The sequence below is a fragment of the Streptomyces sp. NPDC029014 genome, from assembly GCF_055564695.1.
This window is the reverse complement of the sequence record NZ_JBVHVT010000068.1, coordinates 1-47802: the sequence shown is the minus strand read 5'-3', so window position 1 is coordinate 47802 and position 47802 is coordinate 1. Positions and strand designations below refer to the sequence as shown.

Genomic DNA, 47802 nt, shown 5'->3' with positions numbered 1-47802 from the left:
CTGCTGCTCGACGCCGTTGACGGTGGTGAACTCACCGCCGACCCACATGTACTTCGTGTCGCCCTTCTCCGCCACGGCCATCACGCGCGGGCCGATGCCCTCGCCGAGGCCGTCGTTGGTGTCGGGGAACCAGCCGAGCTTGCGCGGGCCGCGGACGAAGCCGTCCACGGGGGCCGGGGCGGTGCCGGTGTGGTCCGTCGGCTGGGCCAGCAGGTGGTGGCGCTTGCCGTCGGGGTACTCCAGTTCGGTGGAGCAGTCGTGCGCGTGCGAGGAGCTGTAGAGCACGCCGTCGTACGGCAGGACCCACTGGGTGGCGCCGAGGCAGCGGTCGCGCCACTTCTCGGTGAAGTCGCTCAGGCGCAGGCCGATGCGGCCGTCGAAGACGCCGCCGCCGGAGCCCTCGTTGCCCGTGTAGAAGCCCTTGTCGTCGGTGGCGATCGACTTGACGACCGAGTTCGACGGGATGTTGCCGTAGGTCTTCGCGACCTTGCCGGTGGTGGCGTCCACCACGGCCAGGGCGTGCGTGTTGGAGCCGTTCACCGAGAAGAAGTCGCCGCCGAGCAGGACGTTCTTGCCGTCCGGGGTGACCGCGACGGCGCGGCCCGGCTCGTCGGCGTTGGCCGTGAAGGGCTTGAGCGCACCGGAGGCGGCGTCGACCGCGGCGAACCGCTCGCGGGTCTCGCCCTCGACGGCGTTGAAGTCGCCGGCCGCGTACAGGGTGTCGTCGGAGACGGCGAGGGCCCGCACGGTGGCGGGGAAGCCCGGGTGGAAGGAGGCCTTCGGGCTGCAGCTCTCGATGTCGATCGCGGCCAGGCTGGAGACCGGGGTGCCGTTGACGGCGCCGAAGTAGCCGCCGGCGTAGAGGGTCTTCTTGTCCTTCGAGACGGCCAGCGCCCGCACGGTCGCCGTGCCCTCGCTGACGGTGAAGGCCAGCTTGCAGGAGGTGGGGTTGCCCGTCGCTGCGTCGAGGGCGACGAAGTTCACCGCCTCCTGCTCGGCGCCGGAGCCGCCGGCGGGCGGGCGGACCGCCGAGAAGGTACCTCCGGCGAAGACGGTGCCGTTCGCCTGCGCCATGGCGAAGACGATGCCGTTCGGCTGCCAGGTCGGCAGGGTGTCGGCGGTGAACGCCACCGGCGGGGTGATGGCGGACGCCTGGGGCATCACCACCAGGCCTATCCCCGCTCCGGCACCGGCCAGTGACAGGACGAGGGCGGCAGTCAGCCCTCTGGATCTACGCATGAACCCCCCAGGGCAATTGCCCGGTGTATGGCTGGAACTATCCGAACAGCCGTATGTACGGGCGCAGACTAGAGCTCACATGAGGGCCTGGTCACCTCACTTGACCCTATGCATACCAAATCGGAACGTAGGGTTCAGCGGCAAGGGCGCACAGCGGACATACGGAAAATTCACCCCGGCCAGGGCGCTGCATATGCGCCAATGGCCGGGACACGGCAAATCGTAGGCGAAATATAAGGCCTCAGCGGTCGATCCGGACCGTTGCTCCCGCGAGTTGGTCCTCGACCTGGCGGATGTCCGCGTCGACCATGATGCGCGCCAGCTCGTCCACCAGGACCGTTGGCTTCCAGCCAAGCAGTTCCTGGGCCTTGGAGGCGTCACCGATGAGGGCGTCGACCTCACTGGGGCGCTCGTACTTGGCGTCGTAGCGGACGTGTTCGTTCCAGTCGAGGCCCGCGTGGGCGAAGGAGGACTCCAGGAACTGGCGCACGGTGGCGGGGACGCCCGTGGCGACGACGTAGTCGGTGGGCTCGTCCTGCTGGAGCATCCGCCACATGGCCTCCACGTACTCCGGGGCGTAGCCCCAGTCGCGGACGGCGTCCAGGTTGCCGAGGTACAGGTGCTCCTGCAGGCCGGCCTTGATGCGGGCGACGGCCCGGGTGATCTTGCGGGTCACGAAGGTCTCGCCACGGCGCGGGGACTCGTGGTTGAAGAGGATGCCGTTGACCGCGAACATGTCGTACGCCTCGCGGTAGTTCACCGTCGTCCAGTACGCGAAGACCTTGGCGGCGCCGTACGGGCTGCGCGGGTGGAACGGGGTGTCCTCGTTCTGCGGCGGCGGGGTGGAGCCGAACATCTCCGAGGAAGAGGCCTGGTATATGCGGGTGTCGACGCCGCTGGCGCGGATCGCCTCCAGCAGCCGCAGCGCGCCGAGGCCGGTCACGTCACCGGTGTACATGGGGGCGTCGAAGGAGACGCGCACGTGCGACTGGGCGCCCAGGTTGTAGACCTCGTCGGGCTTGATCTCCCGGAGCAGGTTCACGAGCGCGACGCCGTCGGAGAGGTCGGCGTGGTGCAGGAAGAAGGACCGGTTCGCGGTGTGCGGGTCCTGGTAGATGTGGTCGATCCGCTCGGTGTTGAAGCTGGAGGACCGCCGCACGAGCCCGTGCACCGTGTAGCCCTTGGAGAGCAGAAGCTCGGAGAGGTAGGAGCCGTCCTGCCCGGTGACGCCGGTGATCAGTGCGGTCTTGCCCATGTGGGTCCCCCTGGGGATCGTTTCGGTCGGTATGTGGTGAGGCGGTGCCTCGGGGGCCTGCGGCTGCTCCGGCCGCCGCCCGCGCGGGGCGGCTCCCGTGCCGGTGCCGGCTGACGGCCCGCCACCAAGGGCTGGATGCGTACCGTACACGGGCGGGGCCCGTCGGCCTCGCGCGGTGTGCGCGCCGCCGCGGCGGGCCCGGTCCGGGCCCGGGTGCGGTGCCGTCGGCGCCGGGGCCGGTCCGGACCGCCCCCGTACCCCGCGGAGAACGGACTGGCATCATCGGCGGTATGACAAGTTCGCTGCCGCTCCTGCCCCCGAACGCCCGCGTCTTCGTCGCGGGCCACCGCGGCCTCGTGGGCTCCGCGGTCGCCCGCCGCCTGACCGCCGACGGCCACGAGGTGCTCACCCGGGGCCGCGCCGACCTCGACCTGCGCGACGCCGCCGCGACCGGGGCGTACCTGAAGGACGTCCGCCCCGACGCGGTGGTGCTCGCCGCCGCGAAGGTCGGCGGCATCATGGCCAACAGCACGTACCCGGTGCAGTTCCTGGAGGACAACCTCAGGATCCAGCTCAGCGTCATCGGCGGCGCGCACGCCGCCGGCGTCGGCCGGCTGCTCTTCCTGGGCTCGTCCTGCATCTACCCCAAGCTGGCCCCGCAGCCCATCACCGAAGACGCGCTGCTGACCGGTCCGTTGGAGCCGACCAACGAGGCGTACGCCCTCGCGAAGATCGCGGGCATCGTCCAGGTCCAGTCGTACCGCAAGCAGTACGGCGCCTCGTACATCTCGGCGATGCCCACGAACCTCTACGGCCCCGGCGACAACTTCGACCTGGAGACCTCGCACGTGCTGCCCGCCCTCGTCCGGCGCTTCCACGAGGCCGCCGCCGAGGGGCGCGAGGAGGTCACCCTGTGGGGCAGCGGCACCCCGCGCCGCGAGTTCCTGCACGTGGACGACCTGGCGGCCGCCTGCGCGGTGCTGCTGGAGCGCTACGACGGCGACGAGCCGGTCAACATCGGCTGCGGTGAGGACCTGACCATCAAGGCGCTGGCCGAGACGGTCGCCGACGTGACCGGCTTCACGGGCCGGCTGGCCTGGGACACCTCCAGGCCGGACGGGACCCCGCGCAAGCTCCTGGACGTCAGCCGCCTGACCTCGCTGGGCTGGAAGCCGGAGACCGGGCTGCGGGACGGGATCGCCGCCACCTACCGGTGGTGGCTCGACCAGGGCGGGGGCGTGGGCGGCGGGCGGAGCTGAACGCACGGGTGTTGCGGCTCCCCTAGTACGCTCCGCGGCCGTCGACCACGGCGCGGAGCGTACGGCCCATCACGTCGACGTCGCTGGTGAAGGACCAGTTGTCGACGTACTGGAGGTCGAGCTGGATCGTCTCGTCCCAGGACAGGTCGGAGCGGCCGCTGATCTGCCACAGCCCGGTCATGCCCGGCCGTACGGTGAGCCGACGCAGCTCGACCTCGTCGTAGCGGGCCACCTCCTCCGGCAGCGGCGGGCGCGGACCGACCAGCGACATCTGCCCCGTCAGGACGTTGAGCAGTTGTGGGAGTTCGTCCAGGGAGGTGCGGCGCAGCAGCCGGCCCGCCCGGGTCACCCGGGGGTCGCGCCGGATCTTGAACATCAGGCCGTCGTTCTCATTGGCCCCGGCCAGCTCGGCCTTGAGCCGGTCGGCGTCCACGACCATGGTGCGGAACTTCCACATGGTGAACGGGACGCCGTCGCGACCGATGCGCTGCTGGCGGTAGAACGCCGGGCCGCGCGAGCCGAGGCGGATCGCGAGGACGATGGCGAGGAAGACCGGGGCGAGCAGCAGCAGCCCGAGGGCGGCTCCGGCCCGGTCCAGCAGGGACTTGAGCACGGGTTGGACGCCCCGGCTGACGGGCGGTGCGACCCGCAGCACGGCGAGGCCGCCCGCGGAGAGGGTCTCCAGGCGCTTGACGGAGACCTCCACCAGGCCGGGGAAGACCGCCAGTTCGAGTCCGGCGTCGTGCAGGGCCCAGGCGATGCGGCGCAGTCGCTCCCCCGCGATCCGCGCCCCGGGGGCGACGAGTACGAGGTCGGCGTGGTGGCTGCGGACGGCGCCGAGGACGGCGGAGGCGTCGGCGGCCGGGGCGTCGGAGGCCCGGGCGTCGAGCCGGCCCGCGACGGGCACGCCGCTGTCGACGGGGCCGCCGCCGACCGGGACCACGCCGACGACGACGTAGGGGTGGTCGGTGCGCGCGGCGAGGTGGGAGATGACGGAGTCGGCCGCGGCCGGCTCTCCTATCACCAGTACCCGGCTGACGGCCTGTGCCTCGCGACGGGCCGCCGACAGGTGACGGTAGGTCAACTTGTGGCAGGCCAGGGTGATGAGGAGGGCCGGAAGCAGCGCGCCGAGCGCCGCGAGCCGCGGTGTGCTCTCCCCGGTCACCACGCGGGCGACGGCCAGGACACCGATCAGAATCAGCCAGTCGTGCACGACCGGCAGGACACCGCGGGACTCGCCGAGCACCCGGGTCGCGTAGCGGCGGCGTACCGCCTGCACGCCGACCCACGCCAACGCCGCCCCGACGGCGCAGTACACCGGCCTGGCCTGCTGAGCTGCGTCGAAGACGAGGCCCACGGGTACGGCTGCGCCGAGAAGGTCGGCAGAGACTGCTGCGGGCAGGTACCAGCGCGCTTTGTCGCCGATCCGCCTCACTGGCACAGCAGTTAGCTCAGCCGCCGCTCCGGCCACTCTTTGCGCAGGAAAATGGACATGCCTCATGGGCCCCCCTGGCACGTGGTCTATGACACTCGCGCGCGCCCGCGGCTTCCCCAGGCCACGGACATCAGGCGCACCGGGAAACAGTACGACAAACACTCTTAGGACAAGTGCCGAACCCCGGAACAGGGACCCTTGTTGCGCAAGCGTTAGCAAGCGGTACCAGTTGTTCCAGATTTCTGGCGCGTTACGGACGCATGTGAAGGTGAATGGTCCGGATACCGGATACGTCGCCTCGGTCAACGAACCGTTTCCGGCCAACCTTTTGACGCGGCCCTGACATTGCAGCGGCCAGGTGGCACTCTTCGATCCGTTCATCGCACCGCCCTGCTCTGCCCGGTGGCCCACCCAGCCGTCCGGATCCCCCCTTGCAGAAGGAGTCTGCGTTGAGTCCCACCCCCCACAGGCGTGTCACCGCTGCCGGCGCACTCGTTGCTGCTGCCGCGCTGCTCGCCGTCGGCATGCAGGCCGGCACCGCGTCCGCCGAGGCCACCGCCTCCCAGGGCAGCGCCTCCGCGAAGCCCAACCCGGGCGCATCCCCGCTCCAGCTCAGCCCCTCCGAGCGTGCGACGCTCATCGCCGACGCCAACTCGACCACCGTCCAGGCGGCGAAGGCGCTCGGCCTCGGCGGGCAGGAGAAGCTCGTCGTCCGCGACGTCGTCAAGGACGCCGACGGCACGACGCACACCACCTACGAGCGCACCTACGCCGGACTGCCGGTGCTCGGCGGCGACCTGACGGTCCATGCCAAGGGCGGCGTCACCAAGAGCGTCACCAAGGCCACCCAGCACGAGATCAAGGTCGCCGACACCGACGCCTCGGTCACCCCGGCCGCCGCCGAGGGCCAGGCCGTCTCCGCGGCGAAGGACTCCGGCTCCAAGGAGGTCAAGCCCTCCAAGAACGCCCGCAAGGTGATCTGGGCGGCCGAGGGCGCGCCCGTGCTCGCCTACGAGACCGTCATCGGCGGCCTCCAGCACGACGGCACCCCCAACGAGCTGCACGTGGTCACCGACGCCAGGACCGGTGCGAAGATCACCGAGTGGCAGGCCATCGAGACCGGCACCGGCAACACCATGTACAGCGGCCAGGTCAACCTCGGCACGGCCCAGTCGGGCAGCAACTACACGCTGACCGACACCGGGCGCGGCAACCACAAGACGTACAACCTCAACCGCGGCAGCTCCGGCACCGGCACGCTCTTCAGCGGCCCGGACGACGTCTGGGGCAACGGCGCCGCCTCCAACCTGGAGACGGCCGGCGCGGACGCGCACTACGGCGCGGCGGTCACCTGGGACTACTACAAGAACGTCCACGGCCGCAACGGCCTGCGCAACGACGGCGTCGCCCCCTACAGCCGCGTCCACTACGGCAACAGCTACGTGAACGCGTTCTGGGACGACTCCTGCTTCTGCATGACGTACGGCGACGGCTCGGGCAACAGCAAGCCCCTCACCTCGACCGACGTGGCCGCGCACGAGATGACCCACGGCCTGACCTCGGTCACCGGCAACATGACCTACAGCGGCGAGCCCGGCGGTCTGAACGAGGCCACGTCCGACATCATGGCGGCCGCGGTCGAGTTCTACGCCAACAACCCGACGGACGTGGGCGACTACCTCGTCGGCGAGAAGATCGACATCAACGGCGACGGCACCCCGCTGCGCTACATGGACAAGCCGAGCAAGGACGGGGCGTCCAAGGACGCCTGGTACTCGGGCCTCGGCGGCATCGACGTGCACTACTCCTCCGGCCCGGCCAACCACTGGTACTACCTGGCCTCCGAGGGCTCCGGCGCCAAGGTCATCAACGGCGTGAGCTACGACTCGCCGACCTCCGACGGCCTGCCGGTCACGGCCATCGGCCGTGACGCCGCGTCGAAGATCTGGTTCCGTGCGCTGACCGTCGGCTACTTCAAGTCGAACACCAACTACGCGGCCGCCCGCACGGCGACCCTCCAGGCCGCCGCCGACCTCTACGGCGCCGGCTCGGCCACGTACAACAACACCGCCAACGCGTGGGCGGCCATCAACGTCGGCCCCCGCATCAACGACGGCGTCACGGTCACCCAGATCGCGAACCAGAACACCGTCCTCAACACCGCGGTGAGCCTCCAGGTCCAGGCGACCAGCACCAACCCGGGCGCGCTGGGCTACGCGGCGACCGGCCTGCCGGCCGGCCTGTCGATCAACTCCTCGACGGGCCTGATCTCGGGCACGGCCACCACCGCGGGCACGTCCAACGTGACGGTGACGGTGACCGACTCCGCCAACAAGTCCGGCACGGCCTCCTTCACGTGGACCGTCGGCACCGGACAGCAGAACGTCTTCGAGAACACGAACGACTACCAGATCGCGGACAACGCGACCGTCGAGTCCCCGATCACGGTGACCCGCACGGGCAACGCGCCGAGCACCCTCAAGGTGGACGTGAACATCGTCCACACCTACGTCGGTGACCTGCGCGTCGACCTGGTCGCCCCCGACGGCACCGTGTACAACCTGCGCAACCGCACCGGCGGCAGCGCGGACAACATCGTCCAGAGCTTCACCGTGAACGCCTCCTCCGAGGTCGCGAACGGTGTCTGGAAGCTCCGCGTGGCGGACCTCGCCAGCCTCGACACCGGTTACATCAACAGCTGGAAGCTGACCTTCTGACCCCTCGGGGCAGGGTGAGGCGCGACGGCTGACACAGCACGGGGCCGTCCGGGAGAGACCCTCCCGGACGGCCCTGTTCCATGCCGCGGGGCCGGCCTCACGGGCCGGCGCCGGTGATCAGGGGATGCTGCGGAAGACGGCCTCGTACATGTCCGGCTCCTGCTCGTGGTGCTCCCGCGACATGTCCTGCGACATGTCCGGGCCCTGCTGCTCCATCTCCGGCTGCCCCGGCATCTCCTGGCGCTCCTCGGCCGGGGGCTGCTCCTCCTGGCGCTCGTCCGCCGGCGGCTGCTCCTCCTGACGCTCCTCGGCCGGCGGCTGCTCCTCCTGACGCTCGTCCGCCGGGGCCTGCTCCTCCTGCCGGCCCTGCTCCTCCTGCCGGCCCTGCTCCTCCTGCCGGCCCTGCTCCGCCTGCTGGCCCTGCTCCGCCTGCTGGCCCTGCTCCTCCTGCCGGACGTGGTCGTGGCGGCCGTGGTCCTCGTGCCGGCCCTGCTCCTGCGCCGTCGCGGGCTCGTCCTGCGGCTCGGGCCCGTCCTTCGCCGGGAGTACGGTCGCGGCCTGCATGTTGCCCATGACGGCGTGCTCGGGGCGGCTGGCGCTGTCGAAGCGGTCGCGGTCGTCCTGGCGGTCGTCCTGGCGGTCGTCCGAGCGGCTCTCGCCGAACGGGTCGTGCTTGTCGTCCTTGTCCACGTGGACCGGCGTGAAGACCACCGAGCGGACGCTGACGTCGTAGACGGTGTCCTTCGGCTCCAGCTCGCGCTCCGCGCGGCCGTTGCAGCCGTCCTCCCTGAAGAGCGTGGCCCGCGACTTGGTGTCGTTGCGCACGGCGGTGGCCGGGTCGCGGCGCGAGGTGCCGGTCAGTTCGTAGCAGGTGTCGTTGTCGGCCGGGCGGATCTGCCGCCGCTCCCCGTCGACGATGTAGTCCAGCCGACCGAGGTTGGGCCGGTCGTCGAAGTCGTCGGCCAGGGCGGTTCCGGCCAGCGGCACGGCGAGGGCGAAGGCTCCGAGGAACGCTACGGCAGCGTTGCGAAGACGCATGGGAAGGCAGTCCGTTCTGTGGGGGCTGGATGCCGGTCCGGTGGCATCCAGCGGGCAGCGTAGGAGCGCTGACCACTGCTGAATCGGTTCAGCATGCGCGGCGTGCTCACAGGTTCACCCGCCCGGCACGCCCCGCGACCCCCATCCGGCAGGCGCCGAGGCCCCTCAGCGCACGGTGCGTTCACCGTCCCGCCGCGATCCCGGAACCCCGTCGCCCGCCCCGTCCGCCGGCTCCGGTCCGTCCGCCGGCTCCGCGCCGCCCCCGGCCGCAGCGGCCGCCGCCGGGCGCGCCCGCACCAGCAGGACCACCACCACCGCGCCGGACAGGCCGATCAGTCCCGAGGCGGTGAACGCCTCCCGCAGCCCCGTCGCGAAGGCCTCCGCGATCCAGGTGCGGGCGCCGGGCACCGCATCCAGCAGCCGGCCCGCCTCGCCGGAGGCCAGTGCCGCGGCCGTGTCCTCCGGCTGCCCGGAGCCGGCGAGCCCGTCCGCCAGCCCGGCGTGGAACAGCACGCCGAGGACGGCGATCCCGAGGGCCATGCCGAGTTGCCGCGCGGTGTTGAGCGCGCCGCCCGCCATGCCCGTACGGTCCGGGGCCACGGACCCCAGCACGGTGGCCGCCATCGCCGGGACGGCCGCGCCGGCCCCCGCGCCGGTCAGCACCAGGCCCGGGATCAGCGCCGGCCAGCCGCCGACCGTGTCCAGCAGCCGGCTCTGCAGCAGGGCGCCCGCCCCGGCGAGCAGCAGCCCGCCGCCGATGGGCCACCGGGGCGGGACGCCGTGCAGCAGCCGGCCGGCCGCGGCGGAGACCAGGAAGGCCGCGGCGCTCAGCGGCACCAGCACCAGTCCGGCGCCCACCGGGCTCAGCCCCTCGACGGACTGGAGCCACAGGGAGACGTACATCAGGTACGAGAAGGCCGCCCCGGACAGCAGCAGTGCGGCGACCATGACCCCGGCGAAGGTCCGGTCGCGGAACAGCGAGAGGTCCAGCATGGGGCGGTCGCTGCGCAGTTCGACGGCGACGAAGGCGGCGAAGGCCGCGGCGCCGAGCCCGAACAGGGCGAGGGTGGCGGGCGCGGTCCAGCCGCTCTCGCCGGCCCGGATCAGGGCGTACGTGACGGCGCCGGCGCCGGTCGTGAAGCAGGCGGTGCCCGGCAGGTCCAGGCCCCTGCTCTGCGGGGCGCGGGACTCGGCGACGGCCTTGAGGGTGACGTACACGGCGAGGGCGCAGACGGGGAGGTTGATGAAGAAGATCCAACGCCAGCCGAAGTGCTCGGTCAGCAGTCCTCCGATGATCGGACCGGCCGCGGCGGCGGCCCCGTTGACCGCGCCCCAGACGCCGAAGGCGATGCCGCGCTCGCGGCCCTGGTAGGCGCTGCCGATCAGGGCCATGGTGGTGGCGAACATCGCGGCGGCGCCGGCGCCCTGGACGGCGCGGAAGGCGATGAGCATGCCCGGGCCGGAGGCGAGGCCGCAGGCGAGCGAGGAGGCGGCGAACAGGACGAGCCCGCCGAGGTAGACGGCGCGCCGGCCGATCCGGTCGGCGAGGGAGCCGGCGCCGAGCAGCAGGGCCGCGAGGGCGAGGGCGTAGACGTCCATCACCCACTGGAGTCCGGCGAAGCCGGTGTCCATGCCGGCGGCCATGTCCGGCAGGGCGACGGTGAGGATCGTGACGTCGATCAGGAGCATGAACGCTCCGAGGCACACCGCCGCGAGGGGCAGCCATCTGCGCATGGGGGACTCCTCGGTGCCCGCGCGGGGCGGGGAAGGACCGGCAGGCGCCGGGCGGGGCCGGTACGGCTCCGCGCCCGCAGCCTCGCCCCGGATCCCGCGCCCGTCACCCCGGTCCTGACGGATTCCGCGCATCCGGCACCCCGGAACCGGAACCGGGCGGGGCGGACGGCCGGTGGTCCGGCCGCCCGCCCCCTGCCGGGGTTCCGTCGCGGGCCGCGCTACCGCATCAGTACGCCGCCCTGCGGGCCGCCCTCGCCGCCCGCGTCGGTGTCCGCGGGCGAGGCGACCAGCCCCAGTTCGGCCGGCGAGGCCAGCATGGGGTGCGAGGGGAGGATCCGCACGGTGTAGCCGAAGGGCCCGGTGCGGTCGAGGGCGAGCGGGCCCTCGTACACCCAGCGCCCCTCCAGGTCCGGGCCGGCGGCCGGCTTGAGGGGGAAGGGCCGCCCGTCGCGGATGACGTCCTGCGGATCCACCCGGCCGGCGACGGCCTGCACCTCGACGTCCTCGGGGGTGAGGTCGTCCAGGGTGACCAGCACGCGCAGGGTGAGGGTGGCCCCCAGCTCGGCGGTGCCGTTCACGGGAGCCGCGGCGAGCGCCTCCACGTGCTCCACGGCGACCTTGGGCCAGGCCGCCCGGACCCGCCCCTTCCACCAGGCCAGGTCGCGCGCCGCGGCGGCGTCCAGGGTCCGGTGGGCGCGGGCGGCCGGTGTGTACAGCCGCTCCACGTACTCGCGGACCATGCGTCCGGCGAGGACCTTCGGGCCCAGGGAGACGAGGGTGCGGCGGACCATCTCGATCCAGCGCACCGGCAGCCCGCTGCGGTCCGCGCGGTCGTAGAAGCGGGGCGCGACCCGCTCCTCGACCAGCTCGTAGAGGCCGGCCGCCTCCAGGTCGTCGCGCCGCTCCTCGTCGGCGCCGAGCCCGTCGGCGGTGGGGATGGCCCAACCGAAGTCCGGTTCGAACCATTCGTCCCACCAGCCGTCCAGCACGGACAGGTTGAGGCAGCCGTTGAGTGCGGCCTTCATCCCGCTGGTGCCGCACGCCTCCAGCGGGCGGATCGGGTTGTTCAGCCAGACGTCGCAGCCCGGGTAGAGCTTCTGCGCCATGCCCATGCCGTAGTCGGGCAGGAACACGATCCGGTGGCGCACCTGCGGGTCGTCGGAGAACCGGACCAGCTCCTGCACCAGCCGCTTGCCGCCGTCGTCGGCGGGGTGGGCCTTTCCGGCGACGACGATCTGCACGGGCCGGTCGGGGTGGAGCAGCAGCCGGCGCAGCCGCTCGGGGTCGCGCAGCATCAGCGTGAGCCGCTTGTACGAGGGGACGCGCCGGGCGAAGCCGATGGTGAGGACGTCCGGGTCGAGCACGGAGTCCACCCAGCCGAGTTCGGCGTCGGCGGCCCCGCGCTGGCGCCAGGACGCCCGCAGCCGTTCCCGGACCTCCAGCACGAGCTGCTCGCGCAGGCCCCGCCGCAGGTCCCAGACGTCCTGGTCGGCGATGTCGGCGACGGCGTCCCAGCGCTGGGAGCCGCCCACCGACAGGGCGTCCTCGGTGCGGCCGGCGCCGATCTGCCGGGCCCCGAGCCGGACCACCTCGGGGGCCACCCAGGTCGGGGCGTGCACCCCGTTGGTCACGGAGGCGATGGGTACGTCGGCCGGGTCGAAGCCCGGCCACAGCCCGGCGAACATGCCGCGGCTGACGGCCCCGTGCAGGGTGGAGACGCCGTTGGCGCGCTGGGCCAGGCGCAGCCCCATCACCGCCATGTTGAACACGCCGGGGTCGCCGCCCGGGTAGGACTCGGCCCCCAGGTCCAGGATCCGCTCGACGGGTACGCCGTCCAGCTCGCCGCCGGGACCGAAGTGGCGGGCGACCAGGGCGCGGTCGAAACGGTCGATGCCGGCGGGGACGGGGGTGTGGGTGGTGAACACGGTTCCGGCGCGGACCGCCTCCAGGGCGGCGTCGAAGCCGAGGCCGAGCTCGCCGTCGAGTTCCCTTATGCGTTCCAGGCCGAGGAAGCCGGCGTGTCCCTCGTTCGTGTGGAACACCTCGGGGGCGGGGTGACCGGTGAGCGCGCAGTACGTCCGTACCGCCCGGACCCCGCCGATACCGAGGAGCATCTCCTGGAGCAGCCGGTGGTCGCTGCCGCCGCCGTAGAGCCGGTCGGTCACCTCGCGGGCCCCGCAGTCGTTGTCCTCGACGTCCGAGTCGAGGAGCAGCAGCGGGACCCGGCCGACGCGGGCCTGCCAGACGTGCGCGTGCAGGGCGCGGCCGCCCGGCAGGGAGAGGGTGACGCGGGCCGGGGCCCCGTCGGCGTCCCGCAGCAGGGACAGGGGCAGCTCGTTGGGGTCGAGGACGGGGTAGTGCTCCTGCTGCCAGCCGTCCCGGGACAGGGACTGGCGGAAGTAGCCGTGCCGGTAGAGGAGTCCCACGCCGATGAGCGGGACGCCGAGGTCGCTGGCGGCCTTGAGGTGGTCCCCGGCGAGGATCCCCAGGCCGCCCGAGTACTGGGGCAGGGCGGCGGTGATCCCGAACTCGGGCGAGAAGTAGGCGATGGCGGCGGGGAGGTCGGTCCCGCCGTCGTGGGTCTGGTACCAGCGGGCGCCGTTGACGTAGTCGTCGAGGTCGGCGGTGGCGACGGCGAGCCGGCGCAGGAAGCGGCGGTCGCCGGCCAGTTCGCGCAGGCGGGCGGCGGAGGCGGAGCCGAGCAGGCGGACGGGGTCGCCGCCGGCGGCCTGCCAGCCCTCGGGGTCGACGGATTGGAAGAGTTCGCGGGTCTCCGTGTGCCACGACCAGCGCAGGTTGCGCGCGAGGTCGGCGAGCGGCAGCAGCGGTTCGGGGAGTACGGGGCGTACGGTGAATCGACGGATTGCCTTCACGCGTTCCACCTTCGCAGGCAAGTGCGGACCGGAGCGGCCGCACCACGCTGTGCGACCGCGCAACACCCCCGGAAGGCTATCCCCGCCCCGCCTGACCCTGCCACCGTGCCTCGGGGGCACGCCGGTGCGCCCGCCCGTGGAACCGGCCCGTGGGGCCGTCGCGGAACGACGCCGCCCCGGCCACCGCGCGCGGGCTGCGCGGGCGGCCGGGGCGGGCCTGGGGGTGCCTGGGCGCCCGTCAGGGCTGGGTGAAGAACCCGAGCAGGTCGGTGATGACGTGCGTGCTGCCGCCGTGGCTGTTGGAGACGGTGACGCAGCCGTCGGCGACCGGGGTGGTGACGTGGTTGGGGACGGTGTCACCGGGACGCGTGTTGAGGCTGCTGGCCTGGGGCGGGCGGCCCCGTACGCGTACACGGTGAGGAAGCCGGGTCCGGTGGACTCGGTCGCCGTGACGTTCAGGGCCGCGCCGATCGGCCCGGCGGGCAGGCCCGCGACGGCGGTGGTGGCGCCGGGGCGAGCTTGCCGGTGGTGCGGGTGTCGGCGAGCCTCTTCGGGACGGCCGGGGTGAACAGGGCCTTGCCGTCCTTGCCGTACCAGCCGACCGCGTCCAGGACGAGGTGGGTGGAGCCCGTGTTGGTGTGGAGGGTGCGGGTGCCGTCGGGGCCGACCGGGACGACGGCCTGGTCGGACTTGTTCTTGCCCGGCTCGGGGTTGAGGTTCGACGTGGCCGGGCGCTTGGTCGGGTCGGGGTAGGCGATGACGTGCGCGTCGGCGGTGGCGGTGGCGGTGGCGCTGGTGCTGGTGCTGGTGCTGGTCAGGTTGAGCGCGACCGCGGTGGCGCCGGCCGGGATACCGCCCACGCCGGCGACCTTGACGCTGCGGGTCTGCCCGCCGGCCAGGGCGCCGCCCGCGGAGCGGGTGTCGGCGAGGCGGGTCGGGGCGACGGGGGTGAACCGCTCCCCGGCGCCCGGCTGGCACTAGCCGACGAAGTCCACGATCAGCGCGGACCGGCCCGAGTTGAGCTGCGCCTGCACCGTGAAGTCGGAGCCGACGGGGACGGTGACCGTGTTGGAGGAGGTACCGCCCGCCCGGACGTTGACGTTCGAGGTGGCCGGGCGCGGCTGGCCGGACGGCCAGACGCCGAGGTGGGTGTCCTCGGTGGCTCCGGTCACGGTGACGTTGAGGGCGGCGGCGGCCATGCCGCCGGAGGCACGTGGTCCGGGACGGCGAGGCCGACGGGGAGGACCACCGGGACGGCCGAGCCGCCCTGCACGGGCACACCCGTGGTCCGGGTGTCCAGCAGGCGGAAGGGTTCGGTGGCGACGTACCCGGACGGCGCGTACGCGGCCTTCACGGCCTTGGACGCCGTGGACGTCGCGCCCTTGGAGTCCTGGACGGTGACCGTCACGTCGTAGTCGCCGGGTCGGGCGTAGGTGTGCCGGACACGGCTCAGGTCGGCGGACTGCTGCTTGGGCGTGCCGTCGCCGAAGTCGACGTCCACCCGGCTCACCGGCCAGGGCGCCTTGGTCGCGGATGCGGGATCGACGTCGACCGTCAACGGGGCGATGTACTCGATCGGGTTGGTCGAGGTCGGCAGGGCCGGCTTGGCGTCGAAGCCCGCGGTCAGCGGACCGGGGGCCGTCACCTTGACCGCCTGCTCGGTGGTGGCCTTGGCGCCGACGGCGTTGGAGGCCGTGACCTTCACCGTGCACGCGCACGGGGAGGCGTAGACGTGCGTGGCGACCGCGTTGCGGGAGTTGCCCTGCCGGGTGACGACCGGTGCCGTCCCATCGCCGAAGTCCACCTCGTAGCTCATTCGGGTGGACCAGTTGCTGTTCGAAACGGCCTGCACCTCGACCGGGGTCCCGGCCGGCGCCCACGGCTGGTCGACGTGCGCCCACACCTGGCTCAGGCCGTCCTGGACCTCGACGGCGCCGCGGTCCAGGTAGCCGCCCTTGGTGTTGGGCGAGCCCGGGGCGTCGGCGGTCGGGTAGCCGCGGTGGTCGGTGGGCAGCACGCCGGGAGCCGTCGGGTCGGCGGAGTCGACGATGAGGGAGCCGTCCACCTCGAAGGCGGCCTCGCGCTTCGTGGTCTGGAGGTCGTTCGCCCCCTGGCCGGTGGCGGCGTGGAAGGCCGCCGGGCTCGGGTAGCCGGTGCCGGCCCAGTCGTAGAGGGCCGGTGCGGACCCGACGGTCAGGTTGTGTCGACGCGCGTGCCCTCGACCGCGCTCTGTGCGACGGAGAAGCCCTGCCACGGCGTAGGGGGCGTGTCCCTGCAGTTCGCGCCGTGGAGCACGTTGTTGAACAGTGCGGCACCGGTGGATGCTCCGCTGACGGAGATGGTGGCCCCGCAGTAGCCGTACAGCGTGTTGCTGGTGACGACCGTGCCCGGCGCGTCCACAACCGTGACTGCCGAGGCCGCGGTCGCGGCCACCTTGTTGCGGCCGAGGACGGTGCCGCGTGAGCCGCCCTCGACCTTCACGCCGCTGAGCCGGCCCCGGGTGATGCGCACGTCCGTGCTGCCCTCCCCGACCGTGACCGGGTCGAGCCAGCCCCGGGCCGCGAACAGCCGGTCCAGTTCCACGTCGGCGGAGCGGACCACCCGCACGCCGCTGTTGGTGGACCTCAGCCCGCGCAGCACCACGTGACGGGCGTCGCTGACGGTCAGGCCCTTGACGATCTCGGAGGTGGCCTCGCCGACGGTCTTCTCGCCGGTGAAGGTGATGGGCCGGCCCGGCTCGCCGGACCGGTCGAACGTGACGGCCTCGTCGTACCTGCCCTCCGCGATCACGACGGTCTGGCCCGGCTGCGCGGTCCCGGCGGCGGCCGAGACCGTGCAGAAGGGTGCCGCCTGCATGCCGGAGCCGCTGTCGGAGCAGTTCGAACCGGCGCGGTTGTCGACGTACAGGGTGGCCGGCGGATCGGCGGCCGCGACGCCGGGCAGGCCGAGGACAGTGGCGAGGCCTGCGGTCAGCAGGGCCGCCACACGGGTGGGACGCACCAGGGAGGTTTCCTTCGGGAGCGGGCGGTGTGGATCCGGGACGGCGCAGCGCGGCACGGCGGCTGCGCGGCCCGTTCCCCCACCGGCACACCGGCGCACACGGATCCACGGATGCGCGTCCCGTGGTCCCTGTTCGAACGCACGCTGTCACACCGGATATGCCGCTCCCCAGCGGCATATCCCGCGGCGCCCGGGCGTGATCGCCACAACGGCGGGAAACCGACCGCGGCGACAGCGTTTCCGGCCGTCGTACGCCCTTGCGGAATAAGGGGGTTCGGCCGGTTCGTACCGCCCGGCGGCACAACACGAGTGGCCGGTGTGACGGGGGCGGCCGACGGTACATCCAGTAGTCCACACCGACTTGACGGAGCCTCGGCGGAAGCACGGAATCTTCTTGGTCGTCGGGGCGCCACTACGTACGAGTAGTTAACCGAGCACGCGGATTGGGTCGGGCGAGAGTGGGAAGGGCTCCCCGCGTACCTGCACGGCGCACCTCGCCCACCCCTCTCCCGCCACCCGAGTGAACGCGGACAGGAGCGGCCATGCCCGCAGCCCAGCCGTCCTCCGAGCGGCTAGAAACAGAGCCAACAGAGCGTGCACTACCCGTCGGCCACCCGGCCGGCCCGTCGTCACCGAGCCCTGCGAACTGCCCCCAGGTGATCCCATCATGATCGGTCGTATTCCCGTGCTGGACGTCCTCCCCGCCACCGACTGCGGGGCCAGACCCGCCAAGGCCGTGGTCGACGAGGTCTTCGAGGTCTCCGCCACCGTGTTCCGCGAGGGACACGACGCGGTCGCCGCGCACGTCCTCCTGCGCGATCCGAAGGGGCGGGTACGTCCCGCCGTGCCGATGCGCGAGCTCGCGCCCGGCACCGACCGGTGGGGCGCCCGGGTGGCCGCCGACACCGAGGGCAGGTGGAGCTACACCGTGGAGGCGTGGAGCGACCCACTGGCCACCTGGCGGGCCCGCGCCGAGGTGAAGATCCCCGCCGGCATCGATCCGGGGCTCACCCTGCTGGAGGGCGCCGAGCTCTACGAGCGGGCCGCCGCGAAGATCCTGAAGCGGGACGGCCGCGAACACGTCCTGGCCGCCGCCGCCGCGATGCGCGACGAGGACCGCCCCGTCGCCGAGCGGTACGCCGCCTCCCGCGAACCCCGGGCGCAGCAGGCGCTGGACCGGCGCCCGTTCCGGGAGCTGGTGACCGCCGTGAAGGCCCAGCCGCTGCTGGTGGAGCGCAGGCGGGCGCTGTTCGGCTCCTGGTACGAGATGTTCCCCCGGTCCGAGGGGGCGGTGGTCGAGCCCGGGGCGAAGCCGGTGAGCGGCACCTTCCGCACGGCCGCCGAACGGCTGCCCGCCATCGCCGCGATGGGCTTCGACGTGGTGTACCTGCCGCCGATCCACCCCATCGGCACCACCTTCCGCAAGGGTCCCAACAACACGCTGTCGGCGGCGAGTTGGGACCCGGGCGTGCCGTGGGCCATCGGCTCCCCGGAGGGCGGCCACGACGCCGTCCACCCGGACCTCGGCACCCTGGAGGACTTCGACGCCTTCGTCGCCCGGGCCCGCGGGCTGGACCTGGAGATCGCGCTGGACTTCGCCCTCCAGTGCTCCCCCGACCACCCGTGGGTGGAGAAGCACCCGGAGTGGTTCAGCCACCGCCCCGACGGGACGATCGCCTACGCGGAGAACCCGCCGAAGAAGTACCAGGACATCTACCCGGTCCACTTCGACACCGACATGGCCGGCATCGTCGCGGAGACGGTGCGGGTCCTGCGGCACTGGATGGACCACGGAGTCCGCATCTTCCGAGTGGACAATCCGCACACCAAGCCGGTCGTGTTCTGGCAGAAGGTGATCGCGGACATCAACAGGACCGATCCCGACGTGATCTTCCTGGCCGAGGCCTTCACCCGGCCCGCCATGATGCACGCGCTCGCCGCGATCGGCTTCCAGCAGTCCTACACGTACTTCACCTGGCGCAACACCAAGGCGGAGCTCACCGAGTACGTCACCGAGCTGTCCGGCACCCGGTCCGCCTCCGTGATGCGGCCGAACTTCTTCGTGAACACCCCGGACATCCTCCACGCCTACCTGCAGAAGGGCGGCCGCCCCGCCTTCGAGGTGCGCGCCGTGCTCGCCGCCACCCTCTCCCCCACCTGGGGCGTCTACGCCGGGTACGAGCTGTGCGAGAACACCCCGGTCCGGGAGGGCAGCGAGGAGTACCTGCACTCCGAGAAGTACGAGCTGCGCCCGCGCGACTGGGCCGCCGCCGAGCGGACGGGCCGCACCATCGCCCCGCTGATCACCACGCTCAACCGGCTGCGCCGCCGCAACCCCGCGCTCCAGCAACTGCGCGACATCCACTTCCACTCGACCGACAACGAGCAGGTGATCGCCTATTCGAAGCACGCGGGCGCCAATTCCGTACTGGTGGTCGTCAACCTCGATCCGCACCACACCCAGGAGGCGACGGTCTCGTTGGACATGCCGGTACTCGGCCTCGACTGGCACGGGTCCCTCGCGGTGCGCGACGAGCTCACCGGCGAGACCTATCACTGGGGCAGGGCGAACTACGTGCGCCTAGAGCCGGGCCGCACCCCCGCGCACGTTCTCACCGCTCTGCGACCGTCCCCGCCCACCGGAGGGTCACCCACCACATGATGATCAACGATCCCGTCCCCGACACCTTCGAGGACACCCCCGCCCAGGACCGCGACCCCGACTGGTTCAAGCGGGCCGTCTTCTACGAGGTCCTCGTACGCTCCTTCCACGACAGCAACGGCGACGGGGTGGGCGACCTGAAGGGGCTCACCTCCAAACTGGACTACCTCCAGTGGCTCGGCGTGGACTGCCTGTGGCTGCCGCCGTTCTTCGCCTCGCCGCTGCGCGACGGCGGCTACGACGTCTCCGACTACACCTCCGTCCTGCCCGAGTTCGGCGACCTCGCCGACTTCGTGGAGTTCGTGGACAACGCGCACCAGCGCGGCATGCGGGTGATCATCGACTTCGTCATGAACCACACGAGCGACCAGCACGAGTGGTTCCAGCAGTCCCGCAAGGACCCCGACGGGCCGTACGGCGACTACTACATGTGGGCCGACAACGACAAGCAGTACCAGGACGCCCGCATCATCTTCGTCGACACCGAGACCTCGAACTGGACGTACGACCCCGTACGCAAGCAGTACTACTGGCACCGCTTCTTCTCGCACCAGCCGGACCTCAACTACGAGAACCCGGCGGTGCAGGAGGAGATCATGTCGGCGCTGCGGTTCTGGCTGGACCTCGGCATCGACGGGTTCCGCCTGGACGCCGTGCCGTACCTGTTCGCCGAGGACGGCACCAACTGCGAGAACCTCCCGGCCACCCACACCTTCCTCAAGCGGGTCCGGGCGGAGATCGACGCGCACTACCCGGACAGGGTGCTGCTCGCCGAGGCCAACCAGTGGCCCGAGGACGTCGTCGACTACTTCGGGGACTACGCCGCCGGCGGGGACGAATGCCACATGGCGTTCCACTTCCCGGTCATGCCGCGCATCTTCATGGCGGTGCGAAGAGAGTCCCGCTACCCGGTCTCGGAGATCCTCGCCAAGACCCCGGGGATCCCCGAGCGCTGCCAGTGGGGCATCTTCCTGCGCAACCACGACGAGCTCACCCTCGAAATGGTCACGGACGAAGAGCGCGACTACATGTACGCCGAGTACGCCAAGGACCCGCGCATGCGGGCCAACATCGGCATCCGGCGCCGCCTCGCCCCGCTCCTCGACAACGACCGCAACCAGATGGAGCTGTTCACCGCCCTGCTGCTGTCCCTGCCCGGCTCCCCGGTCCTCTACTACGGGGACGAGATCGGGATGGGCGACAACATCTGGCTGGGCGACCGCGACGGCGTGCGCACCCCCATGCAGTGGACCCCGGACCGCAACGCCGGGTTCTCCTCCTGCGATCCGGGGCGGCTGAACCTGCCGGTCATCATGGACCCGGTCTACGGGTACCGGGTCACCAACGTGGAGGCCGCGACGTCCTCGCCCTCCTCGCTGCTGCACTGGACCCGCAGGCTCATCGAGGTCCGCAAGGCGAACCCGGCCTTCGGCCTCGGTTCGTACACGGAACTGCCGTCGACCAACCCGGCGGTGCTCGCCTTCCTCCGCGAGTACGGCGACGACCTGGTGCTGTGCGTGCACAACTTCTCGCGCTTCGCCCAGCCCACCGAGCTCGACCTGAAGTCGTTCAACGGGCGCGTGCCGGTGGAACTCACCGGTGACGTGCGCTTCCCGCCGATCGGCGAGTGGCCGTACCTGCTCACCCTCGCCGGGCACGGCTTCTACTGGTTCCGCCTGCGGCGCGAGTAGGACCTCCCCGGCAGCTCCGGCCCGCCCGGCCTCCCCGCACCCGGGGAGGCCCGCGGCGGAGCACCACGGGGGCGGCACCGCACGGGTCCGGCGCCCGCCCCCGCACGCACCACCGCAGCACGCACCACCGCTCCACCCCCCACGCACCACCCTGACCCGACACCACCCACCACCGGACAGCAAACCTCGCCATCCGGGACACTCTGCGCATTTCTGTGACGGCCCGGGGAAAGGACGACGCCATGTCGGAGGCTGCATCCGCCCGGAGCCGCCAGAGCAGTCCGGCCGCCGTCCCGCTCGGACCGCTGGAGCCGATGCTGCGCTCGTGGCTGCCGCGGCAGCGCTGGTTCGCCGGCAAGGGGCGCGCGATCACCCGGCTCCGCCTGGTCAGTGCCGTCGAGCTGCTGCCGGCCGGGGTCACCCCCGGCCTGCTGCACCTGCTCGTCGGCGTGGACTGCGCCGACGGGGCCGCGGACTGCTACCAGCTGCTGATCGGGGTGCGTCCCGCACCGCTGCCGCCCGCGCTCGCACCCGCCCTGATCGGGAACGCCGAGCAGGGCCCGTACGCCGGCCACGCCGTCTACGAGGGCCTGGGCGACCCGCGGCTCGCCACGCTGCTGCTGGAACGGCTGCGCACCCCGGGCAGCCACGGCCCGCTCCGCTTCGACCGGGACCCGGAGGCCCTCATCCCGGCCGAGGCAGCGCCCCGGCCGGTGTCCGGGGAGCAGACCAACTCCTCGCTGATCTACGGGGATTCCCACATCCTGAAGGTGTTCCGCCGGGTCGGCCCCGGCGTCAACCCGGACCTGGAACTGCCCAGAGCGCTCGCCGCCGCCGGCTGCACCCGCGTACCGGCCCCCGTCGCCTGGTACGAGGCCGACCTGCCCGGTAGCCCGCGCGACAGCCGGGAGCGCCCCGAGCCGCTGACCCTGGGCGTGCTCCAGCCGTACCTGCGCGGCTCCGACGACGGCTGGCAGCTGGCGCTGCGCCGGCTCGGCGCGGGAGCGGACTTCACCGCCGAGGCGCACGCCCTGGGCCGGGCCACCGCCGAGGTGCACAGCGCACTCGCCACCGCCCTGCCCACCGTGGCCCTCGGCCCGGGGCAGACGGCCCGGCTGGCCGCGGGGATGACGGCCCGGCTGGCCGCCACCGTCCGCGAGGTGCCGGCGCTGCGGCCCTACGAGGCCGGGCTGCGCGGGGCCTTCGACGCCCTGGCCGCCTCCTCCCGCGGCAGCGGGGTGCCCGCCCAGCGGATCCACGGCGACCTCCACCTCGGCCAGACCCTGCGCACCGCCGACGGCAGCTGGGCCCTGATCGACTTCGAGGGCGAACCCGCCCGGCCGCTGGCCGACCGCCGCCGGCCCGAACCCGCCGTGCGCGACATCGCCGGGATGCTGCGGTCGTTCGACTACGCGGCCCGCTCGCACCGCCCGTTCGCCCCCGCCTGGGCGGACGCCTGCCGGGCCGCCTTCTGCGAGGGCTACGCCCGCACCACCGGCCGCGACCCGCGCGAGGACCCCGTCCTGCTGCGCGCGTACGAGACCGACAAGGCGGTGTACGAGGCCCGCTACGAGTCGCGGCACCGCCCCGACTGGCTGCACGTCCCCATGGCGGCCATCCGCCGCCTGGCCGAACGGGAACGTCCGGCCCGCCGCATGCCGCCGGCCCCGCCGCAGCCCGGCTCCACCCCCACCCCCCACCCCCACCCGAAGCCCCCGAGGAGGCCGCTCGCGTGAGCGCCGCACGACAGCCGTCACCGACCGTCCGCAACGCAGCCCCGCCCGCCGCCGCGGGCGGACCCGCGGCTGCGACCGCGCCCTCGCCCGAGGCCGGGCCCGCCCGCAGGACCCGCCCGCCCCGGGCCCGCCAGACCGCCCCGGCGGCCGCCCCCCAGCACGGGGTGCGGCCGGCGCCCGCTCTCGACGCGCAGGAGCGGGCCCGGCTCCTCGAAGGCCGCCACCACGACCCGCACGCCGTGCTCGGCGGCCACGCCCTGCGGGGCGGGGTGGCCGTCCGCGTGCTGCGCCCGCACGCGAGGACCGTCACCCTCGTGGCCAAGGGGCTGCGGGCCGAGCTGCACGACGACGGCGACGGCCTGTTCTCGGGGCTGCTGCCGCTGGCCGAGGTGCCGGACTACCGGCTGCTGGTGGCGTACGAGGGCGACGAGATCGAGGTGCACGACCCGTACCGGTTCCTGCCCGCGGTCGGCGAGCTCGACCTGCACCTGATCGGCGAGGGCCGGCACGAGGAGCTGTGGACGGCGCTCGGCTCCCGGCCGATGGTCCACCAGGGCGTCGCCGGCACCCGGTTCACGGTGTGGGCGCCGAACGCGCAGGGGGTACGGGTCACCGGGGACTTCTCCTACTGGGACCCGGTCGCCCACCCGATGCGCTCGCTCGGCGCGACCGGGGTGTGGGAGCTGTTCCTGCCCGGGGTGGGCGAGGGCGCGCTGTACAAGTACGACATCACCCGGCCCGACGGCAGCCACGGCCTGCGCGCCGACCCGATGGCCCGGCGGACGGAGTGCCCGCCCGCCACGGCCTCGGTCGTGACCGAGTCCCGGTACGAGTGGGGCGACGACCGGTGGATGGCCCTGCGCGGCGCCCGTCCCGCGCACCAGGCCCCGTTCTCGGTGTACGAGGTGCACCTGCCGTCCTGGCGGCCGGGGCTCTCGTACCGGCAGCTGGCCGAGCAGCTCCCGCCGTACGTCAAGGAGCTCGGCTTCACGCACGTGGAGCTGATGCCGGTCGCCGAGCACCCCTTCGGCGGTTCCTGGGGCTACCAGGTCACCGGCTACTACGCGCCCACCGCGCGGATGGGCACCCCGGACGAGTTCCGGATGCTCGTGGACGCACTGCACCGGGCGGGGATCGGGGTGATCCTCGACTGGGTCCCGGCGCACTTCCCGCGGGACGGCTGGGCGCTCGCCGAGTTCGACGGCCGGCCGCTGTACGAGCACCACGACCCGCGGCGGGCGGCCCACCCGGACTGGGGGACGCTGGAGTTCGACTACGGGCGCAGGGAGGTCCGCAACTTCCTCGTCGCCAACGCCGTCTACTGGTGCCAGGAGTTCCACATCGACGGGCTGCGGGTCGACGCGGTGGCCTCCATGCTCTACCTGGACTACTCGCGCGAGGAGGGCCAGTGGGCGCCCAACGAGCACGGTGGGCGGGAGAACCTGGACGCGGTGGCGCTGCTCCAGGAGATGAACGCGACCGTGTACCGGCGCTGCCCGGGCGTGGTGACGATCGCGGAGGAGTCCACGGCCTGGGACGGGGTCACCCGGCCCACGGACGCGGGCGGACTCGGCTTCGGCCTGAAGTGGAACATGGGCTGGATGCACGACACGCTGCGGTACTCGGGCAAGGAACCGGTGCACCGCAAGTACCACCACCACGACATGACCTTCGGGATGGTGTACGCGTACAGCGAGAACTACGTGCTGCCCATCTCGCACGACGAGGTGGTGCACGGCAAGCGCTCGCTGGTGTCGAAGATGCCCGGCGACTGGTGGCAGCAGCGGGCCGGGGAGCGGGCGTACCTGGGCTTCATGTGGGCCCACCCGGGCAAGCAACTGCTGTTCATGGGGCAGGAGTTCGCCCAGGGGTCGGAGTGGTCCGAGGCCCACGGGCCGGACTGGTGGCTGCTGGACCCCGCGTATCCGGCGGCCGCCGACCACCAGGGCGTGCGCACCCTGGTCCGCGACCTGAACCGGGCCTACGCGGCGGCGCCCGCCCTGTGGGAGCGGGACACCGTGCCCGAGGGCTTCGCGTGGGTGGAGGCGGACGCGGCGGACGACAACGTCTTCGCCTTCCTGCGGTACGCGCACGACGGCTCGCAGCTGCTGTGCGTGTCGAACTTCTCGCCGGTGGTGCGGCACGGCTACCGGATCGGCGTGCCGGAGGAGGTTCCGGTGTGGCGGGAGGTCCTCAACACCGACCTGGAGGCCTACGGCGGCAGCGGCGTCCGCCACCTGACGCCGCTGAGGCCCCGGCGGGAGCCGGCGCAGGGCCGCCCGGCGAGCCTGCACCTGACGCTCCCGCCGCTGGCGACGGTCTGGTTCAGGCCGTAGCCGCCGCGGCCGCCGCCCGCTCCAGCACGCCTTCGAGCTCCTGGAGCAGGCGGCGCCTCGGCCGCGCCCCGACCAGCCGGGCGACGGGCTCGCCGGCGCGGAACACCAGCAGGGTCGGCAGGGACAGCACCCCGTACCGGGTGACGGTGCCCGGGTTGGTGTCCGCGTCGATCCACACGGTCCTGAGCCGGTCGGCCGTCTCGGCGGCCACGGCGGACAGCACGGGCGCGAGCTGCCGGCAGGGCCCGCACCAGTCCGCGGTGAACTCCACGAGGACGGGCAGGTCCCGCTCGGCGAGCACCTCCGCCTCGAAGTCGGCATCGGTCACTTCCGCAACACCGGCGGCGTGGACCATGGGCTTCTCCCCTCTCGGTTCTTCCTTCATCCGGTCATCTCACAGCGCGGGACGGCGGCGGCGCCGGGCGTGTCGGCGCCGGGCCCGTCGGCTCCGGCCGTGCCGGCCGCGGCCCGCTCGGCCTCGGCGAGCTGCCGGCCGACCTGCTCGCGCACGTCGGCCAGCCGGCCGATCAGCGCGTCGAGCTCGGCGAGCTTGCGCCGGTACACGACCAGGGACGCCGGACAGCTGTCCCCGGCCGGGTGGCCGGCCCGCAGGCACTCGACGAAGGGGCGGGTCTCCTCCAGTTCGAAGCCGAAGTCCTGGAGGGTGCGGATCTGCCGGAGCAGCCGCAGGTCGTCCTCGTCGTAGGTGCGGTGGCCGTTGGGGGACCGCCGGGAGGGCAGCAGCCCGCGCGACTCGTAGTACCGCAGGGCCCGGGTGCTGGTCCCGGCCCGTTCCGCCAGTTCGCCGATGCGCATGGCCCGAACGTAGACCTTGACGCGGACGTCAGGGCAAGGGCGGAGGGACGGGGCCCTCGCCACCCCCGTATACGAGGGCCCCGGTATGGACCACGTACGGGGGTGGGGGCCGGTTCAGGGCGGGTGCGGGGGATCGGTGAAGATCGCGTAGAGAGGTGCCGCGCGAGCCGGCCGGGGCCGTAGGCTGTCCACGGCCCCGAGAGCGCGTCCGATTACCGGACGGTCGCCTGAAATCCGGACCAATACCCCGAACTCCATAGGACATTCCTACGAGTTGTGGGCTTGTTTGAACAGTCTGTAGTCGCCGTACCCCGGTCGCTCCTACGGTGTGCCCTGTGCACTCCAGCCCACCCTTCAATGCCCCCGCCGCGCGACGCCTGCGCGCGGCCCTGGGCATGGCGCCCGGACACGTCGCCTACGGCCTGCGCGCCCAGTACGGACTGATCGTCGAACCCGAGACCGTGATGGCCTGGGAGCGCGGCGAGAAGACGCCGACCGCCGCCGAGCTGACCGCCCTCGCGGGCGTGCTGTGGTGCGCACCCGGCGAGCTGCTCGCCGAGCCGGTCACCCTGCGGGAGCACCGGCTGGCCCGGGGCATGCCCGCGGACGAGCTGGCCCGCCGGATCGGGCTGGACACCGGCTCGTACCAGAAGATGGAGGACTCCGGGCGCTGGAAGGGCAACGAACGCCAGTCCGTGGCCCTGGCCCAGGTCCTCGGTCTGAGCCTGGCCCAGTTCGTGGCGGCCGCCGGCAAGCAGGAGGAACTGGCGGAGCTGCTGCGCAGCGCGGTGACCACGCGCTGGCAGGCGTACGTGAAGCCGCTGGCCAAACTCCTGCCGGTGCCGCGGCAGCGGCTGGAGCCGGTGGTCGAGCGGCTGCACGCGGACTACCAGGCCACCATGGTCACCACCCTCAGCTGGGGCGGAGCCGCGGGGGACGCCGGCACGGGAGATGCGGGCCGCGAGTTCCTCGCCACCATCGTCGCCCGGTTCTGGGCCTACGCGGGCCCCGCGGACCACCCCCACACCGGGTAGCCCGACCGTGCACGGCGACCGGGCGGAGCCGCCGGCCGGGCCGCGGGCCGCCGGGACCGCCGGGTCAGAAGACGGACTCGGCCTCGTACATGCGGTCCGCGGGGACGCGCTTCAGCTCGGCGGTGGCCGAGGCCAGCGGCGCCATCACGATGTCGGTGCCGCGCAGGGCGGTCATGTTGCCGAAGTCGCCGCGGTGCACGGCCTCCACGGCGTGCCAGCCGAAGCGGGTGGCCAGGACCCGGTCGTAGGCCGTGGGGACGCCACCGCGCTGGACGTGGCCGAGGATGACCGGGCGGGCCTCCTTGCCCAGGCGGTGCTCCAGTTCGACGGCGAGCCGGTTGCCGATGCCGGCGAAGCGCTCGTGGCCGTACGGGTCGATGGCGCCCCGCTCGTACGGCATGGAGCCCTCGGCCGGGTGCGCCCCCTCGGCGACGCAGACGACGGCGAACTTCTTCCCGCGGGCGAAGCGCTCCTCGACCATCTTCACCAGGTCGTCCACCTCGAAGGGCCGCTCCGGCAGGCAGATCCCGTGCGCGCCGCCGGCCATGCCGGACTCCAGGGCGATCCAGCCGGCGTGCCGGCCCATGACCTCGACGACCATGACGCGCTGGTGCGACTCGGCGGTGGTCTTCAGGCGGTCTATGGCCTCGGTGGCCACCGTGACGGCGGTGTCGAAGCCGAAGGTGCGGTCGGTGGAGGAGATGTCGTTGTCGATGGTCTTCGGCACGCCCACGACGGGCATCCCGGCGTCCGACAGCATCCGGGCGGCGGTCAGCGTGCCCTCGCCGCCGATCGGGATGAGCGCGTCGAGGCCGTAGCGCCGCGCGAGCTCGTTGGCGTTCTCGGCGGCCTCGTGCAGGCGGGAGCGCTCCATGCGGGAGGAGCCGAGGATGGTGCCGCCGCGGGCGAGGATGCCGCTGACCGCGTTGATGTCGAGGGGGCGGTAGTGCCCGTCCAGGAGCCCCTTGAAGCCGTCCTCGAAGCCGATGACCTCGTCGCCGTGCCCGACCATCGCGCGGTGCACGACCGACCGGATGACGGCGTTCAGGCCGGGGCAGTCGCCGCCTGCTGTGAGAACTCCGATACGCATCGTCCTGTGTCTCCCGCTCCTGGTCGCATCGTGAGGCTTGTCCGATTGTTCCACGGGCCCGAGAGGCCGCGCGCCCGGTGCCGCTCCGCCGGCGGGCCGTTCGGCCCTGCCCTCCGGGCCCATTGCCCAGGGGGCGTCCTAGCCATCGACGGGGGTATTGTCAAGAGGGCAATGCCACCCTATCGGGGATTTTTTCGCACCAGGGACGGAGGGCACGCGTGACGCGCAGCGTGTATGTGACCGGTATCGACCGGAGTGACGGCCGCCAGGTCGTCGAGCTGGGGATCATGGAGCTGCTGACCCGCCAGACGGCGCGGGTCGGTGTCTACCGGCCGCTGCTCCACGATGCGCCGGACCGGCTCTTCGAGCTGCTGCGGGCCCGCTACCGGATCGAGCAGGACACCTCGACGGCGTACGGCATGGAGTACCGCGAGGCGTCCGCGGTCCTGGCGGAGAAGGGGACGGACGAACTCGTCTCCCGGCTCGTCGACCGCTACCACGAGGCGGCCCGCCACTACGACGTCATGCTCGTCCTGGGCACCGACTACGCCGAGACGAACCTCCCCGACGAGCTGGCGCTCAACGCCCGCCTCGCCAACGAGCTGGGCGCGGTGGTCGTTCCCGTCGTGGGCGGCACCAAGCGGGCCGCGGACGAGGTGCGCGCCGAGGCCCGCAACGCCCACCGCGCGTACGAGAGCCTGGGCTGCCACGTCGTCGCGATGGTCGTCAACCGGGTGGCCCCCGAGGACCGGGACTCCATAGCCGAGCGCCTGGCCGCCCGCCTGCCGGTGCCCTGCTACGTGCTGCCGGACGACAAGTCCCTGGCCGCCCCCACCGTCGCCCAGATCACCCGGGCGCTCGGCGGCGAGGTGCTCCTCGGCGACGACGCGGGCCTCGCCCGCGACGCCGTCGACTTCGTCTTCGGCGGCGCCATGCTGCCGAACTTCCTGGGCGCCCTGACCCCGGGCTGCCTGGTCGTCACCCCCGGGGACCGCGCCGACCTGGTCATCGGCGCGCTCGCCGCGCACGCCTCCGGCACCCCGCCGATCGCCGGCGTGCTGCTCACCCTGAACGAGCGCCCGGACGACGACGTCCTCGCCCTGGCCTCGAAGCTGGCGCCGGGCACGCCCGTGGTGTCGGTGGCCGGCAACAGCTTCCCGACCGCTGCCGAACTGTTCTCGCTGCAGAGCCGGCTGAACTCGGCGACCCCGCGCAAGCTGGAGACCGCGCTCGGCCTGTTCGAGCGCCACGTGGACACCGCCGAGCTGCGCGGGCTGCTGGCACTGGCCCGCTCGGAGCGGGTGACCCCGATGATGTTCGAGCACGAGCTGCTGGAGCGGGCCCGCGCCGCCCGCCGCCGCGTGGTGCTGCCCGAGGGCACCGAGGAGCGCGTCCTGCGCGCCGCGGACGTGGTGCTGCGCCGCGGGGTCTGCGACCTGACGCTCCTCGGTGACCAGCAGGCGATCCTGAAGAAGGCCGCCGACCTCGGTGTCGACGTCTCCGGCGCGCAGCTCATCGACCCGGCGACCTCGCCGCTGCGGGAGCGGTTCGCCGAGTTCTACGCGAAGGCCCGGGCCCACAAGGGCATGACGGTCGAGCTGGCGGGCGACGTGGTGACCGACGTCAACTACTTCGGCACCCTGATGGTGCAGGAGGGCCTGGCCGACGGCATGGTCTCCGGCTCGGTGCACTCCACGGCCGCCACCATCCGCCCCGCCTTCGAGATCATCAAGACGAAGCCGGAGGCCTCGATCGTCTCCTCCGTCTTCTTCATGTGCCTGGCCGACCAGGTCCTCGTGTACGGCGACTGCGCGGTCAACCCGGACCCGAACGCCGAGCAGCTCGCCGACATCGCCGTCCAGTCGGCGGCGACCGCGGCCGCCTTCGGGGTGGAGCCGCGGATCGCGATGCTCTCGTACTCCACCGGCACCTCGGGCAGCGGCGCGGACGTCGACAAGGTCCGCAAGGCCACCGAGCTCGTCCGCGCGCAGCGCCCGGACCTGGCCGTCGAGGGCCCGATCCAGTACGACGCCGCCGTCGAGCCGTCGGTCGCCGCGACCAAGCTGCCCGGGTCCTCGGTGGCCGGGCGCGCCACGGTGCTGGTCTTCCCCGACCTCAACACGGGCAACAACACGTACAAGGCCGTGCAGCGCTCGGCGGGCGCCGTCGCGGTCGGCCCGGTGCTCCAGGGGCTGCGCAAGCCGGTCAACGACCTGTCGCGCGGCGCGCTGGTGCAGGACATCGTCACCACCGTGGCCATCACCGCGATCCAGGCGCAGGGCGCGCCGCTCACCGCCTGACCTCCCCGCCTCCACCCCCAAGGAAAGACCTCCATCGTGACCACCGCATCGCGCGTCCTCGTCCTCAACTCCGGCTCCTCGTCGGTGAAGTACCAGCTGCTCGACATGGCGGACGCCAGCCGGCTGGCCGCCGGCCTGGTGGAGCGCATCGGCGAGCAGACCTCCCGGCTCGTCCACGAGCCGCTCGCCGGGCCGGGCGTCGCGGGCGGCAAGCGGGAGCGGGTGGGCGCGATCGCCGACCACGCGGAGGCGCTGGCGGCGGTCGCGGCGGAGCTCGCCGCCGACGGGATGGGCCTGGACTCCCCCGAACTGGCGGCCGTCGGGCACCGGGTGGTGCACGGCGGGACCCGGTTCACCGCCCCGACGGTCATCGACGACGAGGTGCTGGCGGAGATCCGCAGCCTGATCCCGCTGGCGCCGCTGCACAACCCGGCGAACGTGACCGGCATCGAGGTGGCGCGGGCGCTGCGCGCGGACCTCCCGCAGGTGGCGGTCTTCGACACGGCCTTCCACGCGACGATGCCGGAGCACGTCGCGCGGTACGCGATCGACGCCGCGACGGCGGAGAAGTACGCGATCCGGCGGTACGGCTTCCACGGCACCTCGCACGCGTACGTCTCCCGGGCCGCGGCCGCGCTGCTGGGCCGGCCGGTGGAGGACGTGAACGTGATCGTGCTGCACCTGGGCAACGGGGCGTCGGCCTCGGCGGTCCGGGGCGGGGTCTGCGTGGAGACGTCGATGGGCCTGACCCCGTTGGAGGGCCTGGTCATGGGCACCCGTTCGGGCGACCTCGACCCGGCGGTGGTCTTCCACCTGGCGCGGGTGGGCGGCCTGTCGGTGGACGAGATCGATTCGCTCCTGAACAAGAAGAGCGGTCTGCTGGGCCTGTGCGGCGACAACGACATGCGCGAGGTGCTGCGGCGTGCGGGCGAGGGCGACGAGTCGGCGGGGCTCGCCTTCGCGGCGTACGTGCACCGGCTGAAGAAGTACATCGGCGCCTACACGGCGGTGCTCGGCCGGGTGGACGCGGTGGCGTTCACGGCCGGTGTGGGCGAGAACGCCCACCAGGTGCGCGAGGCCGCGGTCGACGGCCTGGCGGAGCTGGGGCTCGTGCTGGACCTCGCGGCCAATGCCGTCCGCTCGGGCGAGCCGCGGCTGGTTTCCGCCCCCCACTCCCGGGTGGCCGTGGCGGTGGTCCCGACGGACGAGGAGCTGGAAATCGCCACCCAGGCGTATGCGCTGGTTACCCAGTAGTCACTTGGACTTTCCGCCAGACGGAATATTCCGCTGCGAAACAAACCGATAGGATCCGTCCATGCGCCGTTCCAAAATCGTCTGCACGCTGGGCCCCGCCGTCGACTCGTATGAGCAGCTGAAAGCGCTCATCGAGGCAGGTATGAACGTGGCCCGATTCAATTTCAGCCACGGTTCCCAGGCAGAACACCAGGAGCGGTACGACCGCGTCCGGAAGGTCTCCGCGGACACCGGGCGCGCGGTCGGCGTCCTCGCCGACCTCCAGGGTCCGAAGATCCGTCTGGAGACCTTCGCCGAGGGCCCCGTCGAGCTGGTGCGCGGTGACGAGTTCACCATCACCACCGAGGACGTCCCGGGCGACAAGTCCATCTGCGGCACCACGTACAAGGGCCTGCCGGGCGACGTCGCCAAGGGCGACCAGGTCCTGATCAACGACGGCAACGTCGAACTGCGGGTGATCGAGGTCGACGGCCCGCGGGTCAGGACCATCGTCATCGAGGGCGGGGTCATCTCCGACCACAAGGGCATCAACCTGCCGGGCGCCGCCGTGAACGTCCCGGCGCTGTCCGAGAAGGACGTCGACGACCTCCGCTTCGCCCTGCGGATGGGCTGCGACATGGTCGCCCTGTCCTTCGTCCGCGACGCCAACGACGTCAAGGACGTCCACAAGGTCATGGACGAGGAGGGCCGCCGGGTCCCCGTCATCGCCAAGGTCGAGAAGCCGCAGGCCGTCGAGAACATGGCCGCCGTGGTCGACGCGTTCGACGCGGTCATGGTGGCCCGCGGTGACCTGGCCGTCGAGTACCCGCTCGAAAAGGTCCCGATGGTCCAGAAGCGGCTCATCGAGATGTGCCGCCGCAACGCCAAGCCGGTGATCGTCGCGACCCAGATGATGGAGTCGATGATCACCAACTCCCGTCCGACCCGCGCCGAGGCCTCCGACGTCGCCAACGCGATCCTCGACGGGGCCGACGCGGTCATGCTGTCGGCCGAGTCCTCGGTCGGCGCGTACCCGATCGAGGCCGTGAAGACGATGTCGAAGATCGTCGCGGCGGCCGAGGAAGAGCTGCTGTCCAAGGGCCTGCAGCCGCTGGTCCCGGGCAAGAAGCCGCGCACCCAGGGCGGTTCCGTCGCCCGTGCGGCCTGTGAGATCGCGGACTTCCTGGACGGCAAGGCCCTCGTCGCCTTCACCCAGTCCGGCGACACCGCCCGCCGGCTCTCGCGCTACCGCGCCGTGCAGCCGATCGTGGCGTTCACCACCGACGTCAACACCCGCAACCAGCTCACCCTGAGCTGGGGCGTGGAGTCCCACGTCGTCCCGCACGTCGACAACACCGACGCGATGGTCGACCTGGTGGACTCCGAGATGGTCAAGCTCGGCCGCTACAACGCCGGCGACACGATGATCATCACCGCCGGCTCCCCGCCCGGCGTCCCCGGCACGACCAACATGGTCCGCGTCCACCACCTGGGCGGCCCCGACCGCGGCTGACGCCCGACCCGCTCTGCCGCACGGACATCGAGGGCGGCACCCCGCACCCCTTCCGGGAGCGGGGTGCCGCCCTCGGCGTCCTCACCCGCCTCGACCGACGCGAACGGGGTAGCGGCGACGGCTACGGCTACGGCTACGGCTACGGCTACGGCTACGGCTACGGCTGGGAGATCATCGGGAAGTCGGGCAGGACGCACGATGCCGGAGTGATCGCGGAGCTGATGGAGATCCAGGGCTGACCCCGAGAAGCGACGGACCCCCCGGCTGGACGAATCCAGCCGGGGGTCCGGTGTGTCATGCCGGTACGACGCGCTATCCCTCCGGCGGGCCCATGTAGTTCTTCAGGCCGGGCACGGTCAGGGTGCCGCCGAACTGGCCGGCCTGGACGACCTTGACGTTCGTGAAGAACGCGAAGGGGACGTTCAGGGGCGGCGGGCTGTTCGGGGAGAACTCGATCGGGATGATCCCGAACAGGTTGCCCTTGAGGCTCTCCGTGTACATCGTCACCTCGCCGCCGCGGATCTTGGAGGTGGAGCCCGGGCGGGACTTCAGGTGGGCGATGGTCCCGCCCTTGCCGACGGTCTGGTAGAGGTCCTTGATGTCCAGCGAGTCCGCGGTGAACTTCAGGACCTTCTTGGTCTTCCCGCCCGCGGTCTTCACCTCGACGATGCCCTTGTAGTCCAGGCCGTAGAGGGTCAGCAGCGAACTGTCGAGGTACCAGGGCTCGTCCGGCAGGAGCGGGATCCCCGGCTCCAGTTCGGCGTCGGCCAGGGCCTTGGCGTCGTAGGTCGGGCACGGGAAGGGCTGCTTCCCGTCCGCGTCCTTGCCCTTGTCCCCGTCCTCGTCCTTGGCCTTGTCCTCGTCCTTGTCGGAGTCGTCCTTGTCGGACTTGTCCTCGTCCTCGCCCTTGTCCTTGCCCGTCTCGTCCTTGGGCTTGACCGCGGTGTCCTTGACGTCCTTCGGCAGTTCCTTGACGTCGACCCCGGCCTTCTTCGCGGCCTCGCGGATGGCGTCCGCCGCGGGGTCGGGGGCGGGTGCGGACGGCGACGGTGCAGCGGGGGTCGGGGTGGCCGACGGCTGCCCGGGCCCCAGCGGCCTGCCGAGCGAGTCGAACAGGTCCTTGACCTTGTCTCCGACGCCCAGCGGGTCCAGCGGGTTCGGCGTCTTCGAAGCGGAGGGCGCGGGGGCGGCCGGGGTGGTGGGGGCCGCCGACTTGGGCTTGGTGGTGGCGTCGGCCTGCTTGCTCGCGGACGGCTTCGGCGCCGGCGGGGTGACACCGGGCTTGGGCGCGGCGGAGCCGGACGGCGAGGCGCTCGCACTCGGCGAGGGTGAGGCCGAGGTCGAGGGGCTGGGGGACGCGGACTCCGTCGGCTCGTCGGACCGGGTCACGCACGGCCCGGGCGCGAAGGGGATGTCCTTGTCGTCGGCCAGGGCCAACCTGGGCGCCATGCCCATGCCGACCAGGACCGCCGTCGGCATGGCCGCCAGGGCCATCGTCTTGCCGACAGGTATCTGGATCTTGTTCAGCAGCGACTTCCGGGGCGCGGCGTGTCGCGGCCCCCTTCTTTCACGGGACTCTTCGCCGGGGTTCACGCCCCGCTGCGTCTCGTCACCCCGCACTGTTCCTCCCGCCATCGGCGTGGGCAGTCTTCTCGCTCTCGTACGCCGTCTCCGTCTCGCGGGGGGCCGGGACGCCCAGGTGCGCGCCCGCCGGCTCCTCCGCCGTGCCCGGTACGGCGGCCGCTGAAGCCGCCGCCTCGTCGACCGGGTCGCCGGGTGCCCAGGACAGTGCGAGGGCGCCGCCGACCATGGCGAGGACGAAGCCGATGAAGAAGCCGCCGAGGTTGGACACCGGCAGCGACACCAGGGCGAGCAGGATCGAGGCGACACCCGCGAAGACCCGGATGCCCTGCTGGAACCAGAGGGCCAGACCGAGCGTGATGAGCAGGATGCCGATGATCAGTGAGCCGGATCCTGCGGTCGTCGCCATCGCGAGGGTGATGTTGCCGAGCCTCATGTCCGCGTATGGGAAGTACGCGATCGGGAGACCACCGAGGAGCGTGAACAGACCTGCCCAGAACGGACGGTGACCGCTCCAGGCGTGGAAGCGGTAGTACACCACGGTGAGCCAAGCGTCGTCTGCGGCGCGTTCGTAAACCGGGGCCTGGGGGTTCATGGACAACAGCTCCCTGGAAACGGTGGTACGGAGAACTCTGTGGAGCCCGGACGGGCGGACGACCGCGGCCGCAGCCGCCGCCGACCGCCCTGGCCGGTCACGCTCCCGGACGGATTACTTCTCGTCCTGGTAGCACGGCTGGTCGCCGCCCATGAGGCGCAGCTTCAGGTCGGGCAGCTTGAAGGTGCCCGCCGTCGTCGCCCACGCCTTCTGGCGCACGTTCGTCAGCACGGCCTTCTCGGCGCGCTGCGAGAACGCGTACGGGCTGGAGACCGTGCCGGCCTGCGGCTTGGTCTTGTGGCTGCCGTCGCCCACGGCGACACCGATGTCGAGGTTCTTGAACTCGGCGTCGGTGTCGAGCTCCGCGACATCCAGGTAGATGTTGTCGGCGACGGCCGGCTTGCCCTTGTGACCGGTGCGCAGCTGGAGCGTGATGTTGCCCAGCGGGGTCGGGGTCACCAGCGACTGGCACATGTTGGTGATCTCGGCGTGGCTGAACCCGGAGATGGTCACCGGGTGGTGCGCAGCGTTGCCCTTGAGGTCGTGCCCCTCGGCGATGCCGCCGTACTGGATGAGGTTGTCACCGTCGAGCTTGTCGGCCGTGACCTTGAAGTCCTGACCGGAGACGCTGAAGGACGCCGCGAGGGCACCCTGCGCCAGACCCACACCGACCGCGGCGGTGGCCGCGATGCTCGGCACCATGACGAGCGCGAAGCGCTTCCATCTGGTCCCGCCACGAACCTGAGAACTCATTTCGTTCCTCCTTCTCGGACGTACATCTCCGGTCCGGGCAGAGCCCGTCCTGGGATGGGAGAAGTGCTACGTCCTCGGGAAGGAGCGCAGGCGGCCGTGCCGCGGCCGGGCCGCGTCCGATACACCGGCGTTCACCCCCGAGCGACAACCACTGGGTCACGCGTTCGCGCGACCAGGAGGACAGGCTCCGCCGGTGCGGCGAAGACCCCCCTGTCCCGCGGCCGGTGCCACTGTCACCGACCGGCCCGGTGGGGACCCTCCACCGCGGCTCCGGCTGGCGGCACTGCGGGAAGGACCGAGCGTCGCCGATCGTGGTCCATTCCCGGCCGGGGCACAAGGGGGTTCGTTACTGGCGGGTAACGGCCTGATAACCGGAGATCGACCCGCAGGCATCCGGAAACAACGCTGGGTGCCACCCAAGGCCACGACAGAGCGGGAGGAACAGGAACACACCGGACAGATCACGGGGTTCCACTTACTGCGAGTAACAGCGGCCGCGATTACCAAGTTTTGGTAAAGCGCGGCCGTTGTTTATCTACGTGTCAACAAATCGTCGGCCGGTCCGCCACCGGGCGGACCGTGCCTGCGTACCGGCCCGGGACCGGGCCCGCGAACCGGCTAGAACAGCGCCCGCGAGAGCGCCGTGCGCGCCGCCGCGACCCGGGGGTCGTCCGCCCCGATGACCTCGAAGAGCTCCAGCAGTCGCACCCGTACGGCGTCCCGGTCGTCCCCCGCGGTCACCCGTACGGCGTCGACCAGGCGACCGAAGGCGTCCTGCACGTGGCCGCCGGCCATGTCCAGGTCCGCGGCGGCGATCTGGGCCTGCGGGTCCTTCGGGTTCTCCGCCGCCGTGGCGCGCACGGCCTGCGGGTTCATGTCCTTGACCCGGGCGAGCAGCTCGGCCTGCGCCAGGCCCAGCTTCGCCTCGGTGTTGGCCGGGTCCTCCGTCAGCACGTTCCGGTACGCCTGCACCGCGCCGCCGAGGTCGCCCGCGTCGAGCGCGGCGACGGCCGCCTCCAGCAGCGCGTCGTGCGGTCCGGCCGGGGCCTCTCCGGCCTCCGCACCGGTCGCGACGCCGCCCTCCGCGTTCGGGTCGACCTGGATGCCGATGATCCCGAAGCGCTCCTCGGCGACCTGCACCAGCTGGGCGAGGGTCGCGCGGATCTCCTGCTCGGGCGCCACGCCCTGGAACAGCGGCAGCACCTGGCCCGCGACCACCGCGAACACGGCGGGAATGCCCTGGATGCCGAACTGCTGCATCAGCATCTGGTTGGCGTCGACGTCGATCTTGGCCATGACGAGGCGGCCGTTCGCCTCGGCGACCAGCCGCTCCAGCACGGGGCTGAGCTGCTTGCAGGGCTGGCACCACTCGGCCCAGAAGTCCAGGACGACCGGGACCTCGGAGGAGAGCTGGAGGACGTCGCGCTCGAATCCGGCCTCGTCGACGTCGATCACGAGCGCCGACGGGGGCACCGCGCCGGCTGCGGCGGGCGCGCCGCCCTGAGCGGCCTGCCGGGCCGCTTCGGCCCGCGCCTGCTCGGCCTTCGCCTTGGCCTCGGCGGCCGCCTTCACCGCGGCGAGGTCGACGACGCCGCTCATGGACATGTTTCTGGGCTGCATGCGTACATCCTCCCCCCTGTGTGCGCGCCGACGAAAAAGATCGGCCGAATTGCGCTGCCGGCCGCAACCGGTCCGGCCCGCGGTCGCACGGTCCGGCAATGCTGTCGCGGCCCCGAACCACCCTGTGGTGGTGCCGCGGTGATGCTGTGGTGGCGCCGGGTCCCCACCTGGCGCCGGTAGCCCTTCGCGTGGTTGTCGCTCTTACGCTACGAGCCGTAGCGTAACTCCCCACGCGCCCCGGCGGACCCCGCAGGTACACACGTGTCCCGTGATCTGAAGCACACGTCCAAGGCCCGGGTGGTTCCACTACCGGCGGGTATGGTTCTGCGCCATGCACAACCCCAGCTCCCCCGGCGGCCGCACCGGCCGCCCCAGAAGCGCCGCCGCGGACGCAGCGATCCTCGCCGCGACCCGCGACGCACTGGTCGAGCTGGGCTGGTCGAAGCTGACGATGGGTGACGTCTCGACCCGGGCCGGGGTCGCGAAGACCACCCTGTACCGCCGCTGGGCGGGCAAGAACGAGCTGGTCGTGGACGCGGTCGCAGAGCTCTTCGACGCCCTCGAACTCCCCGACCGGGGCTCCCTCGAAGCGGACGTGGAGAACGTCGTCCTGCAGTTCGCGGAGCTGCTGCGGCGCCCGGAGGCCCGTACGGCCCTGATGGCGGTCGTCGCGGAGTCCACGCGGGACGAGGCCCTGCGCGACCGGATCCGGTCGGCGATCGTGGACCGGCAGAAACGTCTCGTCGTACTGGGCCGCGAACGCGCCCAGGCCCGCGGCGAACTCCCGTACGAGGAGGACGCCGCCCTCGCCGGGCGCACCACGGACCTGATCTTCGACGTGATAGCCGGCACCGTGGTGCACCGGGTGCTGGTGAGCTCGGAGCCGGTGGACGAGCTGTGGGCGGCCGCCTTCACGGCCCTGCTGATGCACGGCCTGCGGGGCGGCGCCGGAGCCGCCTGAGCGCTCCCGGTACGGAGGAGGCCGGCCGCGACTGCCTCAGGGCAGCGGCACCGCGACCGGCCTTCGTCCTGCCTCCGGCGGCCCCCGGGGGAAGTCGGGCAGCGCCGGGGTGTGCGGGGGCTAGAAGCCCGCGGGCTCCGTGTAGGTGCCCCATTCGTCGCGCAGCGCGTTGCAGATCTCGCCGAGCGTGGCCTCGGCGCGCACCGCGTCGAGCATGGACGGGATCATGTTCGACCCGTCGCGGGCGGCGTCCAGCATGGCCTTCAGCGCGTCCCGGACCCTGGCGTCGTCGCGGCGGTCCTTGCGGGCGGCGAGGGCCCGTACCTGCTCCCGCTCGACCTCGTGGCTGACGCGGAGGATCTCCAGGTCGCCGGTGACCGAGCCGTGGTGGACGTTGACGCCGACGACGCGCTTGTCGCCCTTCTCCAGCGCGCGCTGGTAGACGAAGGCCGACTCGGCGATCTCGCCGGTGAACCAGCCGTCCTCGATGCCGCGCAGGATGCCCGAGGTGATCGGCCCGATCGGGTGCTTGCCGTCCGGGTGGGCGCGCAGGCCGCGCTCCTTGATCTGGTCGAAGATCTTCTCGGCGTCGGCCTCGATGCGGTCGGTGAGCTGCTCGACGTACCAGGAGCCGCCCAGCGGGTCGGCCACGTTGGCCACGCCGGTCTCCTCCATCAGCACCTGCTGGGTGCGCAGGGCGATCTCGGCCGCCTGCTCGCTGGGCAGGGCGAGGGTCTCGTCGAGGGCGTTGGTGTGCAGCGAGTTGGTGCCGCCCAGGACGGCCGCGAGGGCCTCCACGGCGGTGCGCACCACGTTGTTGTACGGCTGCTGCGCCGTCAGGGAGACGCCGGCGGTCTGCGTGTGGAAGCGCAGCCACATCGACTTCTCGTTCTGCGCGCCGTAGACCTCCTTCATCCAGCGCGCCCAGATCCGGCGGGCGGCGCGGAACTTGGCGATCTCCTCGAAGAAGTCGAGGTGGGCGTCGAAGAAGAAGGAGAGGCCGGGCGCGAAGGTGTCGACGTCCATGCCGCGGGAGAGGCCGAGCTCCACGTACCCGAAGCCGTCCGCAAGGGTGTACGCGAGCTCCTGCGCGGCCGTGGCCCCGGCCTCGCGGATGTGGTAGCCGGAGACGGACAGCGGCTTGTAGGCGGGGATGCCCTTGGCGCAGTACTCCATCAGGTCGCCGATGAGGCGCAGGTGCGGCTCGGGTTCGAAGAGCCACTCCTTCTGGGCGATGTACTCCTTGAAGATGTCCGTCTGGAGGGTGCCGTTGAGGACGGCGGGGTCCACGCCCTGCCGCTCGGCGGCCACCAGGTACATGCAGAACGCGGGCACGGCCGGGCCCGAGATCGTCATCGAGGTGGTCACGTCGCCGAGCGGGATGTCCTTGAAGAGGACCTCCATGTCGGCGGCGGAGTCGATGGCGACCCCGCAGTGGCCGACCTCGCCGAGCGCGCGCGGGTCGTCGGAGTCGCGGCCCATGAGGGTCGGCATGTCGAAGGCCACGGAGAGCCCGCCGCCGCCGGCGGCCAGGATCATCTTGTAGCGCTCATTGGTCTGCTCGGCGTTGCCGAAGCCGGCGAACTGGCGGATGGTCCAGGTGCGGCCGCGGTAGCCGGTGGCGTGCAGACCGCGGGTGTACGGGTACTCGCCCGGCCAGCCGATGCGCTCGAAGCCCTCGTAGGCGTCGCCGGGGCGGGGTCCGTAGACCGGATCGACGGCATCCCCGGAGAGCGTCGTGAAGTCGGCCTCGCGCTTGCGGGCCTTGTCGTAACGGGCCTGCCAGCGGCGGCGGCCCTCCTCGATGGCGTCAGCGTCCATGCTTCAAATTTACTAGGACGTCCTAGTAAATGTCGATGGGAAACCCCGGGGAGCTTTCTCCCCGGGGTTCGGTGTGACGGCGAGTGCGGCTGCGGCTGCTACGCGTCGGCGGTGGCCAGGCCGTCGGTGACCAGCGGCTCGACGTCGGCGCGGACCTTGCGCTCGACGAAGAACGCGGCGCCGGGGATGGTGCCCGACAGCATCACCCACAGCATCCGGCCGAAGGGCCAGCGGGCCTTGGAGCTCAGGTCGAAGGCGAAGACCAGGTAGATCATGAAGAGCACACCGTGGGCCTGGGACACGGCGAAGGTCAGGCCGGCGCCGGTGTCGAAGCCGTACTTGGCCACCATGCAGCCGCAGAGGATCAACAGCATGACGGCGGTCACGTAGGCCATGACGCGGTAGCGGGTCAGCACGCTTCGTTTCATGGCTACGAGCGTAGCGGGGGCGGCGGGCCCCTCCGACGCCGGGCGGACGAAGCCGCAGGCGGCCGGCGGGCGGTGTGAGCAGGGCCACGGCCGGCCCGCCGAGGCGGGCCCCACCGCGGGCCTAGGAGTCCGCTGAAGATCTTGCTCTGACCGCCCGGCTCACCCTGGATTGCCAGCAAATGTCGATCGTCCCAAAGCGGCGCAAGTCGGGCGCGATTTCAAGATCTTCAGGACACTCCTAGTGCTCGTCGAAGTCCCCCGCGGACACCCGCAGCGGCCGCAGCATCGCGAAGATCTCGGCGCACTCCTCGGCGTCGTAGGTGCGCAGCCCGAAGTCGGCGGCCATCAGGTCCTTCGTGGCCGCCTCCACGACCTCGCGGCCCTTGTCCGTGATGCTCGCCAGGGTGCCGCGGCCGTCGTTGGGGTTGGGGCGCTTGGCCACCAGCCCGGACTTCACCAGCCGGTCCACCGTGTTCGTCACCGACGTCGGGTGGACCATCAGCCGCTCGCCGATCTTCGACATCGGCAGCTCGCCCGCCTTGGAGAAGGTGAGCAGCACCAGCGCCTCGTACCGGGCGAAGGTCAGGCCGTACGGCTTGACCACGGCGTCGACCTCGCCGAGCAGGATCTGGTGGGCCCGCATGATCGAGGTGATGGCTGCCATCGAGGGCACCGGCCCCCACCGCCGCTGCCAGAGTTCGTCGGCGCGGGCGATGGGGTCGAAGGGGAGGCTGAGCGGCTTGGACACGTATCCGACCCTACCGGGCGGTCATTTGGCGGTGGGCCCCGTCTCATCCTTCGGTCCGCTCCCCCGGGCGGCGGAGCGCAGTTCGGCGAGCAGCAGCAGGACGACGGCCGTGCCGAGGACCGCGGCGCCGACGACGACCAGGTGGGCCGGGGCGAACTCGGCGGCGAGGCCGGCCAGGGCCATGCCCACCCCCTGGAAGGCCATCAGGCCGGTGCCGAGGAGGGTCATCGCCCGGCCGCGCAGCTCCTCGGGGACGGCGTCGACGTACCACCGGTCCAGGCCGAGGGTGTGGGCCTGGGCCAGTCCGACGGCCAGCAGCGCGGCGAGGACCACCGGCACGCCGGGCCGGACCGCGTACGCGAGCAGGGGCAGCAGGCCGGCGGCGGCCAGCGGGGCCACCAGCCGGGAACGGGCGTCGGGGCCGAGGAACGAGCCGGCCCACAGTTCACCCGCGATGGTGCCGACGGGCAGGGCGCACATCATCGCCCCGAGCGCGGCGGTGCCGGCGCCGATGGCGTCGGCGTACGGGGCGAGCAGCGCCTCGGGGGCGATCGTGAAGACCGGCGGCAGCCAGAACAGCAGGGTCAGCGCCCGCAGTCGGCGGTCGCCCAGCACGGCCCGGATCCCGGCGAGCGGCGAGGTACGGGTGGCAGAGGAGCCGGAGCCGGCGCCGGAGCTGGCGCCGGCGGCAGTGGCGGCGGCGCGGGCGGGACGGGCCCGCGTGCCGAAGCGCAGCAGCAGGGCGGAGCAGAGGAAGCCGGCCGCGGTCAGCGCGATGGCGGTGCGCGGCGCGAGGACGGTCAGCAGCAGTCCGCCGAGGCCGAAGCCGACGAGCTGGGCGCTCTGGGCCACCATCCGCAGCAACGAACGGCCGAGGACGAAGACGTCGCCGGGGCCCAGGACGTCGCCGAGGGAGGCGTTGCGGGTGCCCTGGAACAGCGGGGCGACGAAGGCCATGGCGGCGCGCAGCGCGAGCAGCGCGGCGACGGGCGTGCCGGGCAGCACCATGGCGGCGGCGCAGCCGGCGCACAGCAGGTCGCAGGCGGCGAGGACGCGGCGGGCGGGGAGGCGGTCGGCGAGCGGGGCCAGCAGGATGCCGCCGAGGGCGTACGGCAGGAAGCCGAGGGCGAAGGCGAGCGCGCTCATCAGGGGCGAGCCGGTGGCGCGGAAGACGAGGACGGTCAGGGATATCTCGGCGACGACGATGCCGAGGACGGACAGCAGGTGGGCGGCGAAGACGTACCGGAACTCCCGGACCCTGAAGACGGGGCGGTAGCCGCCGCTGGCCGCCCGCCGGGCGGTGGTGGTGACCATGCCGACACCCTGCGGGGATACGGTGGACCGCGGCAGTGATTCGCCACTGCCCGAATCACTCACGGGGTGCGAGTCGGGCGGGCTGGCGGGCGCGGGCAGGGCAAGCGGGCGCGGGCAGGGCAAGCGGGCGCGGGCAGGGCAAGCGGGCGCGGGCAGGGCAAGCCGCGCGATCGGGGGGACCATGGCTTTCCACTTCCGCTTCGGGCCGGCCGACCTGCTGCGCTGCCGGTTCTCGATCTCGCCGCGCTGGGAGGTCCAGGAGGCCGTGCGCACCCTGCAGCGCCCGCACCGGCACGCCTACCACCTGCCCTGGCTGCGGCAGATCCGGGCCGCCGCCGCGGGGCTCGACCTGCGACCGCTGTGGCTGCTGATGCCGCGCGCCGGCCACAACCCGGACTTCCTCAGCCCGCCGCCGATCGGGTCGTCCGTCACCTTCGAGGAGGAGCTGGCGCGGGTCCGGGCGGCCGGCTCCGCCGATCCGGCCGCCGTACGGGAGGACCTGCGGCGGTCCCTGGTCTGCACCCCGGGCGCGGCGGACAGCGAGGCCGGCCGGCGGATGCTCGCGGATCCGGCGCGGGCCGTACGGGAACTGTCCGACGTGCTGGAACAGGCCTGGACGGCGCTGATCGCACCGCACTGGCCGCGGCTGCGGGCGCTGCTGGAGGCCGACGTGCTGTTCCACTCGCGGCGGCTCGCGGCCGGCGGCCTGGAGGCCCTCTTCGACGGGCTCCACCCGGACCTGGCCTGGTCCGGCGGCACCCTGACCATCCGGAAGCCCGGCCACCACGACCGCAGGCTGGACGGGCAGGGGCTGCTGCTGATGCCGAGCGCGTTCGTCTGGCCGGAGGTCGTCGGCGGCTACGACCCGCCCTGGCAGCCGACGCTCGTCTACCCGGCCCGGGGCATCGGCGCCCTGTGGGCGGCTCCGGCCGGCCCGGCCCCGCAGGCCCTGGCCCGGCTGCTGGGCCGGGGTCGCGCGGAGGTGCTGTGCGCGCTGCACGAGCCGGCCTCCACCACCGCGCTGGCGGGGCGCCTCGGTCTGGCGCCCGCCACGGTCTCCGCGCATCTGAAGGCGCTCCACGGGGCGGGCCTGCTCCTGTCGTCCCGGCACGGCCACCGCGTCCTCTACGAGCGCACCCCCCTCGGCATCGCCCTCGCGACGGGCACGCCCCCGACCGCCTGACCCGGCGGCCGGTGCGGGAGGGCGGCCCTGACCGCCCGTCATGTCGCGGTGTCCCGGTTCGCGAGCCGCCCCTGCTCCGCCCCGGAGGAGCCGGCGCCCCGGTCGGCGGGCCGCGGCCGGGACCGCCCGCCCACCCACCCGCCCGCCGAACCCGCACGGCACGGAGCCCCGTTCGAGGACGGGGCTCAGGCGGGCGGGCGATCGGGAGGGGGCTCAGGCCAGGTGGCGTTCCACCGTGGCGACCTTGGACGTGAGTCCGTCCGTCACCCCGGGGCGGATGTCCGCCTTCAGGACGAGCGAGACCCGGGGCGCCCGCGCCTCGACGGCGGCGACGGCGCGCCGGACGACGTCCATCACCTCGTCCCACTCCCCCTCGACGCTGGTGAACATCGCATCGGTGCGGTTCGGCAGCCCCGACTCCCGGACCACGCGCACCGCCTCGGCCACGTACTCGCCGACTTCTTCGCCGACACCCAGCGGGGTCACCGAGAACGCGACGATCACGCGTCGGCCGCCGCGCCCGCACCGGCCGCCTGGCGCGCCCGGGCCGCGATCACGCTGTCGGCCTCTTCGCGCTTGAGCAGCTTGTCGCCGTACAGGCCGCCGAACGGCACGAGGGCGAGCAGGAAGAACAGCGCGGCCTTCTTGAAGGGCCACTTGGCCTTGTTCCAGACGTCCAGCAGGAACAGCGCGTAGAGGACGAACAGGATCCCGTGCAGGGCGCCCAGCGGCATCATCAGGTAGTCGATGTCCGAGATCCGGCTGAGCAGCGAGCCGAAGATCAGCAGGGCCGGGAACGACAGGGCCTCCGGTACGGAGACGAGGCGCAGCCGGTGCAGGGCGGAGGCGGTCTTGATGTCCATCATCAACCTTCGGAGTGGAGGCCTGGGGCCCGTCCAGTGTCGCAGCCGCTTTGCCCGATCTTGACCCGGGGTCCGCCGCCGCCGCGCGCGCCCGCGACCGCGCGCCGGCGCTACCGGCCGACGGGCCCTGTTCGCCTCCGCCCGCTGCCGTTAACGTCATCCCCGTGGCTCAGTTCCGACTCCAAGGCAGCAAGGTGCTCGCCGTCGACCTGACCGGGGATGCCGTCAAAGCGAAGAACGGCTCCATGGTTGCGTACGACGGCCAGATGGCCTTCAAGAAGATGACCGGCGGTGGCGAAGGCCTCCGCGGCATGGTGACCCGTCGCCTGACGGGTGAACAGATGACCGTGATGGAGGTGCAGGGGCACGGCACGTGCTTCTTCGCCGACCGCGCGAGCGAGATCAACCTGGTCGACCTGCGCGGCGAGAAGCTGTACGTCGAGTCCAGCAACCTCCTGTGCACGGCCGCGGCCCTGCGCACCGGCACCAGCTTCACCGGCCTGCGCGGCGGTGCGACGGGCAACGGCCTGTTCACCACCACCGTCGAGGGCACCGGCCAGGCGGCGATCATGTCGGACGGGCCGGCGGTGGTCCTGCGGGTCAGCGGCCAGTACCCGCTGTCCGTGGACCCGGGGGCGTACATCGCGCACACGGGTGACCTGCGCCAGTCCTTCCAGTCGGGGGTCACCTTCCGGACCCTGATCGGCGAGGGCTCGGGCGAGGCGTTCCAGATCCGGTTCGAGGGCGAGGGCCTGGTGTACGTGCAGCCCAGCGAGCGCAACACCATCGGGGGCGACGTCTGATGCCGTTCCGCGAGATCAACTCGAAGATGGTCGAGGCCCAGGTGTTTCCGGGGCAGAAGATGTACAGCCAGCGCGGCGCGATGCTCGCGTACCGCGGCGACGTGTCCTTCACCCCGAGCCTGACCGGCGGCCAGGGCGGGGTCATGGGCATGATCGGGCGCCGGGTGGCGAACGAGCAGACCCCGCTGATGGAGGTCCAGGGCAGCGGCACGGTGATGTTCGGCCACGGCGGCCACCACGTCCAGGTGATCAACCTGACGGGCGAGACCCTGTACGTCGAGGCGGACCGGCTGCTCGCGTTCGACGGCACCCTCCAGCAGGGCACCATGTTCATGGGCTCGCAAGGGGGTGTCATGGGCATGGTGCGCGGCCAGGTGACGGGCCAGGGCCTGTTCACCACCACCCTCAAGGGCCACGGCTCCGCCGCCGTGATGGCCCACGGCGGGGTGATCGAGCTCCCCATCACCCCGAACCGGCCGGTCCACGTCGACCCGCAGGCGTACGTGGCCCACCACGGGGACGTCAGGAACAAGCTCTCCACCGCGCTCGGCTGGCGTGACATGGTGGGGCGCGGCTCGGGCGAGGCGTTCCAGCTGGAGCTGTCGGGCCAGGGCGCCGTGTACGTACAGGCCTCGGAGGAGAAGCTGTGAACTTTGGTCCCGTGACCGGCGGACCGGGCGGCGCCGGCGGTCCGACGGTCTTCGACCCGCACACCCTGCCCTCCGACGACAACGTCAACGCCTACACCTTCTGCGTGGAGCTCAAGGGGAGCCAGTGGTTCCTGCAGAAGGGCAAGATGATCGCGTACTACGGGCGCATCGAGTTCGACGGGATCGGCAACGGCCGGTTCGACCGGCTGCTGCGCACGAGCTTCCACTCCCCGCTGCACGCCGCCGACTGGGTGGTGGCCCAGGGCCAGGGCAAGATGCTGCTGGCCGACCGCGCCTTCGACGTGAACTCGTACGACCTGGACAACGGCAACCTGACCATCCGGTCGGGGAACCTGTTGGCGTACGAGCCCTCCCTCTCCCTCAAGCAGTCCATCGTCCCGGGCTTCCTCACCCTGATCGGAACCGGGAAGTTCGTGGCGGCGTCCAACGGACCGGTGGTGTTCATGGAACCCCCGCTGCGCGTGGACCCGCAGGCGCTCGTCGGCTGGGCGGACTGCCCGTCTCCCTGCCACCATTACGACCACGGGTACATGTCGGGCGTCCTGGGCGGCATCCGCTCACTGACCGGCATCGGCGGCACCTCGGGCGAGGAGCACCAGTTCGAGTTCGTCGGGGCCGGCACGGTGCTGCTGCAGTCGTCGGAGGTGCTGATGGCGGAGCAGGCGGTCGGGGCAGTCGGGGCGGAACCCGGTGTTCCCGGCGGCGGCAGCGGTCACGGTCCGGCGGGGCAGCTGGAGTCGCTGGGCATCCGGATGCCGGGGCAGCTGGGGGACCTCCAGCGGCGCCTCGGACTGTGATTTTCAGCTTTCCCGATTTTGTACGTCATTCAACTTCTTAGGTAGAGTTCATTCATGGAGACCATGGAGACCGAGACGGCCACCCGCTGGCTTACCGACGCCGAGCAGTGCACCTGGCGGACCCATCTGGACGTCAGCAGACTGCTGATGCACCAGCTGGAAAAGGATCTCCAGCCCTTCGGACTCACCAACAACGACTACGAGATCCTCGTGAACCTCTCGGAGTCCGCGGACCACCGGATGCGGATGAGCGATCTCGCGACGTCGACGCTGCAGTCCAAGAGCCGGCTGTCCCACCAGATCACCCGGATGGAGAACGCCGGCCTGGTCGTCCGCGTGAACTGCGAGTCCGACCGCCGTGGCCTCTACGCCGTGCTGACGGACGAGGGCATGGAACTCATGCGGAAGGTCGCCCCGCACCACGTGGCGTCCGTCCGCCGGCACTTCATCGACCTGTTGCCGCCGGAGGCCCTGGCGGCCCTGCGCAGCTCGCTGCAGCCGGTCGCCGACCACCTGCGCACCCAGCGCGGCAAGGGCTGATCCGGCCCCGCGCCGCGGTGCAGTGATCATCGCGCGTAGACCGCACCTCAGCAGCAACAACAAGAACACAGGCACCGCACACCACAGGAGCGGGGGGCCCACCCCGGGGGGTGGGTCCTTTGGTTTTGGTTGGGCTGCGGGTCCGGGGTTGGGGGGTTCCCCT

Annotated in this window: 40 protein-coding genes; 17 read left to right on the top strand and 23 right to left on the bottom strand. The window is 72.2% G+C overall.

What is annotated here, in order from left to right; all coding sequences use genetic code 11:
• Together ACZ4VL_RS30070 and gmd are read right to left on the bottom strand one after the other, a co-directional pair.
• On the bottom strand, window positions 1–1239 hold a 1239-nt coding region (locus tag ACZ4VL_RS30070; RefSeq protein WP_468206103.1), incomplete at its 3' end, for a WD40 repeat domain-containing protein.
• Window positions 1240–1480: 241 nt separating this feature from the next.
• A complete protein-coding gene (gmd, locus tag ACZ4VL_RS30065) occupies window positions 1481–2494 on the bottom strand; it encodes a GDP-mannose 4,6-dehydratase (RefSeq protein WP_385830265.1) in 1014 nt (337 codons plus the stop codon).
• 290 nt (window positions 2495–2784) lie between these two features.
• Between gmd and ACZ4VL_RS30060 the strand changes: the two genes are divergently transcribed.
• A complete protein-coding gene (locus ACZ4VL_RS30060; RefSeq protein WP_468206099.1) occupies window positions 2785–3753 on the top strand; it encodes a GDP-L-fucose synthase family protein in 969 nt (322 codons plus the stop codon).
• A gap of 22 nt (window positions 3754–3775) precedes the next feature.
• Here ACZ4VL_RS30060 and ACZ4VL_RS30055 read toward each other — a convergent pair whose 3' ends face one another.
• Complete coding sequence (locus tag ACZ4VL_RS30055) at window positions 3776–5254, bottom strand: sugar transferase (protein WP_468206096.1); 1479 nt, start codon at window positions 5252–5254, stop codon at window positions 3776–3778.
• 383 nt (window positions 5255–5637) lie between these two features.
• Here ACZ4VL_RS30055 and ACZ4VL_RS30050 point away from each other — a divergent pair, with 383 nt between their 5' ends.
• Window positions 5638–7905 carry a M4 family metallopeptidase gene (locus tag ACZ4VL_RS30050; RefSeq protein ID WP_468206093.1) on the top strand — a complete coding sequence of 756 codons (2268 nt, stop codon included), beginning with the start codon at window positions 5638–5640 and terminating at the stop codon, window positions 7903–7905.
• Between the two features lie 117 nt (window positions 7906–8022).
• On the opposite strand, the gene ACZ4VL_RS30045 is transcribed toward ACZ4VL_RS30050, so the two are convergent.
• From ACZ4VL_RS30045 to ACZ4VL_RS30015, 7 genes are all read right to left on the bottom strand, one after another.
• Window positions 8023–8943 carry a hypothetical protein gene (locus ACZ4VL_RS30045; protein WP_468206090.1) on the bottom strand — a complete coding sequence of 307 codons (921 nt, stop codon included), beginning with the start codon at window positions 8941–8943 and terminating at the stop codon, window positions 8023–8025.
• Between the two features lie 165 nt (window positions 8944–9108).
• Entirely contained in the window at window positions 9109–10677 is a 1569-nt protein-coding gene (locus ACZ4VL_RS30040; RefSeq protein ID WP_468206087.1) for an MFS transporter, read from the bottom strand.
• 218 nt (window positions 10678–10895) lie between these two features.
• The gene (gene glgP, locus ACZ4VL_RS30035; protein ID WP_468206084.1) at window positions 10896–13550 is read right to left on the bottom strand and encodes an alpha-glucan family phosphorylase; all 2655 of its coding nucleotides are present in this window, start codon (window positions 13548–13550) and stop codon (window positions 10896–10898) included.
• 455 nt (window positions 13551–14005) lie between these two features.
• Window positions 14006–14410 (bottom strand): hypothetical protein, encoded by a 405-nt coding sequence (locus ACZ4VL_RS30030; RefSeq protein WP_468206081.1) that lies wholly within the window; start codon window positions 14408–14410, stop codon window positions 14006–14008.
• Between the two features lie 117 nt (window positions 14411–14527).
• Complete coding sequence (locus tag ACZ4VL_RS30025; RefSeq protein ID WP_468206078.1) at window positions 14528–14749, bottom strand: hypothetical protein; 222 nt, start codon at window positions 14747–14749, stop codon at window positions 14528–14530.
• Window positions 14719–15804, bottom strand: a complete 1086-nt coding sequence (locus ACZ4VL_RS30020) for a PKD domain-containing protein (protein ID WP_468206075.1) — start codon at window positions 15802–15804, stop codon at window positions 14719–14721. Before ACZ4VL_RS30020 ends, ACZ4VL_RS30025 begins: the two co-directional genes overlap by 31 nt.
• Window positions 15744–16550, bottom strand: coding sequence for a right-handed parallel beta-helix repeat-containing protein (locus tag ACZ4VL_RS30015; protein ID WP_468206072.1), 807 nt, complete (start codon window positions 16548–16550; stop codon window positions 15744–15746). Before ACZ4VL_RS30015 ends, ACZ4VL_RS30020 begins: the two co-directional genes overlap by 61 nt.
• A gap of 667 nt (window positions 16551–17217) precedes the next feature.
• On the opposite strand from ACZ4VL_RS30015, the gene ACZ4VL_RS30010 reads away from it, so the two are divergent.
• The 4 genes from ACZ4VL_RS30010 to glgB all read left to right on the top strand — a co-directional run bounded on the left by ACZ4VL_RS30010 (window position 17218) and on the right by glgB (window position 24975).
• Window positions 17218–19212 (top strand): alpha-1,4-glucan--maltose-1-phosphate maltosyltransferase, encoded by a 1995-nt coding sequence (locus ACZ4VL_RS30010; RefSeq protein ID WP_468206069.1) that lies wholly within the window; start codon window positions 17218–17220, stop codon window positions 19210–19212.
• Window positions 19209–20903 carry a maltose alpha-D-glucosyltransferase gene (gene treS / locus ACZ4VL_RS30005; protein ID WP_468206066.1) on the top strand — a complete coding sequence of 565 codons (1695 nt, stop codon included), beginning with the start codon at window positions 19209–19211 and terminating at the stop codon, window positions 20901–20903. Before ACZ4VL_RS30010 ends, treS begins: the two co-directional genes overlap by 4 nt.
• A 242-nt stretch (window positions 20904–21145) precedes the next feature.
• Window positions 21146–22639 (top strand): maltokinase N-terminal cap-like domain-containing protein, encoded by a 1494-nt coding sequence (locus ACZ4VL_RS30000; protein ID WP_468206064.1) that lies wholly within the window; start codon window positions 21146–21148, stop codon window positions 22637–22639.
• Complete coding sequence (gene glgB, locus ACZ4VL_RS29995) at window positions 22636–24975, top strand: 1,4-alpha-glucan branching enzyme (RefSeq protein ID WP_468206061.1); 2340 nt, start codon at window positions 22636–22638, stop codon at window positions 24973–24975. The genes ACZ4VL_RS30000 and glgB overlap by 4 nt, the downstream gene beginning before the upstream one ends.
• Here the strand turns inward: glgB and ACZ4VL_RS29990 are convergent.
• The gene (locus tag ACZ4VL_RS29990; RefSeq protein WP_468206112.1) at window positions 24965–25330 is read right to left on the bottom strand and encodes a thioredoxin family protein; all 366 of its coding nucleotides are present in this window, start codon (window positions 25328–25330) and stop codon (window positions 24965–24967) included. The genes glgB and ACZ4VL_RS29990 overlap by 11 nt on opposite strands.
• Before the next feature lie 26 nt (window positions 25331–25356).
• Window positions 25357–25791 carry a MerR family transcriptional regulator gene (locus ACZ4VL_RS29985; RefSeq protein WP_468206058.1) on the bottom strand — a complete coding sequence of 145 codons (435 nt, stop codon included), beginning with the start codon at window positions 25789–25791 and terminating at the stop codon, window positions 25357–25359.
• A gap of 326 nt (window positions 25792–26117) precedes the next feature.
• On the opposite strand from ACZ4VL_RS29985, the gene ACZ4VL_RS29980 reads away from it, so the two are divergent.
• Window positions 26118–26825 carry a helix-turn-helix domain-containing protein gene (locus ACZ4VL_RS29980; RefSeq protein ID WP_468206055.1) on the top strand — a complete coding sequence of 236 codons (708 nt, stop codon included), beginning with the start codon at window positions 26118–26120 and terminating at the stop codon, window positions 26823–26825.
• A gap of 64 nt (window positions 26826–26889) precedes the next feature.
• On the opposite strand, the gene ACZ4VL_RS29975 is transcribed toward ACZ4VL_RS29980, so the two are convergent.
• Window positions 26890–27915, bottom strand: a complete 1026-nt coding sequence (locus ACZ4VL_RS29975; RefSeq protein ID WP_468206052.1) for an ATP-dependent 6-phosphofructokinase — start codon at window positions 27913–27915, stop codon at window positions 26890–26892.
• Between the two features lie 218 nt (window positions 27916–28133).
• Here ACZ4VL_RS29975 and pta point away from each other — a divergent pair, with 218 nt between their 5' ends.
• From pta to pyk, 3 genes are all read left to right on the top strand, one after another.
• Window positions 28134–30215, top strand: coding sequence for a phosphate acetyltransferase (pta, locus tag ACZ4VL_RS29970; protein ID WP_468206049.1), 2082 nt, complete (start codon window positions 28134–28136; stop codon window positions 30213–30215).
• 36 nt (window positions 30216–30251) lie between these two features.
• Window positions 30252–31469, top strand: a complete 1218-nt coding sequence (locus ACZ4VL_RS29965) for an acetate kinase (protein ID WP_468206046.1) — start codon at window positions 30252–30254, stop codon at window positions 31467–31469.
• A 61-nt stretch (window positions 31470–31530) separates the two neighbouring features.
• Complete coding sequence (gene pyk / locus ACZ4VL_RS29960; protein ID WP_468206042.1) at window positions 31531–32961, top strand: pyruvate kinase; 1431 nt, start codon at window positions 31531–31533, stop codon at window positions 32959–32961.
• Between the two features lie 312 nt (window positions 32962–33273).
• Here pyk and ACZ4VL_RS29955 read toward each other — a convergent pair whose 3' ends face one another.
• The 4 genes from ACZ4VL_RS29955 to ACZ4VL_RS29940 all read right to left on the bottom strand — a co-directional run bounded on the left by ACZ4VL_RS29955 (window position 33274) and on the right by ACZ4VL_RS29940 (window position 37510).
• A complete protein-coding gene (locus tag ACZ4VL_RS29955; RefSeq protein ID WP_468206109.1) occupies window positions 33274–34581 on the bottom strand; it encodes a hypothetical protein in 1308 nt (435 codons plus the stop codon).
• Window positions 34571–35137, bottom strand: a complete 567-nt coding sequence (locus tag ACZ4VL_RS29950) for a DUF6114 domain-containing protein (protein WP_468206039.1) — start codon at window positions 35135–35137, stop codon at window positions 34571–34573. The genes ACZ4VL_RS29955 and ACZ4VL_RS29950 overlap by 11 nt, the downstream gene beginning before the upstream one ends.
• 114 nt (window positions 35138–35251) lie before the next feature.
• The gene (locus tag ACZ4VL_RS29945) at window positions 35252–35890 is read right to left on the bottom strand and encodes a DUF6230 family protein (protein WP_361088822.1); all 639 of its coding nucleotides are present in this window, start codon (window positions 35888–35890) and stop codon (window positions 35252–35254) included.
• A 618-nt stretch (window positions 35891–36508) separates the two neighbouring features.
• Window positions 36509–37510, bottom strand: coding sequence for a tetratricopeptide repeat protein (locus tag ACZ4VL_RS29940; RefSeq protein WP_468206034.1), 1002 nt, complete (start codon window positions 37508–37510; stop codon window positions 36509–36511).
• Between the two features lie 331 nt (window positions 37511–37841).
• Between ACZ4VL_RS29940 and ACZ4VL_RS29935 the strand changes: the two genes are divergently transcribed.
• Complete coding sequence (locus tag ACZ4VL_RS29935) at window positions 37842–38471, top strand: TetR/AcrR family transcriptional regulator (RefSeq protein ID WP_468206032.1); 630 nt, start codon at window positions 37842–37844, stop codon at window positions 38469–38471.
• A 120-nt stretch (window positions 38472–38591) separates the two neighbouring features.
• On the opposite strand, the gene ACZ4VL_RS29930 is transcribed toward ACZ4VL_RS29935, so the two are convergent.
• Entirely contained in the window at window positions 38592–40292 is a 1701-nt protein-coding gene (locus ACZ4VL_RS29930) for an acyl-CoA mutase large subunit family protein (protein WP_468206030.1), read from the bottom strand.
• Window positions 40293–40390: 98 nt separating this feature from the next.
• Window positions 40391–40720, bottom strand: coding sequence for a DUF3817 domain-containing protein (locus ACZ4VL_RS29925; RefSeq protein WP_385830422.1), 330 nt, complete (start codon window positions 40718–40720; stop codon window positions 40391–40393).
• Here ACZ4VL_RS29925 and ACZ4VL_RS29920 point away from each other — a divergent pair.
• Window positions 40719–40856 (top strand): hypothetical protein, encoded by a 138-nt coding sequence (locus tag ACZ4VL_RS29920; RefSeq protein ID WP_468206026.1) that lies wholly within the window; start codon window positions 40719–40721, stop codon window positions 40854–40856. The genes ACZ4VL_RS29925 and ACZ4VL_RS29920 overlap by 2 nt on opposite strands.
• 102 nt (window positions 40857–40958) lie before the next feature.
• Here the strand turns inward: ACZ4VL_RS29920 and ACZ4VL_RS29915 are convergent, their stop codons facing one another.
• Together ACZ4VL_RS29915 and ACZ4VL_RS29910 are read right to left on the bottom strand one after the other, a co-directional pair.
• Window positions 40959–41468: a MarR family winged helix-turn-helix transcriptional regulator gene (locus tag ACZ4VL_RS29915; RefSeq protein ID WP_468206023.1), complete on the bottom strand. Its 510-nt coding sequence runs from the start codon at window positions 41466–41468 to the stop codon at window positions 40959–40961.
• 21 nt (window positions 41469–41489) lie between these two features.
• Window positions 41490–42782 (bottom strand): MFS transporter, encoded by a 1293-nt coding sequence (locus ACZ4VL_RS29910; protein ID WP_468206020.1) that lies wholly within the window; start codon window positions 42780–42782, stop codon window positions 41490–41492.
• 181 nt (window positions 42783–42963) lie between these two features.
• Here ACZ4VL_RS29910 and ACZ4VL_RS29905 point away from each other — a divergent pair, with 181 nt between their 5' ends.
• Window positions 42964–43965, top strand: coding sequence for an ArsR/SmtB family transcription factor (locus ACZ4VL_RS29905; protein WP_468206017.1), 1002 nt, complete (start codon window positions 42964–42966; stop codon window positions 43963–43965).
• 213 nt (window positions 43966–44178) lie between these two features.
• On the opposite strand, the gene ACZ4VL_RS29900 is transcribed toward ACZ4VL_RS29905, so the two are convergent.
• Both ACZ4VL_RS29900 and ACZ4VL_RS29895 read right to left on the bottom strand, forming a co-directional pair.
• Window positions 44179–44469: an MTH1187 family thiamine-binding protein gene (locus ACZ4VL_RS29900; protein ID WP_361088838.1), complete on the bottom strand. Its 291-nt coding sequence runs from the start codon at window positions 44467–44469 to the stop codon at window positions 44179–44181.
• The gene (locus tag ACZ4VL_RS29895; protein WP_468206106.1) at window positions 44466–44828 is read right to left on the bottom strand and encodes a DUF3817 domain-containing protein; all 363 of its coding nucleotides are present in this window, start codon (window positions 44826–44828) and stop codon (window positions 44466–44468) included. The genes ACZ4VL_RS29900 and ACZ4VL_RS29895 overlap by 4 nt, the downstream gene beginning before the upstream one ends.
• A 164-nt stretch (window positions 44829–44992) precedes the next feature.
• Between ACZ4VL_RS29895 and ACZ4VL_RS29890 the strand changes: the two genes are divergently transcribed.
• The 4 genes from ACZ4VL_RS29890 to ACZ4VL_RS29875 all read left to right on the top strand — a co-directional run bounded on the left by ACZ4VL_RS29890 (window position 44993) and on the right by ACZ4VL_RS29875 (window position 47639).
• On the top strand, window positions 44993–45631 hold the full coding sequence (locus ACZ4VL_RS29890; RefSeq protein WP_468206014.1) for an AIM24 family protein: 639 nt from the start codon (window positions 44993–44995) through the stop codon (window positions 45629–45631).
• Complete coding sequence (locus ACZ4VL_RS29885; RefSeq protein ID WP_468206011.1) at window positions 45631–46281, top strand: AIM24 family protein; 651 nt, start codon at window positions 45631–45633, stop codon at window positions 46279–46281. Before ACZ4VL_RS29890 ends, ACZ4VL_RS29885 begins: the two co-directional genes overlap by 1 nt.
• Entirely contained in the window at window positions 46278–47099 is an 822-nt protein-coding gene (locus ACZ4VL_RS29880; protein WP_468206008.1) for an AIM24 family protein, read from the top strand. Before ACZ4VL_RS29885 ends, ACZ4VL_RS29880 begins: the two co-directional genes overlap by 4 nt.
• Window positions 47100–47162: 63 nt before the next feature.
• Window positions 47163–47639: a MarR family winged helix-turn-helix transcriptional regulator gene (locus ACZ4VL_RS29875; protein ID WP_361089304.1), complete on the top strand. Its 477-nt coding sequence runs from the start codon at window positions 47163–47165 to the stop codon at window positions 47637–47639.
• Window positions 47640–47802 lie beyond the last annotated feature (163 nt).

Excerpts from the sequence above, each read along its gene's own strand:
- ACZ4VL_RS30060 (WP_468206099.1), top strand. The coding sequence starts at position 2,785 with ATGACAAGTTCGCTGCCGCTCCTGCCCCCGAACGCCCGCGTCTTCGTC.
- ACZ4VL_RS30000 (WP_468206064.1), top strand. The coding sequence starts at position 21,146 with ATGTCGGAGGCTGCATCCGCCCGGAGCCGCCAGAGCAGTCCGGCCGCC.
- ACZ4VL_RS29950 (WP_468206039.1), bottom strand. The coding sequence starts at position 35,137 with ATGAACCCCCAGGCCCCGGTTTACGAACGCGCCGCAGACGACGCTTGG.
- ACZ4VL_RS29875 (WP_361089304.1), top strand. The coding sequence starts at position 47,163 with ATGGAGACCGAGACGGCCACCCGCTGGCTTACCGACGCCGAGCAGTGC.
- ACZ4VL_RS30045 (WP_468206090.1), bottom strand. The coding sequence starts at position 8,943 with ATGCGTCTTCGCAACGCTGCCGTAGCGTTCCTCGGAGCCTTCGCCCTC.
- ACZ4VL_RS29910 (WP_468206020.1), bottom strand. The coding sequence starts at position 42,782 with ATGGTCACCACCACCGCCCGGCGGGCGGCCAGCGGCGGCTACCGCCCC.
- ACZ4VL_RS29885 (WP_468206011.1), top strand. The coding sequence starts at position 45,631 with ATGCCGTTCCGCGAGATCAACTCGAAGATGGTCGAGGCCCAGGTGTTT.
- ACZ4VL_RS29935 (WP_468206032.1), top strand. The coding sequence starts at position 37,842 with ATGCACAACCCCAGCTCCCCCGGCGGCCGCACCGGCCGCCCCAGAAGC.
- pyk (WP_468206042.1), top strand. The coding sequence starts at position 31,531 with ATGCGCCGTTCCAAAATCGTCTGCACGCTGGGCCCCGCCGTCGACTCG.
- ACZ4VL_RS29945 (WP_361088822.1), bottom strand. The coding sequence starts at position 35,890 with ATGAGTTCTCAGGTTCGTGGCGGGACCAGATGGAAGCGCTTCGCGCTC.
- ACZ4VL_RS29925 (WP_385830422.1), bottom strand. The coding sequence starts at position 40,720 with ATGAAACGAAGCGTGCTGACCCGCTACCGCGTCATGGCCTACGTGACC.
- ACZ4VL_RS29990 (WP_468206112.1), bottom strand. The coding sequence starts at position 25,330 with ATGGTCCACGCCGCCGGTGTTGCGGAAGTGACCGATGCCGACTTCGAG.
- ACZ4VL_RS29930 (WP_468206030.1), bottom strand. The coding sequence starts at position 40,292 with ATGGACGCTGACGCCATCGAGGAGGGCCGCCGCCGCTGGCAGGCCCGT.
- ACZ4VL_RS29940 (WP_468206034.1), bottom strand. The coding sequence starts at position 37,510 with ATGCAGCCCAGAAACATGTCCATGAGCGGCGTCGTCGACCTCGCCGCG.
- ACZ4VL_RS29985 (WP_468206058.1), bottom strand. The coding sequence starts at position 25,791 with ATGCGCATCGGCGAACTGGCGGAACGGGCCGGGACCAGCACCCGGGCC.
- ACZ4VL_RS30040 (WP_468206087.1), bottom strand. The coding sequence starts at position 10,677 with ATGCGCAGATGGCTGCCCCTCGCGGCGGTGTGCCTCGGAGCGTTCATG.
- ACZ4VL_RS29905 (WP_468206017.1), top strand. The coding sequence starts at position 42,964 with ATGGCTTTCCACTTCCGCTTCGGGCCGGCCGACCTGCTGCGCTGCCGG.
- ACZ4VL_RS30010 (WP_468206069.1), top strand. The coding sequence starts at position 17,218 with ATGATCGGTCGTATTCCCGTGCTGGACGTCCTCCCCGCCACCGACTGC.
- ACZ4VL_RS29920 (WP_468206026.1), top strand. The coding sequence starts at position 40,719 with ATGGCTACGAGCGTAGCGGGGGCGGCGGGCCCCTCCGACGCCGGGCGG.
- ACZ4VL_RS29975 (WP_468206052.1), bottom strand. The coding sequence starts at position 27,915 with ATGCGTATCGGAGTTCTCACAGCAGGCGGCGACTGCCCCGGCCTGAAC.
- treS (WP_468206066.1), top strand. The coding sequence starts at position 19,209 with ATGATGATCAACGATCCCGTCCCCGACACCTTCGAGGACACCCCCGCC.
- gmd (WP_385830265.1), bottom strand. The coding sequence starts at position 2,494 with ATGGGCAAGACCGCACTGATCACCGGCGTCACCGGGCAGGACGGCTCC.
- ACZ4VL_RS29895 (WP_468206106.1), bottom strand. The coding sequence starts at position 44,828 with ATGGACATCAAGACCGCCTCCGCCCTGCACCGGCTGCGCCTCGTCTCC.
- ACZ4VL_RS30025 (WP_468206078.1), bottom strand. The coding sequence starts at position 14,749 with ATGGCCGCCGCCGCCCTCAACGTCACCGTGACCGGAGCCACCGAGGAC.
- ACZ4VL_RS30055 (WP_468206096.1), bottom strand. The coding sequence starts at position 5,254 with ATGAGGCATGTCCATTTTCCTGCGCAAAGAGTGGCCGGAGCGGCGGCT.